Below are 55942 nucleotides of genomic sequence, written 5' to 3' on the forward strand. Positions count from 1 at the left end.
CCGAAGCGCTCGCGCACTCGGTGGCTGAGCCAGATCAGCGCAGCGGCCAGCAGGCTCCATACGGCCAGGATCACGGCAAAACCGAAGATGATCGGCAGCCATTCGCTGGCTGGCAACATCAGGGCGGCCAGTTCATCCTTGGCCAGGTCGACTTCATTGGACCAGCGCCCCAGCGGGCTGTCGGCGCCGGAAAACTGCTGCTCAAAGCCCGACAGCGTACTGCCGATCAACCCGAGTACCCCGAGTTCGGCGGCGGGCTGGGCCTTTTGCGTGGCGGCGCGCAGTTTTTTCAGGTCGCTGAGCAACTGGGTGCGTTGCTGGTCGTTTTCCAGGGTTTTGATCACTTCGTCCAGCGACTGCCCCAGGGGCACTTCCGCCTGGGGTTGGGTCTTGCTGGAACCGCCCAGCATCCCGGGCAAGCCCACGGCTTGGGCGGGCATCACTGGCAGCAGCGTGAGCAGGGCGATCAGCAGGTAGCAGGGCAGGGCAAACAGACGGGAGAACACGAGGCGGTCAACCTTGAAAACGACGAATTGACCGAGTGTACGAGGCCGCTATGCCCAATGCGAGCGCATTTGTCACTGCGCCAGTTTGGCGAGGATCTTGTAGAGCACGGTGCCGAGGATCAACAGCATGCCGATCCACATGCCAAACACGCCCAGAGGCTTGTCGCGAAAGTTGAAGCCGACCGCGAGCATGATCATGCCGATCAGGATGGGGATCAGCATGGCGTGGAATGAGGACATTGAGATCATGGCGAGGGGCGGCCTTGTCGGACTGGAAGTTCTGACAAGTCTAGGCCGGATTGGCAGAAGTGCAGTTGATGTGAGTCAGATAGCCTTATATCTGTTTGGAAACCCATCGCGGGCAAGCCCGCTCCCACACTGAAATGCATTCACAGATCAAATGTGGGGGCGGGCTTGCCCGCGATGGGCGTGCTTCGGTCTCAGGGTAAATCGCGGCTGGCGTAGAACGCCCCCAGCACCTTGACCAGATGCGCCAGGTCATGGCTGCCGCACAGCTCGCGGATCGAGTGCATGGCAAAGGTCGGCAAGCCGATGTCCACGGTGCGCACGCCCAGGTGGCTGGCAGTGATGGGGCCGATGGTCGAGCCGCAGCCCATGTCGCTGCGCACCACGAAGCTTTGCACTGGCACTTCCTGGGCCATGCACAGGTGGCGGAAGAACCCCGCGGTTTCGCTGTTGGTGGCGTAGCGCTGGTTGCTGTTGACCTTGATCACCGGGCCGGCGTTGAGTTTCGGGCCGTGGTTGGCGTCGTGTTTGTCGGCGTAGTTGGGGTGCACGCCGTGGGCGTTGTCTGCCGATACCAGCAGGGATTTCTGAATGGTGCGTACGAATTCTTCACCTTCGGGCAGCAGGCGACGCAGGGTCTGTTCCAGCATCGGGCCATCGGCACCGCAGGCCGAGCAGGAGCCGACTTCTTCGTGGTCGTTGCACACCAGCACGCAGGTTTCATCGGTGTCGCTGGTGAGCAAGGCTTGCAAACCGGCGTAGCACGACAGCAGGTTGTCCAGGCGCGCACCGGCAATGAAGTCGCCATTGAGGCCGATCACGGCGGCACTTTGGGTGTCGTAGAAGCTCAGCTCGTAGTCGAGTACCACATCGGCATTCAACCCATGCTCGCGAGCCAACTGTTCGGTGAGCACGGCGCGAAAATCCACGCGCTCGTCACCGGCAAACTGCGCAAGGATCGGCGGCAGCTCGGTCTGGGCATTGATTGCCCAGCCCTGGTTGGCTTCACGGTTGAGGTGAATGGCCAGGTTGGGAATGATGGCGATCGGCAGTTTGAAGTCGATCAGTTGGCTCTCGACCTTGCCATCGCGGCGGAAGGTAACACGCCCGGCGAGGGACAGGTCGCGGTCGAACCAGGGCGCCAGCAGCGCGCAGCCGTAGACTTCCACACCCAGTTGCCAGAAGCCGTGGCGTTGCAGCTCCGGCTGGGGCTTGACCCGCAGGCATGGGCTGTCGGTGTGGGCGCCGACCATACGGATACCATCTTGCAGCGGCGATTGGCGGCCGAGCTTGAAGGCGATGATCGAGGAGTCATTGCGGGTCACGTAGTAGCGACCGTTGGCCTCGGTGGCCCAGGTGTCGCGCTCGTCGAGACGCTGGTAGCCGGCCGCCTCCAGGCGTTGGGCCAGGGCGGCAGTGGCATGAAAAGGAGTAGGGGAGGCCTTGAGGAAGTCGATCAGGCCTTGATTCAACGCTTCGCGCATAAATAGCTCCAGACAGCAGTGGCGAGAGTTTAACGTATTGGCCAGATATTTGGAGTGAGCGTGCATGGCCGAGAACCACATCAAACCCTGTGGGAGCTGGCTTGCCTGCGATAGCGGTCTTTCTGTGCCAGATGTATTGGCTGGCACGCCGATATCGCAGGCAAGCCAGCTCCCACATTTGACCGCATCAGCCCTTCAAAAAGGCGCAGGGCACTCGAAGCGCAGGCGCTCGCCGCTTTGCGGATGGGTGAAGCTGAGCATGCTTGCATGCAGGCACAGGCGCGGCCACGCGGCCAGGGCTTGTTCATGGGCGTACAAACCATCACCCAGCAATGGATGCCCGATGGACAGCATATGCACGCGCAACTGGTGCGAGCGCCCAGTGATGGGTGTCAGCTCTACGCGACACCAGTCGCCGCAACGCTCCAGCACTTTCCAGAAGGTCAGGGCATGTTTGCCGAACTCATGGTCGACCACGTGGCGGGGCTTGGTCGGCGGGTCATAGCGCAGGGGCAGGTCGATGCTGCCGCTGTCCAGTGCCGGTTGGCCCCAGGCCAGGGCGGTGTAGGCCTTTTCGGTCTCGCGGTCGTGAAACTGGCGGGACAGTTCGCGGTGGGTATCCGCGTCCCGGGCCAGCAGGATGATCCCCGACGTTTCCCAGTCCAGGCGATGGACGATGCGGGCTTCGGGGTAGCCGTTTTCCTGCAGGCGAGTGATCAGGCAGTCCTTGTTGTCGTCGGCGCGACCAGGCACCGAGAGCAGCAGGGTCGGCTTGTTCACCACCAGGACAGCGTCGTCCTGATGCAGGATGTGGATATTGGACAGCGGCATTAAACAGCCTCGTAACAAACGCCAACGGCGGCTCCACTGACGGCCCCCTCACCCTGTAGGAGCGAGGGGGCCGTCAGTGGAGCCGCCGTGGCGACCGCCCGTTCGATCAACGATCGGGCAGGGTGATATTGAGTTCCAGAATCGAGCAGCTGCCGTCATTTTCCAGGGCGACATGCACGTCATCGTTGCCGATATTGACGTACTTGCGGATCACCTCGACCAGTTCCTTCTGCAAGGCTGGCAGGTAATCCGGCGTGCTGCGTTGGCCGCGTTCGTGCGCCACGATGATCTGTAGACGCTCTTTCGCTACCGACGCGGTACTTGGCTTTTTGTTGGCGCGAAAGAAGTCGAGAAATTTCATTGTTTAGTTGCCTCCAAAGATACGCTCGAAGAATCCCTTCTTCTTGACATCGAGGAAGCGGTGTTCCACGGTCTTGCCCAGCAAGCGATCAACTGCATCGCTGTACGCCTGGCCGGCGTCGCTCTGGTCGTCGAGAATCACCGGTACGCCTTGGTTGGATGCCTTCAGGACGGCCTGGGATTCCGGAATCACGCCCAGCAGGGTCACGGCGAGGATTTCCTTCACGTCTTCAACACCCAGCATTTCGCCGTTGTTGACGCGCTCCGGGTTGTAGCGGGTGAGCAGCAGGTGCTCCTTGATCGGGTCCTGGCCTTCTTCGGCGCGCTTGGACTTGCTGGCCAACAGGCCGAGCATGCGGTCCGAGTCACGTACCGAGGAGACTTCCGGGTTGGTTACCACGATGGCTTCGTCGGCGAAGTACATCGCCAGGTGAGCACCGGTTTCGATACCGGCCGGAGAATCGCAGACCACGTATTCGAAGGTTTCCTTGAGCTCGGCGAGGACTTTGCCGACGCCTTCTTTGGTCAGCGCGTCTTTGTCACGGGTCTGGCTGGCAGCCAGCACGTACAGGTTCTCAAGGCGCTTGTCCTTGATCAGGGCCTGTTGCAGGTTGGCTTCGCCGTTCACCACGTTGACGAAGTCATACACCACGCGACGCTCGCAGCCCATGATCAGGTCAAGGTTACGCAGACCGACGTCGAAGTCGACGATGACTGTCTTGTGGCCGCGCAGAGCGAGGCCGGTACCGATAGCGGCGCTGGTGGTGGTCTTACCCACACCACCCTTGCCGGATGTAACCACGAGAATCTTGGCCAAGGTGTTTCACCCCTAAGGAAAAAGGACTTTCGGTCCCTGAAAAACATCTCTTGAAACTCGCTGCAGGCGGACAGCCTTTGCAGGAAAAGAAGGAGTTTCCATGGGGAAACACCAACTTCCAATTAGTCCTACACAAGTCTTGCCGGTTTCGCTTTGCTATCAGAGTCTAGAGATGCTTGGAAAATGCGGCAGTATCCGTTAAAGACGGATGATGTTCAACACATCGCCCGACAGGTTGACCTGTACCGAAGCGCCCCACAGTGGATCGCGGCGCAAATCTTCGGAAACCTTGTACTGACCCGCGATAGAAACCAGCTCGGCGGTCAACTGCTGGCAAAAAATACGTGCCTTGGTATCACCCTTGATGCCGGCCAGGGCGCGTCCGCGCATCGGGCCGTATACATGGATGTTGCCATCGGCAAGAAGTTCCGCCCCCGGGCTGACCGAGGAGACCACCACAAGGTCGCCGCCCTGGGCGTAAATCTGCTGCCCGCCGCGTACCGGCGAGGTGATGATCTTTGTAGGCCTGATCGCAGGCTCCGGTGGTTTTTCCGGTTTTTTCTTTTCTTCGCCGACCAATGGCTCCAGCGTACGCTCGCGGGCGCCGGACGGTGGCAGTACTGGCAGTTCAATGGCGATGGCGGCGGCAATGTCTTCGATGCGGCTGGCGCGAATCGCCAGTGTGCGCAGGCCATGGGAACGGCATACGCGCATCAGGCCGGGCAAATCAATCACGCCCTGGCCAGCCGGCAGCTTGTCCAGCGCCAGCACCAGCGGGGCGTTGTTGAAGAAGTTCGGCGCCAGGGCGACCTTGGCGGCCAGTTGGCGGTCCAGGGCGTCGAGGTCATTGCGGGCCAGTTCCAGCACGGTAATGGCGAGCATGCTGCCTTTTAGCTGGAACACGGGATCTTGGTCTAGCGGTTCGGTTTGGCTCATGGTCGGCGAAAGCGGCTTGTCACGAAAAGTGTCGAGACTTATAACGAGAACACTCACCCGCCGCAAGCCGAGTCGAACCGTTGTAGAATGCGCGGCCCTTGTCTTTACCGGAATCTGTAATGGATCGCCCGCGTTTTCGAGCTGTATTTCTTCACCCGCGTTTTTGGCTGCTATGGCTGGGGCTCGGCCTGCTGTGGCTGGTCACTCAATTGCCGTATCGGGCGCTGTTGACCATTGGTCGCCTGCTGGGCGCGGGCATGTACCGCGTGGCAGGTGATCGTCGCCGCATCGCGGCGCGCAACCTAGAGCTGTGCTTCCCGGAAAAATCCGTCAAGGAACGCAAACGCCTGCTCAAGGAAAACTTCGCTTCCACCGGCATCGCCTTCTTTGAAATGGCCATGAGCTGGTGGTGGCCAAAGCCGCGCCTGGCGCGCCTGGCCCATGTCGAAGGGCTGGAGCACCTCACGCAGGCGCAGTTGGACGGCAAGGGCGTGATCCTCATGGCGCTGCACTTCACCACCCTGGAAATCGGCGCGGCGCTGCTGGGGCAGAAGCACACCATTGACGGCATGTACCGCGAACACGGCAACCCGCTGTTCGACTTTATCCAGCGCCGTGGCCGTGAACGCCACAACCTCGATTCCCTGGCCGTGGAGCGCGACGACGTGCGCGGCATGCTCAAGCTGCTGCGCGCCGGCCGGGCCATCTGGTACGCACCGGACCAGGACTACGGCGCCAAGCAAAGCATCTTCGTGCCGTTGTTCGGCATCCAGGCTGCTACCGTTACCGCTACCAGCAAATTCGCACGCCTGGGCAAGGCGCTGGTGGTGCCGTTTACTCAGGAGCGCCTGGCTGACGGTAGCGGGTACCGCCTGGTGATCCATCCGCCGCTGACCGACTTCCCGGGTGAAACCGACGAGATTGACTGCCTGCGCATCAACCAGTGGGTCGAAGCCTCGGTACGCGCATGCCCTGAGCAATACCTGTGGACCCATCGCCGCTTCAAGAGCCGGCCGCCGGGTGAGCCCAAGTTGTACGAAAAGCGCCGTCGATAACCCTGCTGCCATTGTAGGAGCGAGCTTGCTCGCGAAAAACCCAATAACACCGCGTTCACCTAGGATGTACGCGTAATCATTGGCGATCTTCGCGAGCGAGCTCGCTCCTACAGTGATATGACGTTGATAAGCCCAACTTTTCGCCACATGGAGTGACGCAATGCGCCCAGTTGAACCGGTCACAGGCTTGATTCTTTCCGGCGGCGGGGCGCGAGCGGCTTATCAGGTGGGGGTGCTGGCGGCGATTGCCGAATTGCTGCCGCCAGGGGCACCGAATCCTTTTCCGGTGATCGTCGGCACCTCCGCCGGCGCCATCAATGCGGTGAGCCTGGCCAGTGGGGCCAGTGACTTCTGCGCGGCTGTTCAACGGCTGACAGCGTTCTGGCAGGGCTTTCGCAGTCATCAGGTGCTGCGCAGCGATTGGCCGGGGGTGATACGCCAGGCCAGTCGCTTCCTGATCCACAGCCTGTTGGGCCTGGGTGCCCAGGTGCCGGTGGCGTTGCTCAATAGCTCTCCCCTGCGTGACTTGCTGCAAGCGCGCTTGAACCTGGACGGCATCGACGAGGCTATCCGCCGCAAGCACTTGCAGGCGGTGGCGGTGACGGCCTTTGGTTATGAGTCCGGGCAAGCGGTGACCTTCTATCAGGGCGGCGGCACCATCGATGCCTGGCTGCGTCATCGGCGCATTGGGGTACCGACCCAACTGACGGTAGAGCACCTGTTGGCAAGCTCCGCAATTCCGCTGTTGTTCGCTCCGATCAAACTTGACGAAGAGTACTTCGGCGATGGCGCAGTGCGGCAGTCCGCGCCCATCAGCCCGGCCTTGCACCTGGGGGCCAGCCGCGTATTGGTCGTCGGTGTGAGCGGCAACCCAAGGGGCAATGAAGCCTCGACGCAACGCACCTACACCGGCCAGCAACCGACCCTGGCGCAAATCGGCGGGCACATGCTCAACAGCACCTTCATTGACAGCCTGGAAAGCGATATCGAACTGCTGGAGCGCTTGAACCAGTTCAGCCGCGTCGTGCCTGCGGATGCGGCGGTGCAGGGCCTGGCGCCGGTAGAGGTGTTGGTGATTGCCCCCAGCCAGCCCATCGATGAAATCGCCGCGCGACATCGCCAAGAATTGCCGGCGGCGTTGCGTGTGTTTTTACGGGGGCCTGGGGCAACCAAGACCAGCGGGGCAGGGGTGTTGAGTTATCTGTTGTTCGAGGCGGGGTATTGCAGCGAGTTGATCGAACTGGGGCGCAAGGATGCGCTGGCCAAGCGCGAAGAAATCACCCGTTTCCTGGGCCTGACGCCGAACTGAATGTGGGAGCTGGCTTGCCTGCGATAGCGGTATGCCAGCCAACACTGCTGGCACAGACACATCGCGATCGCAGGCAAGCCAGCTCCCACAGGGAACCGCGATCAACCTTTAGAAGTGGTATTTGACCAGGAAGCTTGCTGTGTCCTGGGTTGTCTTGAAGGCGCCGCTGTCTTCAATCCCGTACTTGTTCTTCCAGTAGTCGTATTCAAAACCCACATACAACTGCTTGTCGCCCCAATGCAGCGCCTTGCCCAAGTCGTATTTGACCTGTGGGTTGAAGTGCAGGTTGGCGTGATAAGTGCCGCGAGCGTTCTTGTCGTTATCCACCACCCAGTCCATGAAACCGTCGATCAGCACGTCGGAATTACCCACGGGAATGGTGTACGACCAGACCGGAGTGATCTGCCACACGCCGTCACCCGGACGATTGCCCTCGGTCTGGCGCTGGTAGAAGTTCAACTGGAAGTAGTCGAAACCGGGGATGTTCAAGTCGAATGCCGGCCCCAGCAGGTAGGACTCGTTATCGCCCTCGCCGAACTCATAGGTGAAGGCCAGCAGCACGTCCTTGATTGGGCCGAACGACAGGTCCTTGTCCAGGATCTTGCCGAACGATAAACGCGGGCTGAACTCGCCGTAGTAAGTATTCGGGCCGACATTGCCGTCTTCCTTGCCGTTGTAAAAGATACGGTCGAGGAAGAAGAAGTTGTCGCCGTACTTCCATGCGTCGGCATGTTCGAAGGTGACGGTTTGCTGGATCTGCGGGTTGACGGTAAAGCTCTTGCCCCACAGATAAGTCAGGCTGTTGTTTTGCCACTGCAACAAGTCACCGGCTACGGCCTGGCCACCGGCCAACAGTGATCCAGCCAGCATCAGGCCTTTGAACATAGGTTTCATTCGGTTGCTCCCGAGTTAAAATTTTATGGTTTTTCTTCTACGCAGGCGCTCTGGTGTGGCGCCTTTTGGTTCGCTGCAAAAATCGTCTGTTCGGTCAGCTTTGATGCTTTTAGCAAGAGCTGCGCCAAGGTGCTGAAAAAGCCAAAAAATCCCCGTCGGCTGCAGCGGATGCAGTCGAATTCAGGGGACTTTTGCGCACTTTGGCAGCAAACATCAGGCCGGGATAAGTTGGCCTTGAGGTCAGCTTTTACATTCGCTGTTTTTTTTTGAGTCGATTCGAGCGGGCGCGGAGAATACTGGCTCCCAGGCCTGGGCTCAAGTGCGCTGTAACAGAGCGCGAGGGGCAAGAATGGGGCGCGGCGTGTGGCCGGCCCCATGTCAAGGTTGTGCATGTGGGGGTTCCCTGTTTGTTGTTATTTTTGTACTAACAAAGGAATCAATGCGTATGCGCGACTTCGGGGCGCTCAGCGCCGCCGAGGATGTTGAACAGGATGTTGAGCGACAGCGCGCTGAGGGTGGCCATGGCAATGCCACTGTGGGTAATCGGGCTCATCCACAACGGCAGCTGTGCGAAGAACTCCGGGCGTACCACTGGGATCAGGCCCATGCCGATGCTCACCGCCACCAGCAACTGGTTACGGCGGTCGGCGATGTCGGCTTCCTGCAGAATCTTGATCCCGGTTGCCGCCACCATCCCGAACATCGCAATCGCCGCGCCGCCGAGTACCGCAGGTGGAATTGAAGCCACCAGATAGGCCGCCTTGGGCAACAGGCTGAGCACGATCAAGAACGCGCCGGCCATGAGCGTGACCGAGCGGCAGCGCACGCCGGTCATCTGCACCAGGCCGATATTCTGCGCGAAGGAGGAGTGGGTAAAGGTGTTGAAGAAGCCGGCAAAGAACGACGCGCCGGCATCACACAATAGGCCTCGTCGCAGCATCTTCGGCGTGACCTCCTGGCCGGTGATCTTGCCCAGGGCGAGGAACATGCCGGTGGACTCGACAAAAATGATCACCACCACCAGGCACATCGACAGGATCGGCGCCAACTCGAACTTGGGCATGCCAAAGTGCAACGGCGTCACCACCTGCACCCACGGCGCCTGGGCCAGGCCACTGAGGTCGACCATGCCGATCACACCACATAGCGCGTAACCCAGGCCCATGCCGATCAGTACCGAGATGTTCACCCAGAAGCCGCGCATGAAGCGGTTGATCAGCAAGATCGTGGCCAGTACCAGGGCGGCAATCGCCAGGTAGACCGGCGAGCCAAACGTGGCGGCGGCGCTGCCCCCGCCGGCCCAGTTCACCGCCACGGGAAACAGCGAAAGGCCGATGGCGGTGATCACCGTACCGGTCACCAGCGGCGGGAAAAAGCGCACCACCTTGGACATGAACGGTGCGATGAGCATGCCGAAGAACCCGGCGGCGATGGTCGCGCCGAAGATGCCCTGCAAACCGATGCCGGGCATGCCGGCCATGGCGACCATGCTGCCCACGGCGGCAAAACTGGCGCCCATCATCACCGGCATGCGGATGCCCATGGGGCCGATGCCGAACGACTGCACCATGGTGGCGATACCGGCCACCAGGAGGTCGGCGTTGATCAGAAAGGCGATTTCTTCACGGCTCAAGCCGGCGGCCTGGCCAATGATCAGGGGCACGGCGACAGCACCGCCGTACATCAGCAAGACGTGTTGCAGGCCTACCAGGATCAGTTGCAAGAGGGGCAGCCGCACCATGGCGGGCGCGGCAGGAGTCTGCGTTTCTAACTGGGACATGCAACACCTCGAATCTTTTTATTTTTGTGTTGTTTGGCATTCAATTGCCGGATGAAACTTAATCTTCAAACCATCACTGATCTCCCTTGTGGGAGCTGGCTTGCCTGCGATGGCGGTGTGTCAGTCACCGAAAATGTTGGTGATCTGCCGCTATCGCAGGCAAGCCAGCTCCCACATGGGAACGGTGTGAAACAGTCAGTTGGTACGGGCCCCCTGATTAATCCAGGTGCCGATCAAATCCCGTTCCTGCTGGGTCATCTGGGTAATGTTGCCCAGCGGCATGATCTGGCTGGCCACGGCCTGCGCTTGAATCCGCGCCGCCTGCTGCTGGATCTGTGCCGGTGTGTCGAACATCACCCCAGCCGGTGCCGTACTGAACAGCGGGCTGGTGGGCTTGGCCGAATGGCACACGGTGCAGCGTTGCTCGATCACGTGGTGTACCTGGCCGAAGTCCGTGGTGGCCTGGGCCGGTGCCGGTTCAGCGGCGGGTGCGGCAGGCGCGGCCGGTTTCAAGCCACCGCCCAGTGCGGTTTCTGGCAGGGGTTGGTACTCGATGGCAGCCGGTGCCTTGGCAATCGGTTCAGCCGGCTTGGGCCCGGTCACGTAGGCCAGGCTGATCATCGCCAAGGCGCCTACGGGCAAGGTCCATGCATACTTCTGGCTGTCATGCCGGGTGTTGAAGTAATGGCGCACCAACACTGCTGCCACCGCGATACCGGCCAGGATCAGCCAGTTGTATTGGCTGCCATAGGTACTCGGGAAGTGGTTGCTGATCATGATGAACAGCACCGGCAAGGTGAAGTAGTTGTTGTGGCGTGAGCGCAGCAGACCTTTGGCCGGCAGCGCCGGGTCGGGCGTGCGGTTCTCGGCGATGGCCGCCACCAGCGCGCGTTGGGCCGGCATGATGATGCGGAACACGTTACCCACCATGATCGTGCCGATCACCGCACCCACGTGCAGGTAGGCACCGCGGCCGCTGAACACCTTGCTGAAGCCGTAAGCCGCCGCAATCAACAGCACGAACAGGATCAAGCCGAGCAGGGCAGGGCGTTTGCCCAGGGCCGAGTCGCACAGAAAGGAGTAGATGAACCAGCCGGCGAACAGTGAGCCGATGCCCAGCAACACGCCTTCGGTGCCGCTGAGGCTGCTGCCGGGGGCGAGCAGGTACAGCGTCGGGTTGAGGTAGAACACCACGCACAGCAGCGCGACGCCCGACATCCAGGTGAAATAGGCTTCCCATTTGAACCAGTGCAGGTTGTCCGGCATGGTCGGCGGGGCCAGTTTGTATTTTTCCAGGTGGTAGATACCGCCACCGTGGATCGCCCACAAGTCACCGGCCAGGCCGTTCTTGGGGTTGACGCGATTAAGGTTGTTTTCCAGCCAGACGAAGTAGAAAGAAGCGCCGATCCAGGCGACGCCAGTGATCATGTGAACCCAGCGCACGCTCAGGTTCAGCCATTCCAACAGATGTGCTTCCACAGTCTTTACCTCTCGCCTGTCACCCTTGTTGTCGGGTGATCAGACCTTCTCTTATTGGTGGGGGGCGAGGATCAAACGCTCATCCTCTTTGAAAAAATGCTCATCGCAGTTATTGCCTGTGCCACTGCGATCAACCACCAGGAAGTCATCCCGCTTTTCGATCGTCAGCACCGGGTGGTGCCAGACGCCGCGATGGTAATTAATGCCCTGCCTGCCGTTGGTGACGAAGGCGCGGACCAAGCCCGATACAGGTTCATCGCCAAGTGGCGCGACCACGATCAGAAAGGGGTTGCCGAGCAGCGGAATGAAAGCCTGGCTGCCCAGCGGGTGTCTCTCCAGCATGCACACGGTCAGCGGCATGTCCTGCGCGTCGGCGCGGAAGATGCTGATGATGGCGTGGTCTTCCGGCTTCGCGGTTTCGACCGTGGCCAGTTTGTGAAAGCGCATGGTCGACCCGTTGTTGATCATGAAGTGATCGCTGCCGTCGGTTTCGATAACGTCTCCGAAGGGGGCGAAGGCTTCTTTGGTCAGGGGTTCGATCATCAGTGTGCGCATGGCTGTCTTCTTGTCTTGTCTATAGATCGTTCCCACGCTCTGCGTGGGAACGCTGCCCTGGACGCTCTGCGTCCGCTGTGTGACGCGGAGCGTCACGGGGTGCATCCCCACGCAGAGCGTGGGGACGATCGGGTGTTATTTGGCGACCTTGCCCAGGACGCGCAGGCGACTCACACCACCATCCGGGAACACGTTCAAGCGGATGTGGGTAATCGGCCCCAGCGCCTTGATCTGCTCGGCGAAGGTGTGTTCGGCGTGCATTTCCAGCTTCTGCGCCGGCAGCAGTTCGCGCCAGAACAGCGACTGAGTTTCGATCTGGCTGTCGGTGCCGCCTTTCACGAAGGCGCCCTGGATCGAGCAGGTGTCCGGGTAGTTGCCCTTGAAGTGCAGGGTGTCGACCACGATTTTCTCGATCTCGCCCGGGTGACCCAGGGCGACGATCACCCAGTCATTGCCTGGCGTGCGACGACGTGCGGTTTCCCAGCCATCGCCCATGTTGATGCCGCGGCCCGGGTTGAGGATGTTGCTCATGCGGCCGAAGTGTTCGTCGGAACAGGCCAGGGCACGACCGCCATTGAGCGCGGCAGCCAGGTCGACTTGTTCGTTGTCGCCCACCGAAGACCAGTCGCGGAACGGCACGCCGTACACACGCAGACGGGCCACGCCGCCATCCGGGTAGATGTTGAAGCGCAGGTGGCTGAACGCCTGGTCGTTGTTGATCTCGTGGTAATGGTGGCTGTTGCCTTGCAGCTCGACGGCTGACAGCACTTCCACCCACTGAGTGTTGGCATCCGGCTCGCCCGAGGCCAGGAAGCAGGCTTCCAGGGAAGCCGACGGCGGGAAGTTGCCGGTGAAGAATGAAGTGTCGATGTCCACGCCTTTGATCGAGCCCGGCACGCCCAGGCGGATCACCGCACTGTCGTAGCCTTCGAAGCGCTTGCGGCGTGACTCCCAGCCGTCCATCCACTTGCCGTTGTCATCGAAAACGCCCTCCTTCCACACGGCCGGGGTCGGCTGGAACAGGCGGTTGGCGTCAGCGAACCAGTCATCGGTCACCGAGATGATCTTGGTGCCCAGGCGGGCGTCGGCCAGGTTGACGAACTTTTCGAAAGGTACGGCGTAAGCTTTCATTCTTCTTGTCTGCCTTAGATAGAGTGGCTGGAGATGGACTGCTAGAGGGTCAGTAAACGGAACAACGCGATCTTGTTGATCTCGTCCAGCGCGCACTTGAACTCGGTGTCTGCCGAGTTGTGGATGCGCGTTTCGAACGCGGCGAGGATCTGATGCCGGTTGCTGCCTTTTACCGCCATGATGAAGGGAAACTTGAATTTGGCTTTGTAGGCCTCATTCAGCTCGGTGAAGCGAGAAAACTCTTCGGCCGTGCATTGGTGAATACCCGCGCCCGCTTGTTCATCGGTGCTGGCTTGGGTCAGTTGGCCCTGGACGGCAGCTTTTCCGGCCAGGTCCGGGTGAGCATTGATCAGCGCCAGTTGCGAGGCGTGATCAGCACTCAACAGGATATCGCTCATGCGCTGGTGCAGGGTTTCGATCTGGTCGATCGACGCGTCCTGGCCCAGGTCGAAGGCCTTTTCGGCCACCCATGGCGAGTGTTCATAGATATCGGCAAAGGCCTGGACGAAGGCGTCGCGGCTCAAGGTCGAAGGTTTCAGGGTCTGGAACGCAGTCATTTCGCCGCTCCCGGGAAAGGGTGGGTTTGGTGCCAGTGACGGGCGATGTCCACGCGACGGGTGAACCACACCTGATCGTGGCCTTTGACGTATTCAATGAAGCGCTTGAGCGAGGCCAGGCGTGCCGGGCGACCGATCAGGCGGCAATGCAGGCCGATCGATAGCATCTTCGGCGCTTCGGCGCCTTCTGCGTACAGCACGTCGAAGGCATCCTTGAGGTACTCGAAAAAGTCATCGCCCTTGTTGAAACCCTGCACCTGGGTGAAGCGCATGTCGTTGGTGTCCAGGGTGTAGGGGATTACCAGGTGCGGCTTGCCGTTCGGGGTGTTGGGTTCCCAGTAGGGCAGGTCGTCGTCGTAGGTGTCGCAGTCGTACAGGAAGCCGCCTTCCTCCATCACCAGGCGACGGGTGTTGGGGCCGGTGCGGCCGGTGTACCAGCCCAATGGGCGTTCACCGGTAAGTTCGGTGAGGATGCGGATGGCTTCGAGCATGTGCTCGCGCTCCTGGGCCTCGTCCATGTACTGGTAGTCGATCCAGCGGTAGCCGTGGCTGCAAATCTCGTGGCCGGCGGCGACCATGGCGCGGATCACATCCGGATGCCGCTGGGCGGCCATGGCCACAGCGAAGATGGTCAGCGGGATATCGAATTCTTTGAACAACTTGAGGATGCGCCACACACCGGCACGGCTGCCGTACTCGTACAGCGACTCCATGCTCATGTTGCGCTCGCCTTGCAGCGGTTGGGCCGAGACCATTTCCGAGAGGAAGGCTTCGGACTCTTTGTCACCGTGCAAAATGTTGCGCTCGCCGCCTTCTTCGTAGTTGAGTACGAACGACAGCGCAATGCGTGCCTTGCCCGGCCAGTGGGGGTGAGGAGGGTTACTGCCGTAACCGATCAGGTCGCGTGGGTAGTCAGCGCTCACTGCAGTCTTCCTTCTTGTTCGTGGTAGCAGGTGTGTGTGGCGTCCGGGCAGTGGAATGACTGAGTGGCGTCACAGCGATGAGTGATTGTATACAACTTATTGCAAACTTTGTAAGCCTGCATTTCTGCATTTTTTCTGAACGGGCTCTCTACGGGTCTCTGCAAGAAACTTGACTGAGTGGTCAGGTTAAGATCAAAAAGCCCACTGTAGGAGCGAGCTTGCTCGCGAATAACCTGAGGGCGCCACTTTTCATCCTGGGAGCCCGCGTTATCGTTGGCGTTTTTCGCGAGCAAGCTCGCTCCTACAGGGGGTTGAAGCGCTGTGAAATTTATTGTGTACAATTTTCTTTGAAAATGTCTTAATCAGCCATCGCCGGCTTTTTCACTGCCCTGAAAGAGTGCGGGTTTCTCTATGACTGACTTCGGGAGGCGCATAAAAGCCATGGGACGTTTGACCACACACGTTTTGGACGCCGCGCACGGTTGCCCCGGCAGCGCAATCAAGGTCGAGCTGTACCGCGTCGAAGGTGCGCAGCTTGAGCTGGTCGCTACCGCCACCACCAACAGCGACGGCCGCTGCGATGCGCCGCTGTTGCAAGGCGACGATTACCGCAGCGGTGTCTACCAGCTGCAATTCAACGCCGGCGATTACTACCGCGCCCGTGGCGTGCAGCTGCCGGAGCCGGCTTTCCTGGATGTAGTGGTACTACGCTTTGGCATCAGCGCCGAGCAAGAGCATTACCATGTACCCCTGTTGATTTCGCCTTACAGCTATTCCACCTATCGCGGTAGCTGAGTCGTCACCTCGCTTCATACCCCCAAATGCTCTTCGTTGGTTTCGCCCGCGCACACTGCGGGCTTTTTTTCGCCCGTGGTGTGTTCAATTATCTAACGCCTTTTGAGCCGCGACGCTGCCTAGGCTGGTGTTTGTCCTTCCATCAAGAAGAAAGCACCATGACTTCAGCCATCGGCAACATCTATTCAGATGATCCGGATATCACTGCCGAACGCGTGCAGCAGATGCGCGATCAACTGACTCGGCGCATCAACACTCATCCCCAGCCCGGCCGCCTGATCAACCAGCTCGCGGAGGCCGACCGGCGGTGTTTCCAGTCGACCAGAGTGCTCGCCCGCTTGATAGGTCATGCGCCCCGGGTTCTGGAAGTGATTCGTGCCGCGCTGCGCAAGGAATTTGAAATTGACCCCGACAGCCTGCTGTTTACCCAGGCGGCATTGCCGGGGGCGGCCGCCAAAGTTGACAGTTTGACCGACCGGGCGCTGCTGTCGCTGGCATTGCCTTCGGTACCGGACAACCTCAATCAATTCACCTCCTTGAGTGTCAAGGGCGATCCAAACCGTCGGCTGCCGTATACGCCTTTGCAGGTGTTGCGACGCATGATCGCGATGAACCTGCTGGAGCGGCTGCCTCAAGCGGTAACGGAATATTGGCAGGCCTTGGCGCATGGATCGTGGCACACACGTCAGGAACGCTGGGCTGAATCATACGCCGCAGCTTTTGCCGAGCAGGCTTTCATGGCACGGCAACTGGATGAGATTTCCATTGCGGGAATGACCCTGGTCCAGCAATTGGTGGATGCCCCCGACACCGAGGCGCGCCAGCGCGCCGGGGGCAGTTGGGCCAGCGTGCGGGTAAGCCAATTGATGTGGCCAGGCTTGCCTGCAGTCGCGATTCCCGGGGCACTGCATATTTATCGAGACGGCGACCCCGAGGGTGCGCCGCATGTGATTTACCTGCCGGGCGTGGCCCGCCATTTTTACGAGTACCCGTCGTTCTTCTCGCTTCAATGCGGCCTGTTGGCGTTGACCAGTCAGACGCTGTTCGATGAACTCTGGCAATGCTTGCCACTAAAGCGTCGTCACCAATTATGCCGACCCGATCACCTGAGCCCAGCCTCCGTTGTCGTGCGTGGCGCGGCGGTGACGGAGGATGCGTTGGCTCTGAGCGCCCGGGCGTTGCTGGATGGCCAGTGGGCGAATGAGTTGGCCTGCGCGCTGGCGATCAATCACGCGCATGTGTTCGCTGCAAGCAGGCCGCGGCCTGAAACGTTGTCGGCCACGGCCTTTCTCCGTTCGATCGAGCAAGCTCGCAAACGGCTGGCAGGCAGCGCCCGGCTGCACAACGTGTGCGACCAATTACTTATCTGGGACCGGCAGCGACGGGAGCCAGAAATCCTGTTTGCCAGTGCGATGCCCGAGCTGGCCCGGCTTACGGCAGAGCAACAGGTCAAACGCTATGAAAAAGGCCTGGTTGCGTTGCTTAACCAGGATGATCCGAGTGCGCAGAGCGCGGCGTTTGAGCAGGTGTTGGCGCTCGAGCGTCAGCGCAAGGAGCACACGCAGGTGTTGAGCGCACAGATCAAGGATGCGCAGCATCAACTGTTCGATTTGCCGTTCTGGCTTGCGCGCCCTGGGGGAGGGCGCAGGCGTGCTGCGCTGTTTTTGAGCGCCCAGGTCGAAGCATTGCGCTGTGAGGTTGAGTTGCAACACCAGCTCAAGCTCATATCCACGGCGCATCGTGACGTGATTAGCGAAGTGCTGGACCAGCCTGCAGCGCGCAAACGCCCTGGCAGTCGAACCCAGGTGCTGTCGGTCTCGGTGGGCAGCGCGCCGGATGCCTTCTATCCGCTGCATAACGTGTGGGTGGTGACGCGAGTGACCGCACTGAAAAAACCGGCAGGCGCAATTCCGGTGGTGCTGTATGCGTTTGGAGACTATGGCGGGCTTATGGCTTTTTCCGGCCTGGAGGCGCTGACGCAGGGGCTCAAAGCGACACTGGGCAGCAGTGACTATTCCAGGTTATGGGGTTGTGTCGAACGGGATAAGCTCCACGACTTGCGCGCCCATGCGGTGCGCAACACGCTGGCTGTGCGTTACGAGCCTGTCTACATCAGCCCCACGGGTCTCTCGCTGAAAAACCTGGTGATGTACTACGCAGGGTTGAGCAAACGCATCGGTGGCATGACGGGGCTTTTCGGCGAGGTGAAGGATGCGATGGTCAGCCGCTTGTTGTGGGTGGTCGAGCTGCACCAACATCTGGCGTTTCCTCCCAACCATGCTTTGAGCCAGGCGTTGGCCAATGTGGACGTGCTGCGTAAAGTTGCGCTTGAGATGAAAGAATCTCCACCGTGGCTGGCCAGCGCAACGCGTACCCAGCTCAAACAATTCCAACGCCTCAAGCGCAGGTACCTGGGCAGTGCCGCTGCCGCTGAAAGCGGGCTCGTGCAGATCCTGCCTGACCTGGACACCTTCGCCCGCAGTGCATTGATCGCTCGTTTGACTGAAGACGGTTTTTACCCGGAACTGGACATCGACAAGCCGTTGATCGACTTGCCGGATGACACCTACAGCAGTTTTTGTGGCCACGAAAGTCGCTGCACGCCGGGCGATCGCAAAGTCATCGTGACACCCAGCCTCAAACGCCACACGTTCAGCATGCTGCAACTGGCGTTGCATAACCTTGACTCGCAAGCACCCTGGACACGCCCGCGATTGACACGCGGCCGCTATCTGCAACCGCAGTGGCGCCAGCGACTGAACGCCGATTATCTGATCAACACCGTGTCTTCGCTGGATATCGGCGGTAATTACGCGATACGGGCCCACCGTGCATTTTACCCTGCGGGGGCGAGCGGTCAGAGGGAAGAACGTATCCCTGTGCTGATAAATCGCACGTTGCGGGACTGCGCGCAGATGCAGCTTTTTTCAGCGGCCGCCCAGGGTTTGAGCGCCCAGGCGCAGAGCCTGTTCAAGGTTGCAATGGCAGCCCGCACGGCTGAAGACCTGTTAAAGAACGGGCATCGGCTGACGCTCAGTGTGGTTCATTTGGTAGGACACACGATGCTGCATGATCGTTACATCGCAGGCATTGTGGTGATGGCGGACCAGGCCAGCGGACGCTGCGTGGTTTACTGGCCGGCCGCGCCCCAAGCCTTGGTCATCAGCGAATACACCAGTGTGGGAGTAGCCCTGGCGGCGCTCAATCGTATGGCTGCAGAGCCCGATTACGTTAAGGTTCTGGCGCGACAGGTTGCACCGGGTTGGGCATTCGAGGCCATCGCCCATAACGTCGATGTAACAAACAAGACCAGCTCGATTTATGACGTGGACCCTATCCTCGCCGGTTTTTCATTCTTCGAAGGTGTGTGGAGGAGCTATGAGTTTTTCCGCTCATTCAAAATCACGCACCTTGAGCCTACGCCAGCGGTCAATGAAATCGAAGAGCTGATCCACGAGCAGATTGCCAGTGCACCAGCGAACTGGTTGGCGGTGGCGCCCACCACCTACCGTGACGCCAGGGCACTGCTGTACGCGGCCAGCTCGCTGGAGCTGCAAGGGCGGGTTCAAGCCGTCAGTAACTCCAGCTGGATGTTGGCGACTTATCGGGTTCAACGTCTTGAAGAGCAGAGCGAGGCCACCAGGCGCGGGTTGCTGGGTATTTTGATTCCGTTATTCGGTAAGGCTAACGACTTCCATGATTTGCTGTTGGCTGCCCGACGCTATCATCGCTTTGGCGACCCTAACGATGCCGTGGATGTGGCGTTCATGACCCTGTTTCTGGCGGTCGAACTGGCGACAGACTTTGCACCTGTTCCCAAAGTGAAGGGCGGTAAGGTCATAGGTATGCGTTCGCCGATGAAGGTTCTGAGTCGTATCCGTCGCTTGCCGATGGCAATACGTAGTCATTTGCCCAGCGCGTCTTCGTCGCTGGTGACGCAATCGAAGCTCTTGGACCGTTTCAGAATCAAGGGTAAGCCCGAGGGCGCCGTAGCGTTGAAAGGGCCGGGCAGGCAAGGCGTGCATGTCAAGAACGGTGAGCAGTTCATAGCGGACGATACGCACCATTACCCGGTTTACCAGCGCGAAAGCGAAGAGGTATTTCGCCTGCGAAATAGCCGGGAACCGGGACTGGATGAGTTGGTCATCAACATTCAAGAGCCTAAAGAGTGGTTGTTGGGCATGAATGCGCCACAACCTGGGCCCAGCTCCGGGGTGCATAACCCATGGCCCGTTTCCCCATTGCCGGATTGGCAACCCCCTCGTACGCGCACGGCTACCGAGAATCGGATTGTGCAGTCACGTACAACGGATACTCAGTGGCTGAGTTGGCGTGTTCAAGTCCAACCCAGTCAAATTGTGGACTTTCCGGCGGCTGGCGTGTTTGAGGTAGGCGTGGGTCCCAGAGGTTCTGAGCTCAATGCCAGGTTTTTACGCGTGGCTCCTCCTTATACCGCCATCCAGGATCCGAGCAGCGGTTTCTACCGGATGCTCCCGCAGGGTGATCGTGCACCGTTGAACGGCCTGGTGTTTATCACCCGAAATGAGCCACCGGGGCGATCCGCGCTAACCGATATCATGCGCTGGACAAGCACTGATATTCGCGACCAGCCTATTCCCGTATCACGCCTGCCTTCAGGTGGGTGGCAAAATCATCCGGCACTGTTCGACAGGCCGTTGAGGCAGTATGTGACCATGGCCTTTCCCACCCTGACGAATGACGCTCGAACGTTTGCCGTCATAAGGTTGGTTGAGTTGTCAGGTCCTTCCCGGGCTGCCACGGCAAGCCATTTGCTCGACATCCGCGCGACGCTGGACGAATGGCTTCCCGCGCCTCCTGCGAGGAGCGGTCAAACGGATGATTTACTGCGGATGTTGCGACCTAATGAACGTCGCAGCGAATATCTATACATCGGTTTTGAAGGCAAGGCGCCCGGCTTCACGCGTGTCGACTTCATACCGCCTCATCCGTTAGACCCGAGCCTGCAATATGCTGTCAGACCGGTCAGGACGCAGAGGCTTGAAGCAGAGCGCGCCGCCGTCAGAACCGTGTTGGAGCAGCAGGGTTACCGCATTGTGGACTTGTCTGTGCGACGTCCAGGGTTACCTGTTGGAGAAAACAGTATTGAATCAGTCGTGACTCATCCCCGTTCGAGCAGAATTTACTACGTGGCCTACCAATGGTTTGAGACAGGGCGAATTAGCGTGAGAACGAAGCTTTCGGACAAGTGGGTTCGGGTAGCCATCAACTCCCACCCTGACTCTGCTTTATTAAGGGCGGTTGACAACGCGATGCAAGAACAACGCTTGGTGCGGATTGTGGCCGGCATTCAGTGGCCCACAAAGGGGCAGTTGGCCCCCACTGTCTATTTCGTCAAATTGAACCCTTAGCGTTGATGAGAGCCATTGCACCGGCGCCGCCAAACAGCGCAGCGCTGGTGCGGTTGAACCAGCTCTGGCCCGAACCGCTGCGCAAATACCGCGCGGCGCCATGGGCGCCCAAGCCGTAAGCCAATTTGCACAACAGGTCGAGCACCGTCCAGGTGGCGATCATGATCAACAATTGCGGTAAAAACGCCTGCTCGGCGCTGAGAAACTGCGGCAGGAAGGCCGCAAAAAACAGGATGTCCTTGGGGTTGCTGGCCCCCAGTACGAAGGCCCGGCCAAACAACGCACCAAAGCGCGGCACAGCCGGGGACTGCGGCACTTCGGCGCCTGCGCTCGGCAGGCGCGATTGCTGCCAGCTTTGCCAGGCGAGGTAGAACAGGTACAGCGCGCCGACGATCTTCAGTGCGCTGAACAATTGCTCAGATGCCAGCAACAACGCGCCAAGGCCAAGTGCCGAGGCGCTCAGCAGACAGATCGAAGCAAATACGCCGCCCAGAAACGCCGGGTAAGAGCGGCGCAGGCCGAAGTTGAGGCTGTTGCTGATCATCAACAATGACAGCGGGCCGGGGATCAGGATCACAACCAGCGCAGCGCCGCTGAACAACAGCCAGGTATCCAGGTTCATCTACAGTTCTCCCTTACGTGCAAAAGCCCCACCCGAAGGTGAGGCGGTTTTTCAGCCCTTCCTGAACTACAGAAAGATGAACTTGGCGATAAAGATCGCGCACAGCACCCACAGGCTGATGGAAATCTCACGGTACTTGCCGGTGCCGGCCTTCAACGCCACATAGGTGATAAAGCCCAGGGCAATTCCGTCGGCGACCGAAAATGTCAACGGCATCATGATCGCGGTCACGATGGCCGGAATGCTGTCGGTGGCTTCATCCCAATTGATATGGGCCATGCTCGCCATCATCAGCATTGCCACGTAAATCAATGCGCCCGCCGTGGCATAGGCGGGAATCATGCCGGCCAGCGGCGCGAAAAACATCGCCGCCACAAACAGCACGCCTACGGTCACGGCAGTCAAGCCGGTGCGGCCGCCGGCAGCTACACCGGCAGCGCTTTCCACATAGCTGGTCACGGGCGGCACGCCAACCATGGCGCCGAACACGCTGGAAGCACTGTCGGCCTTTAATGCACGAGACAGGTTGTCGATCTTGCCGTCTGCCTTGACTAGCCCTGCGCGTTGGGCAACGCCCATCAGTGTACCGGCAGTGTCGAACATGTGTACAAAAAGAAAGGCAAATACCACGCTTATCATGCTCACATTGAACACACCCATCACGTCCATGGCCATCCAGGTCGGTGCCAGGCTCGGTGGGGTAGAGAGAATGCCGTTGTAATGCACCAGGCCCAGGCCCCAGCCCGCCAGGGTCACGGCGATGATGCTGATCAGGATCGCGCCGAATACGCGGTGGTAACTGAGGATGGCGATCAGCAGGAAGCACACCGCCGCCAGCAGTGGGGCGGGTTCATGCAGGGAGCCGAGCTTGATCAGGGTGGCCGGGCTGTCGACGATGATGCCGGCGGTTTTCAGGCCGATCACCCCCAGGAACAGGCCCACGCCCGCGCCCATGGCATGACGCAGGCTGACCGGGATACTGTTGAGCAACCATTCGCGGATACGCGACAGCGTCAGGATCATGAACAGCACACCCGAGACAAATACCGCACCGAGGGCGGTTTCCCAGTTGTAGCCCATGGTGCCGACCACGGTGTAGGTGAAAAACGCGTTCAAGCCCATGCCCGGCGCCAGGCCCACTGGCCAGTTGGCGTACAGGCCCATCAACAGGCAGCCCAGCGCGGCGGCGATGCAGGTGGCGACGAAAGCCGCGCCGTGATCGATACCGGCATCGGCCATGATGTTGGGGTTGACGAAAATGATGTAGGCCATGGTGATAAAGGTGGTGAGGCCGGCGATCAGCTCGGTCTTCACTGTGGTGCCATGCAAGCGCAGTTTGAACAGGCGCTCCAGCCAACCGCCTCGGGGCGCGGCCAGATCCAACGTAGGGGCTTCGGTTTTACGGCTATCCACAGCGAGTACTCCTCAATCGTTTTATTGTTATTTCCAGCGCCGGTCACATGAGTGGGCAACCGCGCTTTGAGGTACTGGCGGGCTTTGTTGACCAAAAGGTCAGGAACTCGCACGAAGCGAATTATGCTTTTGTATACAAATAAAGCAAATAATGTTTTCGATTATCTCGGCGAAAAGGGATGAAAGGCCCAGGCCAAGGGATTTATTCTGCACGACGCCTTGAAACAAGCCTTCGATACCCGCACCTTGTGGGCGCAAGCATTCGGTCAGCGCGGCGAAAAAGGGGAGCCCCATGTACAAGGTTTATGGCGATTACAAGTCGGGCAATTGCTACAAGGTCAAATTGATGCTCAATCTGTTGGGCATCCCGTATGAATGGATCGATATCGATATCCTCAAGGGTGATACCCAGACCCCGGCGTTCCTGGCCAAGAACCCCAATGGCAAGGTCCCGGTATTGGAGCTCGAAGATGGCACCTGCCTGTGGGAGTCCAACGCGATCCTCAACTTCCTCGCCGATGGCAGCGAATTCCTGCCGACCGAACCGCGCCTGCGCACGCAAGTCCTGCAGTGGCAATTCTTCGAGCAATACAGCCACGAGCCCTACATTGCGGTGGCGCGGTTCATTCAGTTTTACCTGAACATGCCCGAGGATCGGCTGGAAGAATACAAGACCACCCACAAAGGCGGTTACAAGGCCTTGAGGGTGATGGAGCGTCAGCTTCAAGCCACGCCTTATTTAGTGGGCGAGCAGTTTTCCATTGCCGATATTGCGTTGTATGCCTACACCCATGTGGCCCATGAAGGCGGCTTTGACCTGGCGCCGTATCCGGCGGTGCAGGCGTGGTTGCAGCGCGTGGCCAGTCATCCCAAGTACGTGGCGATGCTCGACTGACTCCCTCGGTCCAATGTGGGAGCTGGCTTGCCTGCGATAGCGTCACCCTGGTGCCCCGGCTAAACCGAGGTGTCTGCATCGCAGGCAAGCCTGCTCCCACATTCAGCGCGGCGGCGTGTCAGGCAGTGCTTTGTTGAGCAGTTCAAAGCAGCGCTGCGCCGCCGGGCTCAAGCCCATCCCGCTACGGCTGATCAACCCGATCTCCCGATTCACCCCGGGATGATCGATGCTGATCCGCTTCAAACCTTCCAGGCTATCGGCCGCTGACTCCGGCAACACACTGATGCCCAGGCCCTGGCGCACCAAGGCCAATACGGTCGACATGTAGTTGGCCTCCATGCCGGCGTTCAGCGTCAACCGTGTCTCATCGAACAGCGTGTCCACTTGCTCGCGCACACTGCTGTCGCGCCCGGTCAGGATGATCGGCTGGTCCGCCAATTGTTCCAGCGTCAGTTGGCGATGGCGGGCGAGCGCATGGCCCGATGGCACAAATGCGCACAGCCGATCATTGAGCACCGGTATGAAGTCCAGCCCGTGGCTCAGGCGGGCGCGCACGCCGATGCCGAAATCCACTTCGCCGTTGCGGACCTTTGCGTGAATGCGCTGGGCCACCAGGTCATGCAGGCGCACTTCGATGCCGGCAAAGCGTTCGCGAAACAGGCGCAAGGCCGGGGGCAGGGCGCCAGCGCAGACCGAGGGCAGCGCGGCGATGGTCACTACGCCACGGCGCAAGGCGGCGAGGTCGCGGGAGCCGGTGACGATGTTGTCCAGGTCCAGCAGCAGTTTTTCCATGGGCCCGCGCGCCTCCTGGCCCGCAGCGGTAATGCTCACGTGGCGCGGGCTGCGGTCGAGCAGGGCGACGCCGAGCCAGTCTTCCAGTTGTTGCACCTGCACGGTGAGGGCCGACGGCGAAAGGTGTAACTCGTTGGCCGCTTTGGTGAAACTGCCAGTGCGGGCCACCGCGAGGAAGGCCTGGATGTGCTGGATCGAGTTCTTCATTTTGTTTTTCCGAACGTGCTAGGCCGAATATTCCAATTTACAAAGACTAACCCGCTTCCAATACTCCAGGGAAAACAATAACCGGCCAACCAGGCCGCCCTGGAGTAACCCATGCTCGCAACCCTGGGTGTCATCACCATCCTGTGCCTGCTCGCTGCCGTCATGAGCAAGCGCCTCTCGCCACTGGTGGCCTTGATCGCCTTGCCGATCATCGCTGCGCTGATCGGCGGCTTCGGCCTGCAAACCAGTGCCTTCATCATTACCGGTATCAAGAATGTCGCCCCTGTGGTTGGCATGTTTGTGTTCGCGATCCTGTTTTTCGGGATCATGACCGACGCTGGCATGCTCGATCCCATCATTGATCGCATCCTGCGCACGGTCGGCACGCGTCCTACACGGATTGTGGTGGGTACCGCGACCCTGGCGTTGCTGGTGCACCTGGACGGCTCTGGCGCGGTGACCTTTCTGGTGACGGTGCCGGCGATGCTACCGCTGTATACGCGGCTGGGCATTGATAAACGCATCCTCGCCTGCGTGTGTGCGATGGCCGCCGGGGTCAACTTCCTGCCCTGGACCGGCCCGGTGCTGCGTTCGTCGGCGGCGCTGCATGTGCCAGTGGCCGACCTGTTCCAGCCACTGATCCCGGTGCAGATCGTCGGGTTGATCTTTGTCTTCGCCTGCGCCTGGTGGCTGGGCCATCGCGAAGAAAAACGCCTGGGCCTGGGCGCCGGTTCCAGCGTGGAGGCGGTGCCGCAACGAGTGCTCAGCGATGACGACATCAAGCTGCGCCGTCCACGGTTGTTCTGGGTCAACCTGGTGCTGACCGTGCTGGTGATGGTGGTGATGATCGCCGGCTGGGTCGACCCGGTGGTGATGTTCATGCTCGGCACCGTGGTTGCGTTGTGCATCAACTATCCCAACGTGGACGCCCAGCGTGCGCGCATTGACGCTCATGCGAAAACCGCCCTGACCATGGCCAGTATCCTGCTCGCGGCCGGGGTATTTACCGGCATCATGCAAGGCACCGGCATGCTCAAGGCCATCGCCGAAGTGGCGGTGGCGCAGATTCCGGCGGGCCACGGCAAGTTGATTCCGGCCGTCGTGGGCTTTTTGTCCATGCCCCTGAGCATGTTGTTTGACCCAGATTCCTACTATTTCGGCGTGATGCCGGTGATCGCCGAAGTCGGCAAAGCCCTGGGCGTCGACCCGCTTCAGGTGGCCCAGGCTTCGCTGCTGGGCGTGCACACCACCGGCTTCCCGGTCAGCCCGCTGACCCCTGCGACCTTCCTGCTGGTGGGCCTGTGCAAGATCGAACTGGCCGATCACCAGCGCTTCACCATTCCTTTCCTGTTTGCCGCCTCGGTGTTGATGACCCTGACGGCGTTGCTCCTGGGAGTGATTTGACATGAACACCTTGCGCATCGGCTCCGGCGCCGGCTACTCCGGCGACCGTATAGAACCCGCCGTGGAACTGGCCGAACACGGCGACCTGGATTACCTGGTCTTCGAATGTCTGGCCGAACGCACCATCGCCCTGGCGCAACAGGCGCGTATCAGCGACCCGCAAGGCGGTTATGACCCGCTGCTGGCTGAGCGCATGCGCCGTGTCTTGCCCTTTGTGGGGCAGGGGACGGGGCGTCGACGCCTGCGCGTGATCACCAACATGGGCGCGGCCAACCCGCTGGCGGCGGCCAGTGAAGTACGGCGCATTGCTGGCGAGCTGGGCCTGGGCCTCAAGGTTGTGGCGGTGGTCGGGGATGACGTGCTGCATACCTTGTCTGCCGAGCAGTTGCTGGATAACGGCCAGACCGTAGGCGCATTGGGTGAGCGGCTGATTTCTGCCAATGCCTACCTGGGCGTGGAGGGCATTGTTCAAGCGTTGCGCGCCGACGCCGATGTGGTGATCACCGGGCGGGTGGCCGACCCTTCGCTGTTCCTGGCGCCGCAGATGTTCGAGTTCGGCTGGGCCTTCGATGATTGGCCGCGACTGGGCCGGGGCACGCTGGTGGGGCATTTGCTTGAGTGCGCGGGGCAGGTCAGTGGCGGTTATTTCGCCGATCCAGGCTTCAAGGATGTGGAGGATCTGGCGCGCCTGGGCTTTCCCCTGGCCGAGATCGACGCCGACGGCAACGCAGTGATCACCAAGGTGGCAGGCTCGGGTGGGCGGGTCAGCCGCGCGACCTGCGTCGAACAACTGATTTATGAAGTTCACGACCCGGCAGCTTATTTGACCCCGGATGTGACGGCCGACTTTTCCCTGGTGGGGTTTGTCGAGGAGGGCGTGGACCGGGTGCGTGCCCAGGGAGCCAGTGGGCGTGCCCGGCCTGATCAACTGAAGGTCAGCGTCGGTTATCTGGACGGTTGGATTGGTGAAGGGCAGATGTCCTACGGTGGTCCCGGCGCTGTCGCACGGGCCGAGTTGGCGCGGGAAGTGGTGCTCAAGCGTCTCGCGTTGATCGGGGTCAACATGCAGGACCTGCGTGCCGAGCTGATCGGCATGGATTCATTGCACGGCCCTCGCAGCAGCGTCGAGCCTTGGGAAGTGCGCCTGCGGGTTGCCGCCCGTTGTGACGAGCGCAGCGACGCCGTGCGGGTCGGCAATGAAGTAGAGACCCTCTACACCAACGGCCCGGCCGGCGGCGGTGGGGCGAGCAAGAGCGTGCGTCAGGTGGTGGCGGTGGCGTCGTTGCTGTTGCCCCGTGAAGCGGTCAAACCGAGGATTGAAGAATGAAACTGCACAGGCTGGCCCATTCCCGCACCGGGGATAAGGGCGACACGTCGAACATCTCGATCATTGCCTATCGCGCCGAGGATTATCCGTTGCTGTGTGAACAGCTGACGGCTGAGCGCGTGGCCGAGTTCTTTGCCGATTTACGCGATCCCGATGCGGCACCGGTTCAGCGCCATGAGTTGCCGAACGTGCAGGCGCTGAACTTCGTCCTGCCGGGAATCCTGCGCGGCGGCGTAACCCGCTCGCTGGCCCTGGACGCCCACGGCAAGTGCCTGGGTTCGGCATTGCTGGATCTCGACCTGACAATACCCACCTGATTTCTGTAGGAGCGAGCTTGCTCGCGAAGAACTCACAGGCACCGCGTTTATTCAGGCAGCCCCCGTTATCGTTGACGTTTTTCGCGAGCAAGCTCGCTCCTACATTGATCGCCGCGTACTTCAGATCGCAGCGAAGCGCTTGTCCAGGTAGTCAATGATCACCTTGGAGTCATACATCCAGGTGGTCTGGCCGTTCTCTTCGATGCGCAGGCATGGCACTTTGATCTTGCCGCCTTGCTCCAGCAGGGTCTGGCGGTCCTGCTCGTTGTTCTTCGCGTCCTTGAGCGCCACCGGCACATTCAGGCGGTGCAGGGTGCGACGGGTCTTCACGCAGAACGGGCAGGCGTGGAACTGATACAGGGTCAGGTCCTTGGCCGCAGCATTGACCTTGGCCTGTTGTTCGGCAGGGCGTTGCTTTTTGCGTGGGCGGGTAAGCAAGTCGCCCGCGATGATGACGTGGCCGAGGCCCACTCGAAGTGCTTTGACGAACATGGCTGAAACCTCTTGCCCATGACTGAGGGGGCGCAGCTTACCTGATTTCTGCAGGCGAAAAAAAACCGGCGATGAACGCCGGTTCCTTCCTGCCCAACCGGTTACTTGATCAGGCTGAGAAATTCGCTGCGGGTGGCCGCGTTCTCGCGGAACTCACCCAGCATCACCGAGGTGATCATCGACGAATTCTGCTTCTCCACACCGCGCATCATCATGCACATGTGCTTGGCCTCGATCACCACGGCCACGCCCAGGGCGCCTGTCACTTCCAATACGGCGTCGGCGATCTGGCGGCTGAGGTTTTCCTGGATCTGCAGGCGGCGCGCATACATGTCGACAATGCGTGCGACCTTCGACAGGCCCAGCACTTTGCCGCTCGGGATATACGCCACATGGGCCTTGCCGATAAACGGCAGCAGGTGGTGCTCGCACAACGAGTACAGCTCGATGTCCTTGACCAGCACCATTTCGCTATTGTCAGAGCTGAACAAGGCACCGTTGGTGACTTCCTCGAGTGTCTGTTCATAACCGCGGCAGAGGTACTGCATTGCCTTGGCGGCACGCTTTGGCGTGTCGAGCAGGCCCTCGCGGGACACGTCCTCGCCGAGTTGGCCGAGGATCGCGGTGTAATTCTGTTCCAGGGACATGAAACTACCTGTGGGATTTTCGCAAAGCGCAAGGTTACGGTGGCGGACACATCGCTGCAAGCCTGACGATGGCACTTGTTACTCGTCGCGCCCTTCCATCATGGTGCGCTTGAGCATCACATACACCGCGCCGGCACCGCCGTGACGAGCCTGGCAGGAGGTAAAGCCGAGCACCTGGGCATGCTGGCGCAGCCAGGTATTGACGTGACTCTTGATCATCGGGCGCTTGCCGTCCAACCGCATAGCCTTGCCATGGGTGACGCGCACGCAGCGGATTTCGAATTTGGTCGCTTCGGCCAGGAAGGCCCAGAGGGTTTCCCGGGCTTTTTCCACGGTCATGCCGTGCAGGTCGAGGCTGCCTTCGAACGGGATCTGGCCGGCCTTGAGCTTGCGCATCTGGCTTTCCTGCACGCCGTCGCGGGCCCACATCAGTTCATCTTCGGGGCCGACGTCGATCACGAACTGGTCCGACAGGCCGTCCACGGTAGTGGCATCGGTGCGCACGGTCGCGGCCTGGCGCAGCTTGGCGATCTGCGCGCGGTCAGTCTTGGGTTTGCCGGTGTCGGCGCGGTCGTGCTTGATCGGCTTGACGCCGCGCAGCTCGTTTTTGAACAGGGAAAAATCGTCGTCTTGCATGTCAGCCTCCGCGAAGGGCGGGCAGTTTACCTAAATCGCGGCGGCCAGGGCGCAGGAAACGCTATCCAAGCGCCATCAGTCGTGCTTTTTCATCAGGTGAGAGGCGATATTCAACGACAGCGGCTGGCGCATTTTCCGGCGGCTGCGACGCCACAACCACACGCCCAACCACAGCACCAGCAAGCCGATCCCCAGCAGGAGTGCCGAGCCGCCCGGGCTGGCATTCAGTTCGCCCAGGGCGGGCGAATGCCCAAACAGGCCGGCGCCACCAGCGCCCGCCAACAACAAGCCTACTATCGCCAGCAACGCGGCCATGCACGCTACCAGGCGCAGACGCCAATTGCTCGGGCCCTTGGGGCGCAAGCGACGAGCATCAAAACCATCGGATATCTTCATTCCGACCTTTCCTCCAGGGTATCGGCCCTTCGACCGGAAGATACACAGGTTGTTCCGGGGGGAGAGGTAAATGCGCCAAATGAGAGGGCTTTGCGGATGAGCGGAGCAATAAACACACCGCTCACCGCCAGCAGCCTCAGATCAAGTCTTTGGCCAGCGCCAGGGTGGCGAAGTTGTCTGCCATGATGGCCATTTCGGTTTGCTGCACATGCTCGGCGCTCAGGATACCGCCCTTGTAGGGCAGGTCGCGGGTGGCGCAGGCGTCTTCCACCAGGGTGCAGCGAAAGCCCAGGTTCTTGGCCGCGCGCACGGTGGTGCTGACGCTGGAGTGGCTCATGAAACCGCAGACGATCAGGTCCAGGGAGCCGAGGTCTTGCAGGTGTTTTTCCAGGCCGGTGCCATGGAAGGCGCTGGGCAGCAGTTTGCCGATGATGGTTTCGTCACCCTCAGGCTCTAGGCCCGGAATGAATTCGCCGCGCTCGCCCTGGGGGTCAAACAGGCCGCCCACGGTGCCCAGGTGGCGCACATGCACAATCGGGCGCCCGGCATTGCGCGCTGCGGTCACAAGCTGCTTGATGTTCTCTACCGCCGCGTCCATGCCCGAGAGGGCGAGCGGGCCGCTGAGGTATTCTTTCTGGGCGTCGATGATCACCAGGGTCGCATGATTGAGGTTGGCTGCTGCGTAACCGCGACCGCTGAGTTGAAACATCGTCTTTGGAACGGACATTCTGGGGCTCCTGTGAGTGGGGCTTTTGCGACATTGTCCACTGGCTGAGCGCTTCTGTGAATCGCTACTATCGTAAGGTACGCCGTTGCTGGCGTGCAGCCATGTCAAGAGGCAGGCCTGTTTAACACAATGCGGGCAGATTCGATGAAATCCGACGTACGGCGCCAGGTTTTTCGTACATCGTCGGTACAGGTGAAGGCTGTTAGAATCGCCAGTCGTTTTTTCCAGGAGCTTGCCCCGTGATCACTTCTCGCCTGCGCACCTTGCGCGACCACATCCGTTGGGCTGTCAGCCGTTTCCATGGGGAAGACCTGTTTTTTGGCCATGGCACCGACAATGCCTGGGACGAAGCCCGGCAATTGGTACTGGGCGCCTTGCACCTGCCGTGGGAAATCGCCGACAGCTATTTGGATTGCAACCTGGAAGAAGAGGAAATCTCCCACGTGCAGCGCTTGCTGCATCGCCGTATCCATGAGCGAGTGCCAACGGCCTACCTGTTGAAGGAGGCCTGGTTTTGCGGCATGTCGTTTATCGTCGATGAGCGCGTATTGATCCCGCGTTCACCCATAGGCGAGCTGATTGAAGACCGCTTCGAACCCTGGCTGGCCCAGCCGCCGGCACGCATCCTCGACCTGTGCACCGGCTCCGGTTGCATCGGCATCGCCTGTGCCTATGAATTCCCCGAGGCCGAAGTGGTGCTGGGAGACTTGTCCTTCGAAGCCCTGGAAGTGGCGAACCAGAACATTGAGCGCCATGGCGTCGACGAGCGGGTCTACACCGTGCAGGGCGATGGTTTTGACGGGCTACCCGGCCAGCGTTTCGACCTCATCGTGTCGAACCCGCCCTACGTGGATGCCGAAGATTTCGCCGACATGCCCGATGAATACCAGCACGAACCGGAACTGGGCCTGGCCTGCGGCGACGACGGCCTGAACCTGGTACGCCGGATGCTGGCTGAAGCTGCGGACCACCTCACCGAGAAGGGCCTGCTGATTGTCGAAGTGGGCAACAGCCAGGTGCATGTCGAGGCGCTGTACCCGGAAGTGGATTTCGCCTGGCTGGACTTCAAGCGCGGTGGGCATGGGGTGTTTATGTTGACGGCTGAGCAGTGCCGCCAACACCAGGCCGTTTTCGCTGCCCGGATATAACTGCAGAAACTCGGTCAATGTGGGAGCTGGCTTGCCTGCGATAGCGGTGGGTCAGCTTGCACTTGTGCTACTGATACATCGCTATCGCAGGCAAGCCAGCTCCCACATGTTGATTGCATTTCAATCTATCAGCGGTGTGTGGCAATCCAGATCAACAACCCCGCCTGAAACACCGTAAACGCCACCAGACAGGTGATGGTAAAGCGCAGCCCGCTGTCTTCACGCTTGAACTTGGTGACTTTCTCCTCTTCCTTGCGCAGCTTCACTTCCTGCTCCGCCAGGTTCTGCTCTGCCTGTTGCAGCATCTGCGCGGCTTCCAGGATCTCCACGAACTGCACTTTCTCGGTGTTCCAACTGTCCAGCACGTCGCTGACCTTGCCGGGTTGCACATTGCCCTTGAGGTGCTGCACATCGGCGTAGGCCACATCGAACCCCTGGATACGCAGGAAGTGATCGCGGCGCAGGCGCGTGGCTTCGTTGAGGGCGTCCTTATTGGCCAGGTCCACGCCGTCGACGCGGTAGTGGGACCACTTCTTCTTCGCCCAGGCGGCGCCTTGGGCCACCAGGAAGCGCCCGATACCGCGGTTGGCCGGCTCGATTTCCAGGCTGTTGCCGGGCCCGAAATGCACGCGGTGTTTATCGTGATCGACCCAGATATCCAGGTGGTTCTGCTCGCGCCGTACTCGCTGGCCCGGTAACTGGATGACCATGCGCAACAGGCTGTGGTGTTTATCATGGCGCTCGGCATAGCCGAACTGCACAAAGCGCAACGGCCGTGCGCCGGTCGCGCGGTCGGTGGCCAGCGGGGCCAGGCGCAGCATCTTGAAATGTTCGGCGTAAACGTCGGCCCACGGCAGGGCCGCTGCGGCGCCAGCTTCGGTTGCGGCCGTAGTTTCGGCGGTAGATTCGGGTGTTGTTTCGGTGGTTGTCATGCGGCGCGATCCTGTCCAAGCCCTGCGAGCCGACAGTCTTTTTACTGTCGACTCTGGACTTATCGGCCGTTTTTCCCAGGACTGGAGGCCAATTGCCGCTTAACGGGGTTGAAGTCCTTCGATAAAGCTGACGATACGTTGGCCCAGCTCCGCAGCCAGCGGCAGTTTCGGGTCATTGTAGGAGGCCAGTTGCTGCTTCACGTTATTGGGCACGATGCGCATCACGTGGTTCATGCCTTCGATCACCGTCAACTGCGCGTCGGGCTTGGCCTGCTTCAGTTGCCGGGCGTCGCCTACGCCAACCTGGATATCGTTGGTGCCCTGAATGATCAGCGCCGGCATGTCCAGGCGCGCAAAGGCGGCCGACGGATCGGCGCGGAACAGGCTGATCAGATACGGCTGCACGCTGGGTCGGAAAATACCCTCCAATGGGCGCGGCACGTCGGCGTCCACCTGGCCGGCCTTGAGGTGATCGAGTATTTCATTGCTGCGCAGCAGCAGGGCAGGGGGCAAGTGATCGGCCAGTTGCTGACGGATCACCTGGTCCACCGGGCGGGCGCTGCCAGACAAGGAAATGACCCCGGCCGGTTCAAGTTGCGGCGCGGCGAGGGCGGCGACCAGCGCGCCCTCGCTGTGGCCCAGCACAATCAGCGGGCCCATGCGCTTGTCGGCCTTGAGTAATTTGCCCCAGGCCACGGCGTCGGCCACATACGCCTCCAAAGTCAGGTTGCGTTCATCCGGCGTGGCCGCCAGGCTCGCGGCCACGCCGCGCTTGTCGTAGCGCACGCTGGCGATGTTATGCCGGGCCAGTACCCAGGCCAGGCGCTTGAGGCTGTCATTGCGCGCGCCGTCGGCGCTGTTGCCGTTACGGTCGGTGGGGCCGGAGCCGGCGATGATCAGCACCACCGGCACCGGTTTATCCGATTGCGGCAACAGCAGGGAGCCAAAGAGTTGGCCGCTGCCGGTGTCCAGGCTGATCGGGCGTTGCAAGACAACAGGGGAGGCGGCCTGGGCCACGGCGGTGAACAGGGTGAGGGTGAACAGCAGAACTCGCAGCATCATAGCGCCATCATTGGAGAGGTGCCGGTTGGACCAACGTCTACCGGTAAGGTTTCGAGGATGAACTAGTCGGTTAGCCTGCGTATACTGGCTGTCTTAAGTTATTACGGTTGACTTGATTCAACTGATTTCACGGAGCGCCCTGCATGTCCGGCAATACCTTCGGCAAGCTGTTCACTGTCACCACCGCGGGCGAAAGCCATGGCCCGGCGTTGGTCGCCATTGTCGACGGCTGCCCGCCAGGCCTGGAGCTGAGCCTGGACGACCTGCAGCGCGACCTCGACCGCCGCAAGCCCGGCACCAGCCGCCACACCACCCAGCGCCAGGAACCGGACGAAGTCGAAATCCTCTCCGGAGTGTTCGAAGGTCGCACCACGGGCTGCGCCATTGGCCTGTTGATTCGTAACACCGACCAGAAGTCCAAGGACTACTCGGCGATCAAGGACCTGTTCCGCCCGGCCCATGCCGACTACACCTACCACCACAAATACGGCGAACGCGACTACCGTGGCGGTGGCCGCAGCTCGGCGCGTGAAACCGCCATGCGCGTGGCCGCTGGCGCCATCGCCAAGAAATACCTGGCCACCCAGGGCATCGTCATCCGTGGCTACATGAGCCAGTTAGGCCCGATTGAAATCCCGTTCAAGACTTGGGACAGCGTCGAAGACAACGCCTTCTTCTGCCCCGACCCGGACAAGGTGCCGGAACTGGAGGCCTACATGGACCAGTTGCGCCGCGACCAGGACTCGGTCGGCGCGAAGATCACCGTGGTGGCCGAAGGCGTGAAACCGGGCCTGGGTGAGCCGATCTTTGATCGCCTCGACGCCGAACTGGCCCATGCGTTGATGAGCATCAACGCGGTGAAAGGCGTGGAAATCGGCGCCGGCTTCGCCTGCGTATCCCAGCGCGGTACCGAGCATCGCGATGAGATGACCCCTGAAGGTTTCCTCAGCAACAACGCGGGCGGCATCCTCGGCGGTATTTCTTCCGGCCAGCCAATCGTGGCGCACCTGGCGCTCAAGGCCACGTCGAGCATTACCACGCCTGGCCGTTCGATCGATGTGCACGGCAACCCGGTGGACGTGATCACCAAGGGCCGCCACGACCCGTGCGTCGGCATCCGTGCCACACCGATTGCCGAAGCCATGATGGCCATCGTGTTGATGGACCATCTGCTGCGCAACCGCGGGCAAAATGCCGATGTGCGCGTGAGTACCCCGATACTGGGCCAACTGTGATCGCCTGGGGCAATGAGCGAGCTTGTTGTGGCCAGCGAGCTTGCTCGCGCTGGGCTGCGCAGCAGCCCCAATAACATGCTCCCACCGCTCCCATACTGGCGCCTCTCCAGCTTCTACCTCTTCTATTTCGCCCTGCTGGGGGCGACCGCGCCGTTCCTGGCGCTGTACTTCGATCACCTCGGTTTCTCCAGCGCGCGCATCGGCGAGCTGGTGGCCATTCCCATGCTGATGCGCTGCGTGGCCCCCAACCTGTGGGGCTGGATCGGCGACTACACCGGCCGGCGCCTAGCCATTGTGCGATTCGGCGCGGTGTGCACCCTGGCCAGCTTCTGCCTGATTTTTGTCAGCAAAACCTACGCCTGGCTGGCGCTGGTGATGGCCCTGCACGCGTTCTTCTGGCACGCGGTGCTGCCGCAGTTTGAAGTCATCACCCTGGCCCACCTGCACAAGCAAACCTCGCGCTACAGCCAGATCCGTCTGTGGGGCTCCATTGGTTTTATCCTCACCGTGGTGGTTATGGGGCGCCTGTTCGATTGGCTGAGCCTGGATATTTACCCGGTGGTGGTCGTGGTAATCATGGCCGGCATCATCGGCGCCAGCCTGTGGGTACCGAACGCGCAGCCGGCCAGCCACGGCAACCGCCTGGCCGGCGATGGCTTTCTCAAGCAATTGCGCAGCCCAGGCGTGCTGGCGTTTTATGCCTGCGTGGCGCTGATGCAAATGAGCCATGGCCCGTATTACACCTTCCTCACCCTGCACCTGGAGCATTTGGGCTACAGCCGTGGCGTGATCGGCCTGCTGTGGGCGCTTGGGGTAGTGGCGGAAGTGCTGATGTTCCTGGCCATGAGCCGTATTCTTGCGCGCTTTTCGGTGCGCCGGGTGCTGCTCGCCAGCTTCTTGCTGGCGGCGCTGCGCTGGTGGCTGCTGGGTTCATTTGCCGAGGTTTTCTGGCTGCTGCTGGTGGCGCAGTTGATGCACGCCGCCACGTTCGGCAGCTTCCACGCGGCGGCGATTGCCTTTGTGCAACGCAGCTTCGGTGACCGCCAGCAAGGCCAGGGCCAGGCCCTATATGCCGCGCTGGCCGGCACCGGCGGCGCGCTCGGCGCCCTGTATTCCGGTTACAGCTGGAATCTGCTGGGGCCAACCTTCACGTTCAGTATCGCCAGCCTCGCGGCGCTGGCCGCCGCCATTATCATTGGCCTTCGATTGCAAGAGCCGAACCAAGGAACCGTGCAATGAGCTATGTAGCCGTCTACTCCATCGCCACCCCGGACACCCCGAACAAAGTGTTGACCCATGCCGACGACATCCAGTCGACCCTGGCCGAGCACGGTGTGCGGTTCGAACGCTGGCAGCCCAGCCCAATCGAAAAGGGCGCCAGTGCGGCGCAGATGATCGCCGCGTACCAGGCGCAGATCGATGCTCTGGGCTACGCCGCTGTTGAAGTGGTCAGCGTGACCCACGACCATCCACAGAAAGACGAGTTGCGCGCACAGTTCCTGGATGAACGTACCTACAGTGAAGATGAAGTGCGTTTCTTCATCGCAGGCCAGGGGCTGTTTACGCTGCACATAGGCGACTATGTGTACAGCTTGCGCTGTGAGAAGAATGACTTGCTGATCATCCCGGCCGGTGTACCGCACTGGTTCGACATCGGCGAAAACCCGCACTGTGTGACACTGCGTTTGTTCAACACGGCCCAAGGCGTTGTGCCCTCTTTGACCGGTGATGCGATTGCCGCCCGCTTTCCAAGGCTGGATGACTAAGCATAGATAACTGAATGTTCAACCCTGGCAAGTTGGAAGTTGCTGTGGGAAGAAACTTAATTATTTGTAGGGCAACGCTGTTTGTTCGGTGCTGTGCGCTTTGATTCCACTCTTTATGTAACTCTCTGTTCGGCGTCAATGTTTATGCCATCTGTCAATGGGAGGAATCCGAAAGATGGCAGCGCATCAGCAGATATAAGGAGAGAACAATGAGTGGCCCCGAGGAGACGTATCGCCCGTTGGTTATCGTGCCGACGGCTATCAGAAAACGCATGAGCTTGTCCGGCAAGCCCCTGACTTCCACCGAGCTGGAAATCCTGCGATGGGCCTCCGAGGGCAAGACCGTCTGGGAAATCAGCCATATTCGCGCCACCTCTGAAGCCACGGTTAAATTTCATCTGCGCAACATCTACGGCAAGCTGGATGTCACCAACCGTGTACAGGCAAAGAATGAGGCCGCCCGCCAGGGCTTATGTTAACGGCATGAAAAAGGGCCGCGACGCTGAATAGCGTCGCGGCCCTTTTTTTTTCGGATTTTCAGCTTAGGCCGAATGATAAGTCGGCAGCGCAAAGCGGTTCTGGCTTTGCAACATCGAAATCTGCGGCAGTTCGCTGGCTTGTTCAGCCAAGTCACGGCGAATGGCGCTGATGACCCAGGTCAGTTGATCGGCGGTGTGCAACTGCTGATAAGAGATCGAGCGCTTGACCTGTTTACCTTCGCTGTTGCGCAGGGTCAACAGGATACCGCCGTCCGGACGTGGCTGGGTGGTGACGTCGTAGTTGGAGAATACCGAAGCGAATTTATCTTGGATCAGGCTCATGTCTATCAGCTCCATTGGCTCAAGTTGGCAAGCATGGAGTGATAGGTGCAGTGATTGTGCCAGTATTGGATTTTCTAGAAAATCCTTATAAATCAGTTACTTATAAATTTATAGGATTTTCATTTTCGTGCAATTTGCATGAAGGGCCATCGTGCATCCTGCATTTTGCGCTATCTGCCCGGTGATTCTCCCGGCAGGAGGGGAAGGGCTGTAATGATACTGACCGTCTTTTGCCCGGAAAAATCCCGGTCGGCTGGCAGGCCGTCATCGCAGGCAAGGCGGCTCCCACATTTAAATGGTGGAGTGTCAGGGGGATAGGCATCGGGCGGCCGCCACGGGATACAAAACTTTTCAAATCCCGCGTGTACAGCCAAAGAACCGCTGACGTATTTTCCGCTACACCAGTCGATGTACCTGGACCAGACCAAGAATAAGAAAAGGGACGTCCCTCCATGACTCATCAGCAAGTCGACATGATCACCTGGCGCATGATGCTGCGTAAGGTGCCTGCCATTGTTCGGGCGCTCCCACGGGTGGTGCGCGGCATGCGTGCGGCCAACGTCACCGACCCCAACCAACCCTGCGGCCTGGGCTGGCATTTCGAACAAGCCACCTTGCGTAACCCTGACGGTGCTGCCCTGCTGTATGGGGACAGCGTGATCAGCTACCGCGACGCCAATCAGTGCGCCAATCGCATTGCCCATCACTTGCAGGCCCAGGGCATCCGCAAGGGCGATGTGGTAGCGCTGTTTATCGAGAATCGCCCCGAGTTGCTGCTCAACGTGCTGGCCGTGGCCAAGCTGGGCGGCATCTGCGCCATGCTCAACACGGCGCAAACTCAAGGGGCGCTGGTACACAGCCTGACCCTGGTCAAGCCGGTTGCCATTGTGGTCGGTGCCGAATTGCTGAGCCCTTACGCAGCAGTGCGCGATCAAGTCCAGATCCCGGCCGAGCGCACTTGGTTCGTGGCCGATCAGCCGGGCAGTAGGGTGCCCGACGGCTACATCGACCTGATGGCCGCCAGTGCCGAAAGCCCGGTGGACAACCCGGCGAGTTCCGCGCAGGTGTTCTTCCACGATCCCTGCTTCTATATCTACACCTCCGGCACCACCGGCTTGCCCAAGGCCGGCATCATGAAGCACGGGCGCTGGACCAAAACCGCCGTGAGCTTCGGCAGTATCGCCCTGGACATGGGGCCACAGGACGTCCTCTATTGCACCTTGCCGCTGTACCACGCCACCGGCCTGTGCGTGTGCTGGGGGGCGGCGATTATCGGTGCGTCCGGCTTTGCCATTCGGCGCAAATTCAGCGCCAGCCAGTTCTGGGACGATGCACGCCAGTTCAAGGCGACCACTCTGGGCTATGTCGGTGAGCTGTGCCGCTATCTGCTCGACCAGCCCGCGAGTGCGCAGGACCGCGATAACCAGGTGACCAAGATGGTCGGCAACGGCCTGCGCCCCGGTGTGTGGGCGCAGTTCAAGCAGCGCTATGGTGTGGAGCATATCTGCGAACTGTATGCCGCCAGCGACGGCAATATCGGCTTTACCAACGTGCTGAACTTTGACAACACCATCGGCTTTTGCCTGCAGCATTGGGCGCTGGTGGACTACGCCCATGACACTGGTGAACCGCTGCGCGGCAGCAACGGGTTCATGGTCAAGGTGCCCACCGGCGGGCAGGGCCTGTTATTGGCGCGCATTGATGATAAGTCGCCCTTCGACGGTTACACCGACCCGGAAAAGAACCGCAAGGTGGTACTGACCGACGTATTCGAAAAAGGCGACCGCTATTTCAACACCGGCGACCTGGTGCGCAGCATCGGTTTCGGGCATGCGCAATTTGTCGATCGCCTGGGGGATACCTATCGCTGGAAGGGCGAAAACGTCTCGACCACCGAGGTGGAAAACGTCCTGCTGAAACACCCGCAGATCGCTGAAGTGGTGGCCTATGGCGTCCAGATCGACAACACCAACGGCCGCGCCGGCATGGTCGCCATCACCCCCAGCGAATCCCTGGCCAGCCTGGACATGCGCGAACTGCTGCAATTCGCCCACGGCCAGTTGCCCCCTTATGCGGTGCCGTTGTTTTTGCGGATCAAGGTGAAGATGGAAACCACCGGCACGTTCAAGTACCAGAAAGTGAAGCTCAAGGAGCAAGGGTTCGACCCGGACAAGGCTGGCAATGACCCGGTCTACGCCTGGTTGCCGGGTTCGGACAGCTATGTGCCGGTGACCGGGCAATTGCTGGCGCAGATCCAGGGCGGCCAATTCCGTTATTGATTCTGGCTATGGCGGCTTTTCACAAAAAAGCCATGACACCGGGGAACTCCATCGCGACACTGGGCGCCTTAAACAGTTATGTCAGTCGCCTCAGCAAGGAGCCCCCATGTCAGATCAGCCTAAACAAATGACCGAAGACGAAGCCGCCGAGTTTGCCGAGCAAGTCTTCGACGTCGCTCGGCGCGGCGACGCCGCCATGCTTGCCGCACTGTTGGCGAAAGGCCTGCCGGCCAACTTTCGTAATCACAATGGCGACACCCTGTTGATGTTTGCGGCGTACCACGGCCATGCCGAGGCGGTCAAAGTGCTGCTGGAGTTCAAGGCCGACCCCCTGATCGCCAACGACAAGAACCAGTTGCCGATTGCCGGCGCGGCGTTCAAAGGCAACCTGCCGGTGGTCCAGGCGTTGATCGAGGGCGGCACGCCGATTGACGCGGCCTCCTCGGACGGGCGTACGGCCTTGATGATGGCGGCGATGTTCAACCGCGTTGACATGGTTGATTACCTGCTTGGTAAAGGCGCAAACCCCAAGGCCACCGATGCACAAGGCGCGACGGCACTGGCCGCGGCGCAGACCATGGGCGCGGTGGATACGGCGGCGCAGTTGCAGAAACTGGTGTAGGCTACGCGCCCTTCAAAACTTGCCCGTTACAGGATCGCCCCATGAAAACCGCCCTCGTCGAACTCATCAGCAAAATCAGCGCCGGCGTCATGGGGGAGGATGAGGTAGCGCGTATTGCCGACGAAGCGGCCCAGGCCTACGCGGACCCGGCGGCGTTCCTGGCGGCCAATCCGGATATCAACTACGACGACAGTTTCCCGATCCCGCTGGGGGAGTGGGTGGTGGTCGGTAGCCTGCCGGACACGGTGTTGTTCCAGGCCGATACCTATGGCGACCTGTTTGCCCAGATCGTTGCGTCGTTCGGTCCGGGCGTGGCGTTCAACCTCAAGCCCAAGCAACTGGCCAAGACCGAAGACCTGACCGCGCTCAACCGCATCCAGATCCAGATGAGCGCCCTGAGCCCCGAAGATGGCGGTTATGTGCTGATGAACTTCAGCCAGTTGCTGGACGACGAGATCCAGGCAGTGCTGGTGTTCGGCAACGACCTGGCGCGGGTACTGGAACTGTGTGCCGAAGTCGGCATCAAGGCCGAACCGTCATTGGAAGCCTTAAAGATTGCCGTACACGTCTGAAATAAAACGGAACCCGCGCCAAGGCTGACTATCCTACAAGTGCATGCCCTCACTTAGGAGCGACACCATGGGTTCCACGTTTAATAGTCTGATTGGCCTGATCATCCTCGCGCTGGATATCTGGGCGATCATCAACGTGTTCAAAAGCGGCGCCAGCACCGGCGCCAAAGTGCTGTGGATCCTGTTGATCCTGCTGTTGCCAGTGCTGGGCCTGATCATCTGGGCTATCGCCGGGCCGCGCGGTAACGTGCGGATCTGACGACCCACTCGATTTGGAGCGGGCACAGTCAATGTGGGAGCTGGCTTGCCTGCGATAGCGGTGGGTCAGCTTGCATTGTATTGGTTGACACACCGCTATCGCAGGCAAGCCAGCTCCCACAGTGGGGTTTACGGCGTTAATTAAATTTGTGTGTCGAAAGTATTCGCCGCACGAAATTTTCACATCCCATCCAAGACAATTCGCCGGCTTTATCCGGCTGCCAGGGCTCTATCTCCAGTGCCCTTAAAGGCAGGGCTGTGCCTTACGTTCAGTAATTAATAGCCTTGCCGGCCTCGATCGGGCACCATTTGTGCCACCGCGTTAACCGCCTACCCCAGCCAGCCTGGGCGAGGGACGGACGCCACTGCATTATTTCGCAACTTAAACTTCCAATGGGTCCTAAAACGACATGGCAAACCCGGACGCCCTGAATCAGCAGCGAGCTTCAAATCGCCTGCTGCAACCGACCGTCAAATCCCATCTGGCGTACACGCTGCTCTGCGCATTGGTCATGATGGTGATGTTTTCCCTGCTGCGCCTGGCGTTGCTGGTCTACAACCGCGAGATGATCCTCGATACGCCGGCCTCGACGTTCCTTGAAGCGTTCGCCAACGGCCTGCGCCTGGACATTCGCCTGGTGATGTACCTGCTGATTCCGCTGCTGTTGGCGCTGTTCAGCGTGCGGGCCATGGCGGCGCGCGGGTTCTTCCGTTTGTGGCTGACCGTCGCGTCCAGCATCGCCTTGTTCCTGGGCTTGATGGAGATGGACTTCTACCGCGAATTCCACCAGCGCCTCAACGGCCTGGTCTTCCAGTATGTGAAGGAAGACCCGAAAACCGTGATGAGCATGCTCTGGTACGGTTTCCCGGTGGTGCGTTACCTGCTGGCCTGGGCCGTGGGCACGCTGATCCTGAGCATGGCCTTCAAGGGCGCTGACCGCGCAACGCGCCCACGGGGCCCGTTCAGCGGCGGCACTATCAGCACGCGCCAGGTGGCGCCATGGTACAGCCGCATCGCAGTGTTCATGGTTTGCCTGCTGGTCGCCGTGGTCGCCATCCGTGGCACCCTGCGCCAGGGGCCACCGCTGCGTTGGGGTGACGTCTACACCACCGATTCGAACTTCGCCAACCAGTTGGGCCTCAATGGCACCTTGTCGCTGATCGCGGCGGCCAAGGCGCGCTTTGGTGAAGACCGCGCCAACATCTGGAAGGCGACCCTGGAACAACCGCTGGCCACCCAGACCGTGCGTGACATGCTGGTGCTGCCGCAAGAGAAGCTGGTAGACACCGACACCGCTGCCGTGCGTCGTGACTTCACGCCACCGGCCGAGAAAACCCTGCCGATCAAGAACGTCGTGGTGATCCTGATGGAAAGCTTCGCTGGTCATTCGGTGGGCGCATTGGGACGTCCGGGCAATATCACCCCGTACTTCGACAAGTTGACCCACGAGGGCTTGCTGTTCGACCGCTTCTTCTCCAACGGCACCCACACCCACCAGGGTATGTTCGCCACCATGGCCTGCTTCCCGAACCTGCCGGGTTTCGAATACCTGATGCAGACTCCGGAAGGCAGCCACAAGCTGTCGGGCCTGCCGCAGTTGCTCAGTGCGCGTGATTTCGACGATGTGTATGTCTACAACGGCGATTTCGCCTGGGACAATCAGTCGGGCTTCTTCAGCAACCAGGGCATGACCAACTTCATCGGCCGCAATGACTTCGTCGACCCGGTGTTCTCCGACCCGACATGGGGCGTGTCCGACCAGGACATGTTCAACCGTGGCCTGGAAGAACTGAAGGCGCGCGAAGGCGGCAAGCCGTTCTACGCACTGCTGCAAACCCTGTCCAACCACACGCCGTACGCATTGCCGACCCCGTTGCCGGTAGAGAAGGTCACCGACCGTGGCAGCCTCAACGAGCATTTGACGGCCATGCGCTACTCCGACTGGGCCTTGGGCCAGTTCTTTGAAAAGGCCCGCAAGGAGCCGTACTTCAAGGAAACCCTGTTCGTGATCGTCGGTGACCACGGCTTTGGCAATGAGCAGCAGATCACCGAGATGGACCTGGGTCGCTTCAACGTGCCGATGCTGATGATTGCACCGGGCATGCGCGAGAAGTTCGGTGAGCGTGACCACACCGTGGGCACCCAGATCGACATCGTGCCGACCATCATGGGCCGCCTGGGCGGCGATACCTTGCACCAGTGCTGGGGCCGCGACCTGCTGAACCTGCCGGAAGGTGACAAGGGTTTCGGCGTGATCAAGCCATCGGGCAGCGACCAGACCGTGGCCTTGCTCACCGGCGACCGCGTACTGGTATTGCCCAAGGAAATGCCACCCAAGTTGTGGGAATACACACTGGGCGCCGAGCCAACTGGCAAGGTGATTCCTGAGTCGCCGGACGAAGCTGTGCTCAAGCAGAAGCTCGAGTCGTTCCTGCAGACCGCGACCAAGAGCCTGCTGGATAACACCGCAGGTGTGGTAGATGGCAAACCGGACTAACTGACCGGCAATAAAAAAGAGGCCCTCTAGAGGGCCTCTTTTTTTTGCTTTCTTACTTGTAGGAGAGAGCTTGCTCGGGAAGAAGGTCAACGATAACGCGCGTCCTGAATAAACGCGGCGCCTGTACCTTTTTCGCGAGCAAGCTCGCACCTACAAAAAGCGTAGCGCGGCGTTTATATCTTGCCGAGCAACAACAGCACCAGCAGAACAACCAGCACCACACCCAGGATACCCGACGGTCCATAACCCCAGTTACGCGAGTGCGGGAACACGGGCAGGCCACCGACCAGCAGCAGGATCAGGATAATAATCAGAATGAGGCTCATGGTTTTATTCCTTATAGGTTCTTTGCAAAAACCGGCTGTTTAACCGTTGGTTCGTCCATGTACAGTGGGACGCCTTACCCATTCCGACTCTGCTACTTCGTAGAAAATTCATTGTTTTTATAAAACATTTTGATGTGACGCTTATTTCTTTTAACGCGTGCGCAACTTGAACTAATCAGTTGAAAAAAATTGAACTTAGTCGATAGGCACGCTTGCGACCGAGCCCGCGGTTTGCCCGGGGCATTCATCACCCTGATGGTGCGTGGGTAGAGCAAAAACCTTCGCTACACTGCCGGTCACTTCTTTCGTGAACCACAAGGCTACCTCCTATGCAAAACCGCATGATGATCACTGGCGCCGGGTCTGGCCTGGGTCGCGAAATCGCTCTGCGCTGGGCCCGTGAAGGCTGGCAGTTGGCATTGTCTGATGTCAGCGAGCCCGGTTTGCAGGAAACCCTCAAGCAGGTTCGCGAAGCAGGGGGGGATGGCTTTATCCAGCGCTGTGACGTGCGTGACTACAGCCAGCTCACGGCCTTCGCCCAGGCCTGTGAGGTGAAGCTCGGGGGCATCGATGTGATCGTCAATAACGCCGGCGTGGCCTCGGGCGGGTTCTTCGCTGAACTGTCCCTGGAGGATTGGGACTGGCAGATCGCAATCAACCTGATGGGCGTCGTCAAAGGCTGCAAGGCGTTCCTGCCGCTGTTGGAAAAGAGCAAGGGGCGGATCATCAACATCGCGTCAATGGCAGCGCTGATGCAAGGCCCGGCCATGAGCAACTACAACGTGGCCAAGGCGGGCGTGGTGGCGTTGTCCGAGAGCCTGTTGGTGGAGCTCAAGCAACAGGAAGTGGGCGTGCATGTGGTGTGCCCGTCGTTTTTCCAGACCAACCTGCTCGACTCGTTCCGTGGGCCAACCCCAGCCATGAAGGCTCAAGTGGGCAAGTTGCTTGAGAGTTCGCCCATCTCGGCGGCGGATATTGCCGACTACATTTACCAGCGCGTGGCCGAAGGCGAATTCATGATCCTGCCCCACGAGCAAGGCCGCATGGCTTGGGCGTTGAAACAGAAAAATCCGCAGTTGCTGTATGACGAAATGACCCTGATGGCCGACAAGATGCGCGCCAAGGCGCAAGCTGTGAAGGGCTGATTTGGCTGGGGTCTGTCAGGCAAGTTACCTACCTGTGTAGGCAACGCCTGATTTGCCCGCAAGCCATTGCCGGTCCAGTGCCAAGGGGGCATGGTCGAGGTCCTGTTATTTGCAAAGGACAACCGCCATGCTGGTCTTAAGCCGTGCCATAGGCGAAGCCATCGCCATTGGCGATGACATCACCGTGCATATCCTTGACGTGAACGGTACTCACGTGAAATTCGGCATCGAGGCACCGATGGGTGTCAACGTGTACCGCGCCGAGGTGTACCGCAAGATTCTCAAAGGCGAGGGCCAAGCTACCCATCCCGTGCCGGTACCCAACCTTTAGGCGCAGCTTTCAGTCGAACAGGTGCTTGGGCACATCGTGCTTGAGCATCAACTGGCATTGCTCGCTTTCGGGGTCGAAGACGATCAGCGCCTGGCCTTTGGTCAGCGCCTGGCGCACGCGCAGCACGCGGGTTTCCAGGGGCGTGTCGTCGCCATTGTCGGTGCCGTCGCGGGTGACGAAGTCTTCGATGAGGCGGGTCAGGGTGTCGACTTCAAGTGCATCGTAGGGAATCAGCATACAAGCCTCAGGTGTCAGGTCCCGGCGATGCTACTGTGCCGGGACCTTTGTTGCCAGTATCAACTCACCGCGTCAGGACTTCTGGCCGACCAGGCTGTCCACCGACGGCACGCGGGTGTCGCTCTCCATTTGCGTTTCATGCTCGATCTGATGACTGAACCGATCCAGTGAGCCCTGGGCCGGTTGCGCATCGCTGGCAAACACCGGCGGGCTGAGGATGTAAGCGCCCAGCAAGCGGCTCAGGGCGGCCAGGCTGTCTATATGGGTACGCTCGTAACCGTGGGTGGCGTCACAACCGAAGGCCAGCAGGGCGGTGCGTATATCATGGCCGGCGGTGACCGCCGAGTGCGCATCGCTGAAGTAATAGCGGAACAGATCGCGGCGTACCGGCAGGTCGTTCTCCGACGCCAGGCGCAGCAAGTGGCGGGACAGGTGATAATCATAGGGCCCGCCGGAGTCCTGCATGGCCACGCTCACCGCGTGTTCGCTGGAGTGCTGGCCGGGGGCGACCGGGGCAATATCGATGCCGACAAACTCACTCACATCCCAGGGCAGGGCGGCCGCTGCACCACTGCCGGTTTCCTCGGTAATGGTGAACAGCGGGTGGCAGTCGATCAGCAAGGGTTCGCCACTGTCGACGATGGCCTTGAGCGCGGCGAGCAGGGCGGCGACGCCGGCCTTGTCGTCCAGGTGGCGAGCGCTGATATGCCCGCTCTCGGTGAACTCGGGCAGTGGGTCGAACGCCACGTAGTCACCGACGCTGATGCCCAGGGAGTCGCAGTCGGCACGCGTGGCGCAGTAGGCGTCCAGGCGCAGTTCCACATGGTCCCAGCTCACCGGCATTTCATCCACGGCAGTGTTGAACGCGTGCCCGGAGGCCATCAACGGCAATACGCTGCCGCGAATCACGCCGTTGTCGGTGAACAGGCTGACCCGGCTGCCTTCGGCAAAGCGGCTCGACCAGCAGCCCACCGGCGCCAGGGTCAGGCGCCCGTTGTCCTTGATCGCACGCACGGCGGCGCCGATGGTGTCCAGGTGGGCGGAGACGGCGCGGTCAGGGCTGTTTTTCTGGCCCTTGAGGGTAGCGCGAATGGTGCCGCGCCGGGTCATTTCAAACGGAATGCCGAGCTCTTCCAGGCGTTCGGCGACGTAACGCACGATGGTGTCGGTAAAACCGGTGGGGCTGGGAATGGCGAGCATTTCCAGCAGCACTTTTTGCAGGTACGCGAGATCGGGTTCGGGAATGGTTCGGGTCATGGAAACTCCTGATGAGTTGAGGGCGATCGACGCTCTGCGATCGTGCGATCGTTCCCACGTTCTGCGTGGGAATGCCTCAGGGACGCTCTGCGTCCGCTGTGATGACGCAGAGCGTCACAGGCTGCATTCCCACGCGGAGCGTGGTAACGATCGGTAGTCAGGTAGCCGGCTGACTGTGTGGAAACAACAAATCCACAAACTTCTCAGCCGTGGGTTGCGGTTCATGGTTGGCCAGGCCGGCCCGTTCGTTGGCTTCGATAAACACATACTCTGGCTGGTCGGCCGCAGGTACCATCAGGTCCAGGCCGACCATAGGGATATCCAGGGCACGGGCCGCACGCACGGCCGCGTCCACCAGCGTGGGGTGCAGGATCGCCGTGACATCTTCCAGGCAACCCCCGGTGTGCAGGTTGGCGGTGCGTCGCACGGCCAGTTGCACGCCACGGGGCAGGATGCTGTTGTAGTCGTAACCTGCGGCTTTGAGGGTGCGCTCGGTTTCTGCATCCAGCGGGATTTTGCTCTCGCCGTCGGTGGCCGCCTGGCGACGACGGCTTTGCGCCTGGATCAACGCGCGAATCGAATGTTGGCCGTCGCCGATTACTTCGGCAGGGCGACGAATCGCAGCCGCGACCACTTCAAAACCGATCACCAGAATGCGCAGGTCCAGGCCTTCGTGGAAGCTTTCCAGCAACACGCGGCTGTCGAACTGACGCGCCGCTTCGATCGCCTGCTGCACCTCTTCGATGCTGCGCAGATCCACGGCGACGCCATGGCCTTGCTCGCCGTCCAGCGGTTTGACCACGATGCGCTGGTGTTCGTCGAGAAATTCCAGGTTGTCGTCGGCACTGCCCGCCAACTGTTGCACCGGCACCTGCAGGCCTGCAGCCTTGAGCACCTTGTGGGTGAGGCTCTTGTCCTGGCACAGGGTCATGCTGATGGCGCTGGTGAGGTCGCTCAGGGACTCACGGCAACGCACGCGACGCCCGCCGTGGCTAAGGGTGAACAGGCCCGCATCGGCGTCGTCCACGTGCACATCAATACCGCGTCGGTGGGCTTCTTCGACAATGATGCGCGCGTAAGGGTTGAACTCCGCCTGGGGCCCCGGGCCCAGAAACAGCGGTTGATTGATTCCGTTCTTGCGCTTGATTGCAAAGGTGGTCAACGCCCGAAAGCCGAGCTTGGCGTAAAGGCTCTTGGCCTGGCGGTTATCGTGCAGCACCGACAAGTCCAGGTAGCTCAAGCCTCGGCTCATGAAGTGCTCCACCAAGTGGCGCACCAACACTTCACCGACGCCAGGGCGGGTGCATTGAGGGTCGACGGCCAGACACCAGAGGCTGCATCCGTTCTCCGGGTCGTGGAAGGCCTTGTGATGGTTGAGGCCCATCACGCTGCCAATCACCGCGCCGCTGTCTTCATCTTCGGCCAGCCAGTACACCGGGCCGCCTTGATGGCGTGGGGTGAGGCGTTCCGGGTCGACAGGCAGCATCCCGCGGCCCTGGTACAGGTGGTTGACCGCTTGCCAGTCGGCCTCGCTCTGCACCCGGCGGATACGAAAGCCGCGAAATACCCGGGTGGCCGGGCGGTAGTCGGTGAACCACAGGCGCAGGGTGTCGGACGGGTCGAGGAACAGTTGCTGCGGGTCAATGCCCAGGATTTGCTGGGGCGCTGCCACGTACAGCGCGATATCGCGCTCGCCAGGCTGCTCGTTGAGCAGTTCCTGGGCCAGGCTTGCCGGGTCGGGAAAGGTGTGGCCGATCAACAAACGGCCCCAGCCGCAATGCACGGCAATCGGGTCGGCGGCCAGTGCGCTGCCATCTTCGGCCAGGCGCGCTTGCAGGCGCTCGTAGGTCGGCGCCTGGCCCTTGAGTAAGCGTTGGCTGTAAGCCGCGGCATTCGGTTTCATGGATCAGATTCCTTGTTCGCTCAGCCACAGGTTCAGCGCCGCCAACTGCCACAGCTTGGAGCCGCGCAGTGGGGTCAGTTGGCCTTGCGGGTCGGTGAGCAAGCGGTCGAGCATGACCGGGTTGAACAGCCCGCGGTCCTGGCTCGGGTCCAGCAGCAACTCGCGCACCCAGTTCAAGGTATCGCCCTGCAGGTGCTTGAGGCCGGGCACGGGGAAGTAGCCTTTCTTGCGGTCGATGACTTCGCTGGGGATCACGCGGCGCGCCGCTTCCTTGAGCACCTGTTTGCCGCCGTCGGGTAGCTTGAACTGGGCCGGCACACGAGCCGACAGTTCTACCAGGCGGTAGTCGAGAAACGGCGTGCGCGCTTCCAGGCCCCAGGCCATGGTCATGTTGTCGACGCGTTTGACCGGGTCGTCCACCAGCATCACCGTGCTGTCCAGGCGCAGGGCCTTGTCCACCGCTGCGTCGGCGCCCGGCATTGCAAAGTGCTCGCGCACGAAATCGCCAGCAGCGTCGTTGGCGGTCAACCATTGGGGCGCGACGGTCGCCGCGTAGTCGTCGTAGCTGCGGTCGAAAAACGCCTCGCGGTAGGCCGCGTACGGGTCGCTGGCACCGTCCACTTGCGGGTACCAGTGGTAACCGGCGAACAGTTCATCGGCGCCCTGGCCGCTCTGCACCACTTTGCAATGCTTGGCCACTTCCCGCGACAGCAGGTAGAAGGCGATGCAGTCATGGCTGACCATCGGCTCGCTCATGGCGCGGAAGGCGGCCGGCAGTTGCTCGATGATCTCGCTTTCGGCGATGCGCAGTTGGTGGTGATGGGTGCCGTAGTGTTTGGCGATCAGGTCTGAGTACTGGAACTCGTCGCCACTTTCGCCGCCGGCGTCTTCAAAGCCGATGGAAAAGGTCGACAAATCCTCCACGCCCACTTCACGCAGCAGGCCGACGAGCATGCTCGAGTCGACGCCGCCGGACAGCAGCACCCCCACATCCACCGCCGCACGTTGGCGAATGGCCACGGCTTCGCGGGTGCTGTCGAGCACGCGGTCGGTCCAGTCTTCCAGGGTCAGGTGTTTTTCGTCCTCATGGGGCCCGTAGGGCAGGGTCCACCAGGTTTTCTGTTCGGTCTTGCCGCTGGCGTCGATGCGCATCCAGCTGGCGGGCGGCAGCTTTTCGATGCCGGCCAACAGCGTGCGCGGCGCGGGCACCACGGCGTGGAAATTCAGGTAGTGGTTGAGGGCGACCGGATCGAGGATCGGGTTGATATCCCCACCCTTGAGCAACGCTGGCAACGCCGAGGCGAAACGCAGGCGCTGGCCGGTGCGCGACAGGTACAAGGGCTTCACACCGAGACGGTCACGAGCGATGAACAGACGCTGGGCATCACGCTCCCAGATGGCGAAAGCGAACATGCCGTTGAGCTTGGGCAGCAGCGCTTCGCCCCAGGCGTGATAACCCTTGAGCAACACTTCGGTGTCGCCACCGGAATAGAAGGCGTAACCCAGGGCTTCCAGCTCTTGGCGCAGCTCCGGGAAATTATAGATAGCGCCATTGAACGCCAGGGACAGCCCCAGATGGGCGTCGACCATCGGTTGGGCAGAGCCGTCCGACAGGTCCATGATCTTCAGGCGGCGGTGGCCCAGGGCAATCGGCCCTTGGGCATGAAAGCCCCAGGCGTCGGGGCCTCGGGGGGCGAGGTGGTGCGTGATGCGTTCTACGGCTGCCAGGTCGGCAGGTTGATGATCAAAGCGTAACTCGCCAGCTAGTCCACACATAAATTCCTTACCGGTTTTTCCGTTGGGGAGGGGTCAATACTCAATACGCCCAAAAGGGCGCGTACCCAGAAACTGACCCAGTGCTATGCGTGGAGTTTTAGACCGATAAGTTATAAGGCAGATAGCCGCCTTGCCTTTAATCCGGCTTTTTTTGTGCAGCGCCCTGGCCTCGCACCAACGCGCGCAGGGCAAATCGATTGGGGTGGCAAGCCTCGGCTACGCTGGTTGGCACTGGCAGGGGCTCATCACTCAGCCATGCAGCCAGCAGTTCGCCGCACAACGGCGCAGTGATCAGGCCACGCGAGCCATGGCCGCTATTGAGAAACAGCCCCGGCAGCCACGGGCAGGGGGTTTGCGGCACTTGCCGGGCGTCTTTGCCCAGTACCGCATAAGCCTGCTGAAACGCCGCATGGTCGGCCAATGGCCCAACGATGGGCAGGTAGTCGGGGCTGGTACAACGAAACGCGGCACGGCCTTCCAGTTGTTCGGCCGCCAGGCGGTCGGCACCCAGGCGCTGCAGCAGGTCGGTAGACATCTCGCGCAGCATCTGCAGGTTGCCGCTGTGTTCGGCGGGCGTGGGCGTGAGGTCTTGATTGTTGAAGTCAAAACTGGCGCCCAGGGTGTGTTCGCCAAGCCGGGCCGGCGCGACGTAGCCCTCGGCACAGACCACCGTGGCCAGCGCTTTACTCGCGCAGGTTTGCGCCAGCCGAGTGATCTGCCCACGGATGCGCTTGAGCGGTATGTCTGCACTGAAGGGGAAACGCTTGATCTCCGCAGCCCCTGCGAGCACCACGACACCGGCGCTGGCCAGCACGCGGTCACCGGCGCGGGCTTGCCATTGGTCGTCGAGCCGGTGCAGTTCCAGTGCCTCGTGGTGGGTGAGCACTTCAATCAGTGGATGTTTGGCCTGCCACTGGCACAGCGCGGGCGGATGCACCCAACCGCCCTCTGGAAAAAACAACCCGCCGTGGGCCAGTTCGATTCCCGCCTTTTGCTGCGCCTGCTCGCGGTCCAGCAGATGCAGTAGGTCCGGAGCAAAGGCGTTTGCCAATTGAGCCTGACGCTGGATCTCTTTGGCGTCAAACGCCAGTTGCAACACGCCACAGCCGTCCCAATCGACACCTCGGTGCAAGTGTTCCAGCAGGCGTCGGGTGTGGCCAAAACCGCTGACTATCAGCTGGGACAAGGCCGTGCCATGGGCCGAAAGCTTGAGGTACAACACACCCTGTGGGTTGCCCGAAGCTTCCTGTGCCAAGCCGGCGTGGCGCTCCAGAAGGCTGACACGCCAACCCCGGGCGGCCAGGCTGGCGGCGGTCGCGCACCCGGCCAGGCCACCGCCGATGACTAGGGCATGACGTTCTCCCTCGATGGCGGGTGGCCGGGCGAACCAGGGTTTACGTGGGGCCGGCGCGGGTAAGTCGGCGGGCCAACCGACAAACTCCCCACGCAGGATCTCCCACTTATGGCCGATGCCTGGCGTGCGTTTCATCTTGAACCCGGCGGCATTGATCAACCGCCTTACCCAGCCGGTGCTGGTGAAGGTGCTGATGGTCGAGCCCGGTGCCGCCAGGCGCGCCAGTTGGGCGAACAGCTCGGCGGTCCACATGTCGGGGTTTTTCGCCGGGGCGAACCCGTCGAGAAACCATGCATCGACCTGGGCGTCCAGTTGCGGCAATTGTTCCAGCGCATCGCCGATCAACAGGGTCAGGGTCACGCGGCCGTTGTCCAGTACCAGGCGCTGGAAACCCTGGTGGATGGCAATGTATTGCGCCAGCAGTTGCTCGGCCAAGGGTTGCAGTTCGGGCCAGAGGGCGAGGGCGCGTTGCAGGTCGGCATGGCTGAGGGGGTACTTTTCCACGCTGACGAAGTGCAGCCGCGCACCGGCGACTGCGTGCTGTTCGAACAACTGCCAGGCGCAGAGGAAGTTCAAGCCGGTGCCGAAGCCAGTTTCACCAATCACCAGGCGCCCACCTGCGGGCAAGGCGGCGAAGCGTTCCTGCAAGCGGTTCTGCTCCAGGAACACGTAGCGGGTTTCTTCCAGGCCCGACTGGTCGGAGAAATAAACGTCGTCGAATACCCGCGAATGCGGGCGGCCTTGGTCATCCCAGTCGAGCTGGGCGTGGGTGATGGGGTTCATGGCGGCTCATAAAATGAAAGCGGGCAAAGGCAAGGTGGCCATTCTAGCCGATCAACAGGCGTTGAATTGATCCATGGCAAGGCTGGGTTGTATTTCCTTGCGCGTGTCGGGGCCCAATCCGCTAGTCTTGAGCCATCTTGAAACGGAGCTGCCCATGTTCGAATCCGCCGAAATCGGTCACGCCATCGACAAAGACACCTACGACGCCGAAGTGCCGGCCTTGCGTGAAGCCTTGCTGGAAGTTCAGTACGAGCTGCAACAGCAGAAACGCTTCCCGGTGATCATCCTCATCAACGGCATCGAGGGCGCGGGCAAGGGTGAAACCGTCAAGCTGCTCAATGAATGGATGGACCCGCGCCTGATCGAAGTCCGCACCTTCGACCAGCAGACCGACGAAGAACTGGCGCGTCCACCGGCCTGGCGCTACTGGCGGCAACTGCCGGCCAAGGGCCGCATGGGCATTTTCTTCGGCAACTGGTACAGCCAGATGCTGCAAGGCCGCGTGCATGGGCAGATCAAGGATGCGCGCCTGGACCAGGCCATCGCCGGCGCCGAACGTCTGGAAAAGATGCTCTGCGATGAAGGTGCGCTGATCTTCAAGTTCTGGTTCCACCTGTCCAAAAAACAGATGAAGGCGCGCCTCAAGGCCCTGGCCGACGACCCGCTGCACAGCTGGCGCATCAGCCCATTGGACTGGCAGCAGTCCAAGACCTACGACAAGTTCGTGCATTTCGGTGAGCGTGTGCTGCGCCGCACCAGCCGCGATTACGCGCCGTGGCATGTGATCGAAGGCGTCGACCCCCATTACCGTGGGCTGACCGTGGGCAAGATCCTGCTCGATGGGCTGCAAAGTGCCCTGAACCAGGCCAAGGTCAAGGCCAGCGGCATGAACCCGGCGCCGTTGCTTGCCTCGGTGGACCAAAAGAGCCTGCTCGACAGCCTCGACATGACCCTGCGCCTGGACAAGGACGACTATGAAGAGCAACTGATTACCGAACAGGCGCGCTTCTCTGGCCTGATGCGCGACAAACGTATGCGCAAGCACGCGCTGGTAAGCGTGTTCGAGGGCAACGACGCGGCGGGCAAGGGCGGGGCGATCCGCCGTGTGGCGGCAGCACTGGACCCGCGCCAGTACCACATCGTGCCGATTGCCGCGCCCAGCGAAGACGAACGGGCCCAGCCTTATCTATGGCGGTTCTGGCAGAAAATCCCGGCGCGCGGCATGTTCACCGTGTTTGACCGCTCCTGGTACGGCCGCGTGCTGGTGGAGCGCATCGAAGGCTTCTGTACCCCTGCGGACTGGATGCGCGCCTATGGCGAGATCAATGACTTCGAAGAGCAACTGCGCGATGCGGGGGTGATCGTGGTCAAGTTCTGGCTGGCCATCGACAAGGAGACGCAACTGGAGCGCTTCCAGGCTCGTGAAGAAATCCCCTTCAAACGCTTCAAGATCACCGAAGACGACTGGCGCAATCGCGACAAGTGGGACGACTACCGCGCGGCAGTGGGCGATATGGTTGACCGCACCAGCACCGAGGTGGCGCCCTGGACTCTGGTCGAGGCCAACGACAAGCGCTGGGCGCGGGTCAAGGTGCTGCGCACCATCAACCGTGCGCTGGAAGAAGCGTTTGATAAAAGCGACAAGCACGACAAGAAGAAAAAGAAATAGCCTGTAGGAGCGAGCTTGCTCGCGAAAAACGTCAACGATAACGCGTGCTTCCTGAGTGAACGCGGCGCCTATTAGTTTTTCGCGAGCAAGCTCGCTCCTACAGAGGCTCCATGCTTTTGCATCCACGCAGTGAATGATCATCGCGGTCGGCCAGGCCTGGATCTATCCTCGATCCACAACCACAAGATCGAGGTAGCCCATGCGTGAAGTAGTGATCGTCGACAGCGTGCGAACCGGCCTGGCCAAATCCTTTCGCGGCAAGTTCAACCAGACCCGTCCCGATGACATGGCGGCCCATTGTGTCAATGCGCTGCTGGCCCGCAACGGTATCGACCCTGCGACGGTAGAAGACTGCATCGTCGGTGCCGGCTCCAACGAAGGCGCCCAGGGCTATAACATCGGGCGTAACGTGGCGGTGCTCTCGCAACTGGGCACCGGTACGGCGGGCATGACTCTCAACCGTTTCTGTTCGTCGGGCTTGCAGGCGATTGCCATTGCCGCCAACCAGATCGCTTCGGGCTGCAGCGACATCATTGTTGCCGGTGGCGTGGAGTCCATCAGCCTGACCATGAAGAGCGTCAACACCGATAACCTGATCAACCCGCTGCTTAAAGAACAGGTGCCGGGCATTTACTTCCCCATGGGCCAGACCGCCGAAATCGTTGCGCGCCGCTATCACGTCAGCCGCGAAGATCAGGACCTTTACGCGCTGCAAAGCCAGCAGCGCACCGCCCAGGCCCAGGCTGATGGCTTGTTCAACGATGAAATCGTGCCGATGGCGGTCAAGTACAAGGTCGAGGACAAGAACACTGGCGCGGTGCAGATCCTGGATGGCGTGGTAGACCGGGACGACTGCAACCGCCCGGACACCACCCTGGCCAGCCTCAGCGGCTTGAAGCCGGTGTTTGCCGAGGATGGCTCGGTGACTGCAGGTAACTCCTCGCAGCTCTCCGACGGCGCGTCGATGACCCTGGTGATGAGCCTGGAAAAAGCTCTGGAACTGGGGCTCAAGCCCAAGGCGTTCTTCCGTGGCTTTACCGTGGCC

At 60.7% G+C, this 55942-nt stretch carries 54 protein-coding genes (2 of these 54 running past the window's edge); 22 read left to right on the forward strand and 32 right to left on the reverse strand.

The genetic code is table 11. The features are described 5' to 3' along the window. The 7 genes from FXO12_RS27820 to minC all read right to left on the reverse strand — a co-directional run. Positions 1–506, reverse strand: partial view of a mechanosensitive ion channel family protein gene (locus FXO12_RS27820; RefSeq protein WP_034126128.1) — the 5' portion only. The gene continues 1660 nt to the left of window position 1, outside the view; only the first 506 of its 2166 coding nucleotides appear in the window; the start codon lies at positions 504–506; the stop codon falls past the left edge of the window. A 72-nt stretch (positions 507–578) separates the two neighbouring features. After that, positions 579–755, reverse strand: coding sequence for a hypothetical protein (locus FXO12_RS28825; protein ID WP_164545339.1), 177 nt, complete (start codon positions 753–755; stop codon positions 579–581). A 191-nt stretch (positions 756–946) separates the two neighbouring features. Beyond that, positions 947–2236 (reverse strand): M18 family aminopeptidase, encoded by a 1290-nt coding sequence (locus FXO12_RS27825; RefSeq protein WP_160049782.1) that lies wholly within the window; start codon positions 2234–2236, stop codon positions 947–949. A gap of 195 nt (positions 2237–2431) precedes the next feature. Next, entirely contained in the window at positions 2432–3067 is a 636-nt protein-coding gene (locus tag FXO12_RS27830) for an RluA family pseudouridine synthase (protein WP_003192838.1), read from the reverse strand. A 106-nt stretch (positions 3068–3173) separates the two neighbouring features. After that, the gene (gene minE / locus FXO12_RS27835) at positions 3174–3428 is read right to left on the reverse strand and encodes a cell division topological specificity factor MinE (RefSeq protein WP_003175252.1); all 255 of its coding nucleotides are present in this window, start codon (positions 3426–3428) and stop codon (positions 3174–3176) included. A 3-nt stretch (positions 3429–3431) separates the two neighbouring features. Then, the gene (gene minD / locus FXO12_RS27840; RefSeq protein WP_003192835.1) at positions 3432–4244 is read right to left on the reverse strand and encodes a septum site-determining protein MinD; all 813 of its coding nucleotides are present in this window, start codon (positions 4242–4244) and stop codon (positions 3432–3434) included. 198 nt (positions 4245–4442) lie between these two features. Beyond that, complete coding sequence (gene minC / locus FXO12_RS27845; protein ID WP_057976991.1) at positions 4443–5180, reverse strand: septum site-determining protein MinC; 738 nt, start codon at positions 5178–5180, stop codon at positions 4443–4445. Positions 5181–5299: 119 nt separating this feature from the next. On the opposite strand from minC, the gene FXO12_RS27850 reads away from it, so the two are divergent. Next, on the forward strand, positions 5300–6235 hold the full coding sequence (locus FXO12_RS27850) for a lipid A biosynthesis lauroyl acyltransferase (RefSeq protein WP_054920436.1): 936 nt from the start codon (positions 5300–5302) through the stop codon (positions 6233–6235). 160 nt (positions 6236–6395) lie between these two features. Further along, positions 6396–7544, forward strand: a complete 1149-nt coding sequence (locus tag FXO12_RS27855; RefSeq protein WP_057976993.1) for a patatin-like phospholipase family protein — start codon at positions 6396–6398, stop codon at positions 7542–7544. Positions 7545–7652: 108 nt separating this feature from the next. On the opposite strand, the gene FXO12_RS27860 is transcribed toward FXO12_RS27855, so the two are convergent. From FXO12_RS27860 to puuE, 8 genes are all read right to left on the reverse strand, one after another. Further along, complete coding sequence (locus FXO12_RS27860; protein ID WP_003192827.1) at positions 7653–8438, reverse strand: outer membrane protein OmpK; 786 nt, start codon at positions 8436–8438, stop codon at positions 7653–7655. A 23-nt stretch (positions 8439–8461) separates the two neighbouring features. Further along, complete coding sequence (locus FXO12_RS27865) at positions 8462–8830, reverse strand: hypothetical protein (RefSeq protein ID WP_125919870.1); 369 nt, start codon at positions 8828–8830, stop codon at positions 8462–8464. A gap of 44 nt (positions 8831–8874) precedes the next feature. Then, positions 8875–10218 carry a nucleobase:cation symporter-2 family protein gene (locus tag FXO12_RS27870; protein WP_032896003.1) on the reverse strand — a complete coding sequence of 448 codons (1344 nt, stop codon included), beginning with the start codon at positions 10216–10218 and terminating at the stop codon, positions 8875–8877. 195 nt (positions 10219–10413) lie between these two features. Further along, entirely contained in the window at positions 10414–11697 is a 1284-nt protein-coding gene (locus FXO12_RS27875; RefSeq protein ID WP_003192825.1) for a urate hydroxylase PuuD, read from the reverse strand. Between the two features lie 51 nt (positions 11698–11748). Continuing rightward, a complete protein-coding gene (locus FXO12_RS27880; RefSeq protein ID WP_003192823.1) occupies positions 11749–12252 on the reverse strand; it encodes an ureidoglycolate lyase in 504 nt (167 codons plus the stop codon). A gap of 135 nt (positions 12253–12387) precedes the next feature. Then, entirely contained in the window at positions 12388–13383 is a 996-nt protein-coding gene (gene alc, locus FXO12_RS27885) for an allantoicase (RefSeq protein WP_017137848.1), read from the reverse strand. Between the two features lie 41 nt (positions 13384–13424). Further along, on the reverse strand, positions 13425–13940 hold the full coding sequence (gene uraD, locus FXO12_RS27890) for a 2-oxo-4-hydroxy-4-carboxy-5-ureidoimidazoline decarboxylase (protein ID WP_014719293.1): 516 nt from the start codon (positions 13938–13940) through the stop codon (positions 13425–13427). Beyond that, complete coding sequence (gene puuE, locus FXO12_RS27895; RefSeq protein WP_014719292.1) at positions 13937–14863, reverse strand: allantoinase PuuE; 927 nt, start codon at positions 14861–14863, stop codon at positions 13937–13939. The genes uraD and puuE overlap by 4 nt, the downstream gene beginning before the upstream one ends. A 441-nt stretch (positions 14864–15304) precedes the next feature. Between puuE and uraH the strand changes: the two genes are divergently transcribed. Together uraH and FXO12_RS27905 are read left to right on the forward strand one after the other, a co-directional pair. Beyond that, complete coding sequence (gene uraH / locus FXO12_RS27900; RefSeq protein WP_034126134.1) at positions 15305–15658, forward strand: hydroxyisourate hydrolase; 354 nt, start codon at positions 15305–15307, stop codon at positions 15656–15658. Between the two features lie 158 nt (positions 15659–15816). Beyond that, positions 15817–21048 carry a dermonecrotic toxin domain-containing protein gene (locus FXO12_RS27905; protein WP_060773053.1) on the forward strand — a complete coding sequence of 1744 codons (5232 nt, stop codon included), beginning with the start codon at positions 15817–15819 and terminating at the stop codon, positions 21046–21048. Here FXO12_RS27905 and FXO12_RS27910 read toward each other — a convergent pair. Together FXO12_RS27910 and FXO12_RS27915 are read right to left on the reverse strand one after the other, a co-directional pair. Beyond that, positions 21032–21670, reverse strand: coding sequence for a LysE family translocator (locus FXO12_RS27910; RefSeq protein WP_034126136.1), 639 nt, complete (start codon positions 21668–21670; stop codon positions 21032–21034). The genes FXO12_RS27905 and FXO12_RS27910 overlap by 17 nt on opposite strands. A gap of 66 nt (positions 21671–21736) precedes the next feature. Further along, complete coding sequence (locus FXO12_RS27915; RefSeq protein WP_034126137.1) at positions 21737–23083, reverse strand: NCS2 family permease; 1347 nt, start codon at positions 23081–23083, stop codon at positions 21737–21739. Between the two features lie 292 nt (positions 23084–23375). Between FXO12_RS27915 and FXO12_RS27920 the strand changes: the two genes are divergently transcribed. After that, positions 23376–23978 carry a glutathione S-transferase family protein gene (locus tag FXO12_RS27920; protein WP_034126138.1) on the forward strand — a complete coding sequence of 201 codons (603 nt, stop codon included), beginning with the start codon at positions 23376–23378 and terminating at the stop codon, positions 23976–23978. A gap of 102 nt (positions 23979–24080) precedes the next feature. Here the strand turns inward: FXO12_RS27920 and FXO12_RS27925 are convergent, their stop codons facing one another. After that, entirely contained in the window at positions 24081–24977 is an 897-nt protein-coding gene (locus FXO12_RS27925) for a LysR family transcriptional regulator (RefSeq protein ID WP_057976997.1), read from the reverse strand. A gap of 111 nt (positions 24978–25088) precedes the next feature. On the opposite strand from FXO12_RS27925, the gene FXO12_RS27930 reads away from it, so the two are divergent. Genes FXO12_RS27930 through FXO12_RS27940 form a run of 3 tightly spaced genes read left to right on the forward strand, consistent with a single transcriptional unit; the run spans position 25089 to position 28025 of the window. Next, complete coding sequence (locus tag FXO12_RS27930) at positions 25089–26381, forward strand: CitMHS family transporter (RefSeq protein WP_054896330.1); 1293 nt, start codon at positions 25089–25091, stop codon at positions 26379–26381. A gap of 1 nt (position 26382) precedes the next feature. Beyond that, positions 26383–27708 (forward strand): acyclic terpene utilization AtuA family protein, encoded by a 1326-nt coding sequence (locus tag FXO12_RS27935; protein WP_057976999.1) that lies wholly within the window; start codon positions 26383–26385, stop codon positions 27706–27708. After that, on the forward strand, positions 27705–28025 hold the full coding sequence (locus tag FXO12_RS27940; protein WP_020302240.1) for a hypothetical protein: 321 nt from the start codon (positions 27705–27707) through the stop codon (positions 28023–28025). The genes FXO12_RS27935 and FXO12_RS27940 overlap by 4 nt, the downstream gene beginning before the upstream one ends. 120 nt (positions 28026–28145) lie before the next feature. Here FXO12_RS27940 and FXO12_RS27945 read toward each other — a convergent pair whose 3' ends face one another. The 5 genes from FXO12_RS27945 to FXO12_RS27965 all read right to left on the reverse strand — a co-directional run bounded on the left by FXO12_RS27945 (position 28146) and on the right by FXO12_RS27965 (position 30923). Beyond that, entirely contained in the window at positions 28146–28517 is a 372-nt protein-coding gene (locus FXO12_RS27945; RefSeq protein WP_054896327.1) for a glutathione S-transferase N-terminal domain-containing protein, read from the reverse strand. 101 nt (positions 28518–28618) lie between these two features. After that, on the reverse strand, positions 28619–29164 hold the full coding sequence (gene folE / locus FXO12_RS27950) for a GTP cyclohydrolase I FolE (RefSeq protein WP_014719282.1): 546 nt from the start codon (positions 29162–29164) through the stop codon (positions 28619–28621). Positions 29165–29242: 78 nt separating this feature from the next. Next, positions 29243–29800 carry a Smr/MutS family protein gene (locus tag FXO12_RS27955; RefSeq protein WP_160049783.1) on the reverse strand — a complete coding sequence of 186 codons (558 nt, stop codon included), beginning with the start codon at positions 29798–29800 and terminating at the stop codon, positions 29243–29245. A 75-nt stretch (positions 29801–29875) separates the two neighbouring features. Beyond that, positions 29876–30196: a hypothetical protein gene (locus tag FXO12_RS27960; RefSeq protein ID WP_014719281.1), complete on the reverse strand. Its 321-nt coding sequence runs from the start codon at positions 30194–30196 to the stop codon at positions 29876–29878. A gap of 136 nt (positions 30197–30332) precedes the next feature. Beyond that, a complete protein-coding gene (locus tag FXO12_RS27965) occupies positions 30333–30923 on the reverse strand; it encodes a cysteine hydrolase family protein (RefSeq protein ID WP_057977001.1) in 591 nt (196 codons plus the stop codon). Between the two features lie 239 nt (positions 30924–31162). Here FXO12_RS27965 and prmB point away from each other — a divergent pair, with 239 nt between their 5' ends. Beyond that, positions 31163–32071, forward strand: coding sequence for a 50S ribosomal protein L3 N(5)-glutamine methyltransferase (prmB, locus tag FXO12_RS27970; RefSeq protein WP_034126143.1), 909 nt, complete (start codon positions 31163–31165; stop codon positions 32069–32071). A gap of 128 nt (positions 32072–32199) precedes the next feature. Here the strand turns inward: prmB and FXO12_RS27975 are convergent, their stop codons facing one another. Continuing rightward, positions 32200–33003 (reverse strand): hypothetical protein, encoded by an 804-nt coding sequence (locus FXO12_RS27975; protein WP_057977003.1) that lies wholly within the window; start codon positions 33001–33003, stop codon positions 32200–32202. A gap of 99 nt (positions 33004–33102) precedes the next feature. Then, complete coding sequence (locus FXO12_RS27980; RefSeq protein ID WP_019818577.1) at positions 33103–34065, reverse strand: alpha/beta hydrolase; 963 nt, start codon at positions 34063–34065, stop codon at positions 33103–33105. 143 nt (positions 34066–34208) lie between these two features. Between FXO12_RS27980 and aroC the strand changes: the two genes are divergently transcribed. The 4 genes from aroC to FXO12_RS28000 all read left to right on the forward strand — a co-directional run bounded on the left by aroC (position 34209) and on the right by FXO12_RS28000 (position 37545). Then, entirely contained in the window at positions 34209–35300 is a 1092-nt protein-coding gene (gene aroC, locus FXO12_RS27985) for a chorismate synthase (protein ID WP_003192786.1), read from the forward strand. Between the two features lie 75 nt (positions 35301–35375). After that, the gene (locus FXO12_RS27990) at positions 35376–36539 is read left to right on the forward strand and encodes an MFS transporter (protein WP_034126374.1); all 1164 of its coding nucleotides are present in this window, start codon (positions 35376–35378) and stop codon (positions 36537–36539) included. After that, positions 36536–37066 (forward strand): acireductone dioxygenase, encoded by a 531-nt coding sequence (locus FXO12_RS27995; RefSeq protein ID WP_057977005.1) that lies wholly within the window; start codon positions 36536–36538, stop codon positions 37064–37066. The genes FXO12_RS27990 and FXO12_RS27995 overlap by 4 nt, the downstream gene beginning before the upstream one ends. Before the next feature lie 209 nt (positions 37067–37275). Then, positions 37276–37545, forward strand: coding sequence for a response regulator transcription factor (locus FXO12_RS28000; protein WP_057977007.1), 270 nt, complete (start codon positions 37276–37278; stop codon positions 37543–37545). Positions 37546–37608: 63 nt separating this feature from the next. Here FXO12_RS28000 and FXO12_RS28005 read toward each other — a convergent pair whose 3' ends face one another. After that, on the reverse strand, positions 37609–37887 hold the full coding sequence (locus tag FXO12_RS28005; protein ID WP_003172952.1) for a DUF3509 domain-containing protein: 279 nt from the start codon (positions 37885–37887) through the stop codon (positions 37609–37611). A gap of 452 nt (positions 37888–38339) precedes the next feature. Between FXO12_RS28005 and FXO12_RS28010 the strand changes: the two genes are divergently transcribed. The 5 genes from FXO12_RS28010 (at position 38340) to FXO12_RS28030 (ending at position 44116) form a co-directional block, all read left to right on the forward strand. Next, on the forward strand, positions 38340–40166 hold the full coding sequence (locus FXO12_RS28010) for a long-chain-acyl-CoA synthetase (RefSeq protein ID WP_057977009.1): 1827 nt from the start codon (positions 38340–38342) through the stop codon (positions 40164–40166). A 106-nt stretch (positions 40167–40272) separates the two neighbouring features. After that, positions 40273–40788: an ankyrin repeat domain-containing protein gene (locus tag FXO12_RS28015; RefSeq protein ID WP_160049784.1), complete on the forward strand. Its 516-nt coding sequence runs from the start codon at positions 40273–40275 to the stop codon at positions 40786–40788. Positions 40789–40829: 41 nt separating this feature from the next. Then, entirely contained in the window at positions 40830–41360 is a 531-nt protein-coding gene (locus FXO12_RS28020) for a hypothetical protein (protein WP_032903736.1), read from the forward strand. 67 nt (positions 41361–41427) lie between these two features. Continuing rightward, a complete protein-coding gene (locus FXO12_RS28025) occupies positions 41428–41619 on the forward strand; it encodes a PLDc N-terminal domain-containing protein (protein WP_003192770.1) in 192 nt (63 codons plus the stop codon). A gap of 409 nt (positions 41620–42028) precedes the next feature. Beyond that, positions 42029–44116 (forward strand): LTA synthase family protein, encoded by a 2088-nt coding sequence (locus FXO12_RS28030; RefSeq protein ID WP_034126149.1) that lies wholly within the window; start codon positions 42029–42031, stop codon positions 44114–44116. A 173-nt stretch (positions 44117–44289) separates the two neighbouring features. Here FXO12_RS28030 and FXO12_RS28035 read toward each other — a convergent pair whose 3' ends face one another. Next, positions 44290–44442 carry a DUF3309 family protein gene (locus tag FXO12_RS28035; protein ID WP_003192767.1) on the reverse strand — a complete coding sequence of 51 codons (153 nt, stop codon included), beginning with the start codon at positions 44440–44442 and terminating at the stop codon, positions 44290–44292. A gap of 329 nt (positions 44443–44771) precedes the next feature. Here FXO12_RS28035 and FXO12_RS28040 point away from each other — a divergent pair, with 329 nt between their 5' ends. Further along, positions 44772–45587 carry an SDR family oxidoreductase gene (locus FXO12_RS28040; protein ID WP_057977010.1) on the forward strand — a complete coding sequence of 272 codons (816 nt, stop codon included), beginning with the start codon at positions 44772–44774 and terminating at the stop codon, positions 45585–45587. 127 nt (positions 45588–45714) lie between these two features. Then, on the forward strand, positions 45715–45918 hold the full coding sequence (gene csrA / locus FXO12_RS28045) for a carbon storage regulator CsrA (protein ID WP_057977011.1): 204 nt from the start codon (positions 45715–45717) through the stop codon (positions 45916–45918). A gap of 9 nt (positions 45919–45927) precedes the next feature. On the opposite strand, the gene FXO12_RS28050 is transcribed toward csrA, so the two are convergent. The 5 genes from FXO12_RS28050 to mnmC form a co-directional block, all read right to left on the reverse strand. Continuing rightward, a complete protein-coding gene (locus FXO12_RS28050) occupies positions 45928–46155 on the reverse strand; it encodes a YheU family protein (protein WP_003192759.1) in 228 nt (75 codons plus the stop codon). A 72-nt stretch (positions 46156–46227) separates the two neighbouring features. Then, on the reverse strand, positions 46228–47412 hold the full coding sequence (locus FXO12_RS28055) for an osmoprotectant NAGGN system M42 family peptidase (protein WP_034126152.1): 1185 nt from the start codon (positions 47410–47412) through the stop codon (positions 46228–46230). A 157-nt stretch (positions 47413–47569) separates the two neighbouring features. After that, positions 47570–49315 (reverse strand): N-acetylglutaminylglutamine synthetase, encoded by a 1746-nt coding sequence (gene ngg, locus FXO12_RS28060; protein ID WP_019818559.1) that lies wholly within the window; start codon positions 49313–49315, stop codon positions 47570–47572. A 3-nt stretch (positions 49316–49318) separates the two neighbouring features. After that, entirely contained in the window at positions 49319–51091 is a 1773-nt protein-coding gene (locus tag FXO12_RS28065) for an N-acetylglutaminylglutamine amidotransferase (RefSeq protein ID WP_160049785.1), read from the reverse strand. Positions 51092–51227: 136 nt separating this feature from the next. Further along, entirely contained in the window at positions 51228–53228 is a 2001-nt protein-coding gene (mnmC, locus tag FXO12_RS28070; protein ID WP_054920482.1) for a bifunctional tRNA (5-methylaminomethyl-2-thiouridine)(34)-methyltransferase MnmD/FAD-dependent 5-carboxymethylaminomethyl-2-thiouridine(34) oxidoreductase MnmC, read from the reverse strand. 154 nt (positions 53229–53382) lie between these two features. Here mnmC and pap point away from each other — a divergent pair, with 154 nt between their 5' ends. Together pap and FXO12_RS28080 are read left to right on the forward strand one after the other, a co-directional pair. Beyond that, positions 53383–54897, forward strand: a complete 1515-nt coding sequence (gene pap, locus FXO12_RS28075; RefSeq protein WP_054920485.1) for a polyphosphate:AMP phosphotransferase — start codon at positions 53383–53385, stop codon at positions 54895–54897. Between the two features lie 199 nt (positions 54898–55096). Further along, positions 55097–55942, forward strand: the 5' portion of a protein-coding gene (locus FXO12_RS28080) for a thiolase family protein (RefSeq protein WP_057977018.1). It continues 339 nt past the right edge of the window; the window shows 846 of its 1185 coding nt (coding positions 1–846); its start codon is at positions 55097–55099; the stop codon falls past the right edge of the window.

Source organism: Pseudomonas sp. J380 (genome assembly GCF_009827115.1).
Classification (GTDB): Bacteria; Pseudomonadota; Gammaproteobacteria; order Pseudomonadales; family Pseudomonadaceae; genus Aquipseudomonas; species Aquipseudomonas paracarnis.

What these genes read in the sequence shown, in the direction of transcription:
- FXO12_RS28825 (WP_164545339.1), bottom strand. Translation starts at nt 755, where the DNA reads ATGATCTCAATGTCCTCATTCCACGCCATGCTGATCCCCATCCTGATC.
- minE (WP_003175252.1), bottom strand. Translation starts at nt 3,428, where the DNA reads ATGAAATTTCTCGACTTCTTTCGCGCCAACAAAAAGCCAAGTACCGCG.
- FXO12_RS27865 (WP_125919870.1), bottom strand. Translation starts at nt 8,830, where the DNA reads ATGCACAACCTTGACATGGGGCCGGCCACACGCCGCGCCCCATTCTTG.
- mnmC (WP_054920482.1), bottom strand. Translation starts at nt 53,228, where the DNA reads ATGAACCCCATCACCCACGCCCAGCTCGACTGGGATGACCAAGGCCGC.
- FXO12_RS27860 (WP_003192827.1), bottom strand. Translation starts at nt 8,438, where the DNA reads ATGAAACCTATGTTCAAAGGCCTGATGCTGGCTGGATCACTGTTGGCC.
- uraD (WP_014719293.1), bottom strand. Translation starts at nt 13,940, where the DNA reads ATGACTGCGTTCCAGACCCTGAAACCTTCGACCTTGAGCCGCGACGCC.
- FXO12_RS28065 (WP_160049785.1), bottom strand. Translation starts at nt 51,091, where the DNA reads ATGTGTGGACTAGCTGGCGAGTTACGCTTTGATCATCAACCTGCCGAC.
- FXO12_RS28040 (WP_057977010.1), top strand. Translation starts at nt 44,772, where the DNA reads ATGCAAAACCGCATGATGATCACTGGCGCCGGGTCTGGCCTGGGTCGC.
- FXO12_RS28050 (WP_003192759.1), bottom strand. Translation starts at nt 46,155, where the DNA reads ATGCTGATTCCCTACGATGCACTTGAAGTCGACACCCTGACCCGCCTC.
- FXO12_RS27905 (WP_060773053.1), top strand. Translation starts at nt 15,817, where the DNA reads ATGACTTCAGCCATCGGCAACATCTATTCAGATGATCCGGATATCACT.
- FXO12_RS27925 (WP_057976997.1), bottom strand. Translation starts at nt 24,977, where the DNA reads ATGAAGAACTCGATCCAGCACATCCAGGCCTTCCTCGCGGTGGCCCGC.
- FXO12_RS27940 (WP_020302240.1), top strand. Translation starts at nt 27,705, where the DNA reads ATGAAACTGCACAGGCTGGCCCATTCCCGCACCGGGGATAAGGGCGAC.
- FXO12_RS27855 (WP_057976993.1), top strand. Translation starts at nt 6,396, where the DNA reads ATGCGCCCAGTTGAACCGGTCACAGGCTTGATTCTTTCCGGCGGCGGG.
- FXO12_RS27990 (WP_034126374.1), top strand. Translation starts at nt 35,376, where the DNA reads ATGCTCCCACCGCTCCCATACTGGCGCCTCTCCAGCTTCTACCTCTTC.
- uraH (WP_034126134.1), top strand. Translation starts at nt 15,305, where the DNA reads ATGGGACGTTTGACCACACACGTTTTGGACGCCGCGCACGGTTGCCCC.
- FXO12_RS27910 (WP_034126136.1), bottom strand. Translation starts at nt 21,670, where the DNA reads ATGAACCTGGATACCTGGCTGTTGTTCAGCGGCGCTGCGCTGGTTGTG.
- FXO12_RS27965 (WP_057977001.1), bottom strand. Translation starts at nt 30,923, where the DNA reads ATGTCCGTTCCAAAGACGATGTTTCAACTCAGCGGTCGCGGTTACGCA.
- FXO12_RS28000 (WP_057977007.1), top strand. Translation starts at nt 37,276, where the DNA reads ATGAGTGGCCCCGAGGAGACGTATCGCCCGTTGGTTATCGTGCCGACG.
- csrA (WP_057977011.1), top strand. Translation starts at nt 45,715, where the DNA reads ATGCTGGTCTTAAGCCGTGCCATAGGCGAAGCCATCGCCATTGGCGAT.
- FXO12_RS27830 (WP_003192838.1), bottom strand. Translation starts at nt 3,067, where the DNA reads ATGCCGCTGTCCAATATCCACATCCTGCATCAGGACGACGCTGTCCTG.
- folE (WP_014719282.1), bottom strand. Translation starts at nt 29,164, where the DNA reads ATGTCCCTGGAACAGAATTACACCGCGATCCTCGGCCAACTCGGCGAG.
- FXO12_RS28035 (WP_003192767.1), bottom strand. Translation starts at nt 44,442, where the DNA reads ATGAGCCTCATTCTGATTATTATCCTGATCCTGCTGCTGGTCGGTGGC.
- aroC (WP_003192786.1), top strand. Translation starts at nt 34,209, where the DNA reads ATGTCCGGCAATACCTTCGGCAAGCTGTTCACTGTCACCACCGCGGGC.
- FXO12_RS27945 (WP_054896327.1), bottom strand. Translation starts at nt 28,517, where the DNA reads ATGTTCGTCAAAGCACTTCGAGTGGGCCTCGGCCACGTCATCATCGCG.
- FXO12_RS27975 (WP_057977003.1), bottom strand. Translation starts at nt 33,003, where the DNA reads ATGACAACCACCGAAACAACACCCGAATCTACCGCCGAAACTACGGCC.
- FXO12_RS28020 (WP_032903736.1), top strand. Translation starts at nt 40,830, where the DNA reads ATGAAAACCGCCCTCGTCGAACTCATCAGCAAAATCAGCGCCGGCGTC.
- FXO12_RS27825 (WP_160049782.1), bottom strand. Translation starts at nt 2,236, where the DNA reads ATGCGCGAAGCGTTGAATCAAGGCCTGATCGACTTCCTCAAGGCCTCC.
- FXO12_RS27995 (WP_057977005.1), top strand. Translation starts at nt 36,536, where the DNA reads ATGAGCTATGTAGCCGTCTACTCCATCGCCACCCCGGACACCCCGAAC.
- FXO12_RS27960 (WP_014719281.1), bottom strand. Translation starts at nt 30,196, where the DNA reads ATGAAGATATCCGATGGTTTTGATGCTCGTCGCTTGCGCCCCAAGGGC.
- FXO12_RS27920 (WP_034126138.1), top strand. Translation starts at nt 23,376, where the DNA reads ATGTACAAGGTTTATGGCGATTACAAGTCGGGCAATTGCTACAAGGTC.
- FXO12_RS27980 (WP_019818577.1), bottom strand. Translation starts at nt 34,065, where the DNA reads ATGATGCTGCGAGTTCTGCTGTTCACCCTCACCCTGTTCACCGCCGTG.
- pap (WP_054920485.1), top strand. Translation starts at nt 53,383, where the DNA reads ATGTTCGAATCCGCCGAAATCGGTCACGCCATCGACAAAGACACCTAC.
- FXO12_RS28015 (WP_160049784.1), top strand. Translation starts at nt 40,273, where the DNA reads ATGTCAGATCAGCCTAAACAAATGACCGAAGACGAAGCCGCCGAGTTT.
- FXO12_RS27930 (WP_054896330.1), top strand. Translation starts at nt 25,089, where the DNA reads ATGCTCGCAACCCTGGGTGTCATCACCATCCTGTGCCTGCTCGCTGCC.
- FXO12_RS28010 (WP_057977009.1), top strand. Translation starts at nt 38,340, where the DNA reads ATGACTCATCAGCAAGTCGACATGATCACCTGGCGCATGATGCTGCGT.
- FXO12_RS28055 (WP_034126152.1), bottom strand. Translation starts at nt 47,412, where the DNA reads ATGACCCGAACCATTCCCGAACCCGATCTCGCGTACCTGCAAAAAGTG.
- FXO12_RS27955 (WP_160049783.1), bottom strand. Translation starts at nt 29,800, where the DNA reads ATGCAAGACGACGATTTTTCCCTGTTCAAAAACGAGCTGCGCGGCGTC.
- ngg (WP_019818559.1), bottom strand. Translation starts at nt 49,315, where the DNA reads ATGAAACCGAATGCCGCGGCTTACAGCCAACGCTTACTCAAGGGCCAG.
- FXO12_RS28030 (WP_034126149.1), top strand. Translation starts at nt 42,029, where the DNA reads ATGGCAAACCCGGACGCCCTGAATCAGCAGCGAGCTTCAAATCGCCTG.
- alc (WP_017137848.1), bottom strand. Translation starts at nt 13,383, where the DNA reads ATGAAAGCTTACGCCGTACCTTTCGAAAAGTTCGTCAACCTGGCCGAC.
- FXO12_RS27870 (WP_032896003.1), bottom strand. Translation starts at nt 10,218, where the DNA reads ATGTCCCAGTTAGAAACGCAGACTCCTGCCGCGCCCGCCATGGTGCGG.
- FXO12_RS28005 (WP_003172952.1), bottom strand. Translation starts at nt 37,887, where the DNA reads ATGAGCCTGATCCAAGATAAATTCGCTTCGGTATTCTCCAACTACGAC.
- minC (WP_057976991.1), bottom strand. Translation starts at nt 5,180, where the DNA reads ATGAGCCAAACCGAACCGCTAGACCAAGATCCCGTGTTCCAGCTAAAA.
- FXO12_RS27850 (WP_054920436.1), top strand. Translation starts at nt 5,300, where the DNA reads ATGGATCGCCCGCGTTTTCGAGCTGTATTTCTTCACCCGCGTTTTTGG.
- FXO12_RS27935 (WP_057976999.1), top strand. Translation starts at nt 26,383, where the DNA reads ATGAACACCTTGCGCATCGGCTCCGGCGCCGGCTACTCCGGCGACCGT.
- FXO12_RS27880 (WP_003192823.1), bottom strand. Translation starts at nt 12,252, where the DNA reads ATGCGCACACTGATGATCGAACCCCTGACCAAAGAAGCCTTCGCCCCC.
- FXO12_RS28025 (WP_003192770.1), top strand. Translation starts at nt 41,428, where the DNA reads ATGGGTTCCACGTTTAATAGTCTGATTGGCCTGATCATCCTCGCGCTG.